The 57,671-nt window shown below is 40.1% G+C and carries 41 protein-coding genes (1 of these 41 cut by a window edge); 12 read left to right on the top strand and 29 right to left on the bottom strand.

Features of this window, described 5'->3' with window-relative positions; all coding sequences use genetic code 11:
* Both ABFU83_RS03455 and ABFU83_RS03450 read right to left on the bottom strand, forming a co-directional pair.
* Window positions 1-1,171: the 5' portion of a M28 family peptidase gene (locus ABFU83_RS03455; protein ID WP_347068973.1), read on the bottom strand. It extends 23 nt beyond the left edge of the window; the window shows 1,171 of its 1,194 coding nt (coding positions 1-1,171); it begins with the start codon at window positions 1,169-1,171; the stop codon falls past the left edge of the window.
* 203 nt (window positions 1,172-1,374) lie between these two features.
* Window positions 1,375-2,565, bottom strand: a complete 1,191-nt coding sequence (locus tag ABFU83_RS03450) for a M28 family peptidase (RefSeq protein WP_347068971.1) — start codon at window positions 2,563-2,565, stop codon at window positions 1,375-1,377.
* Window positions 2,566-2,863: 298 nt separating this feature from the next.
* Here ABFU83_RS03450 and ABFU83_RS03445 point away from each other — a divergent pair, with 298 nt between their 5' ends.
* On the top strand, window positions 2,864-3,568 hold the full coding sequence (locus tag ABFU83_RS03445) for a hypothetical protein (RefSeq protein WP_347068970.1): 705 nt from the start codon (window positions 2,864-2,866) through the stop codon (window positions 3,566-3,568).
* 81 nt (window positions 3,569-3,649) lie between these two features.
* On the opposite strand, the gene ABFU83_RS03440 is transcribed toward ABFU83_RS03445, so the two are convergent.
* The 4 genes from ABFU83_RS03440 to ABFU83_RS03425 all read right to left on the bottom strand — a co-directional run bounded on the left by ABFU83_RS03440 (window position 3,650) and on the right by ABFU83_RS03425 (window position 9,189).
* Complete coding sequence (locus tag ABFU83_RS03440; protein ID WP_347068968.1) at window positions 3,650-5,119, bottom strand: polysaccharide biosynthesis C-terminal domain-containing protein; 1,470 nt, start codon at window positions 5,117-5,119, stop codon at window positions 3,650-3,652.
* Between the two features lies 1 nt (window position 5,120).
* Window positions 5,121-6,404 carry a glycosyltransferase family 4 protein gene (locus ABFU83_RS03435; RefSeq protein ID WP_347068967.1) on the bottom strand — a complete coding sequence of 428 codons (1,284 nt, stop codon included), beginning with the start codon at window positions 6,402-6,404 and terminating at the stop codon, window positions 5,121-5,123.
* Window positions 6,404-8,839: a YfhO family protein gene (locus ABFU83_RS03430; protein ID WP_347068965.1), complete on the bottom strand. Its 2,436-nt coding sequence runs from the start codon at window positions 8,837-8,839 to the stop codon at window positions 6,404-6,406. Before ABFU83_RS03430 ends, ABFU83_RS03435 begins: the two co-directional genes overlap by 1 nt.
* Before the next feature lie 80 nt (window positions 8,840-8,919).
* Window positions 8,920-9,189, bottom strand: a complete 270-nt coding sequence (locus ABFU83_RS03425; protein WP_347068963.1) for a DUF4834 family protein — start codon at window positions 9,187-9,189, stop codon at window positions 8,920-8,922.
* A 124-nt stretch (window positions 9,190-9,313) separates the two neighbouring features.
* Here ABFU83_RS03425 and ABFU83_RS03420 point away from each other — a divergent pair, with 124 nt between their 5' ends.
* Both ABFU83_RS03420 and ABFU83_RS03415 read left to right on the top strand, forming a co-directional pair.
* Window positions 9,314-10,264 (top strand): transporter, encoded by a 951-nt coding sequence (locus tag ABFU83_RS03420; RefSeq protein WP_136402025.1) that lies wholly within the window; start codon window positions 9,314-9,316, stop codon window positions 10,262-10,264.
* An 8-nt stretch (window positions 10,265-10,272) separates the two neighbouring features.
* The gene (locus tag ABFU83_RS03415) at window positions 10,273-11,388 is read left to right on the top strand and encodes a GNAT family N-acetyltransferase (protein WP_347068960.1); all 1,116 of its coding nucleotides are present in this window, start codon (window positions 10,273-10,275) and stop codon (window positions 11,386-11,388) included.
* A gap of 224 nt (window positions 11,389-11,612) precedes the next feature.
* On the opposite strand, the gene ABFU83_RS03410 is transcribed toward ABFU83_RS03415, so the two are convergent.
* From ABFU83_RS03410 to ABFU83_RS03380, 7 genes are all read right to left on the bottom strand, one after another.
* Window positions 11,613-13,253 carry a hypothetical protein gene (locus tag ABFU83_RS03410; protein WP_347068958.1) on the bottom strand — a complete coding sequence of 547 codons (1,641 nt, stop codon included), beginning with the start codon at window positions 13,251-13,253 and terminating at the stop codon, window positions 11,613-11,615.
* A gap of 132 nt (window positions 13,254-13,385) precedes the next feature.
* Window positions 13,386-14,651, bottom strand: coding sequence for a pyridoxal phosphate-dependent aminotransferase family protein (locus ABFU83_RS03405; RefSeq protein WP_136402028.1), 1,266 nt, complete (start codon window positions 14,649-14,651; stop codon window positions 13,386-13,388).
* A 366-nt stretch (window positions 14,652-15,017) separates the two neighbouring features.
* Window positions 15,018-16,964: an OmpA family protein gene (locus ABFU83_RS03400; protein WP_347068956.1), complete on the bottom strand. Its 1,947-nt coding sequence runs from the start codon at window positions 16,962-16,964 to the stop codon at window positions 15,018-15,020.
* A 14-nt stretch (window positions 16,965-16,978) separates the two neighbouring features.
* The gene (locus ABFU83_RS03395) at window positions 16,979-17,893 is read right to left on the bottom strand and encodes a type IX secretion system membrane protein PorP/SprF (protein ID WP_347068954.1); all 915 of its coding nucleotides are present in this window, start codon (window positions 17,891-17,893) and stop codon (window positions 16,979-16,981) included.
* 52 nt (window positions 17,894-17,945) lie between these two features.
* Window positions 17,946-28,673 carry a gliding motility-associated C-terminal domain-containing protein gene (locus ABFU83_RS03390; RefSeq protein ID WP_347068952.1) on the bottom strand — a complete coding sequence of 3,576 codons (10,728 nt, stop codon included), beginning with the start codon at window positions 28,671-28,673 and terminating at the stop codon, window positions 17,946-17,948.
* A gap of 253 nt (window positions 28,674-28,926) precedes the next feature.
* Window positions 28,927-29,982: a helix-turn-helix domain-containing protein gene (locus ABFU83_RS03385; protein WP_347068950.1), complete on the bottom strand. Its 1,056-nt coding sequence runs from the start codon at window positions 29,980-29,982 to the stop codon at window positions 28,927-28,929.
* 12 nt (window positions 29,983-29,994) lie between these two features.
* Window positions 29,995-30,942: a helix-turn-helix domain-containing protein gene (locus ABFU83_RS03380; RefSeq protein ID WP_347068948.1), complete on the bottom strand. Its 948-nt coding sequence runs from the start codon at window positions 30,940-30,942 to the stop codon at window positions 29,995-29,997.
* A 225-nt stretch (window positions 30,943-31,167) separates the two neighbouring features.
* Here ABFU83_RS03380 and ABFU83_RS03375 point away from each other — a divergent pair, with 225 nt between their 5' ends.
* Window positions 31,168-34,176, top strand: coding sequence for an ATP-binding protein (locus ABFU83_RS03375; RefSeq protein ID WP_347068947.1), 3,009 nt, complete (start codon window positions 31,168-31,170; stop codon window positions 34,174-34,176).
* A gap of 5 nt (window positions 34,177-34,181) precedes the next feature.
* On the opposite strand, the gene ABFU83_RS03370 is transcribed toward ABFU83_RS03375, so the two are convergent.
* The 12 genes from ABFU83_RS03370 to ABFU83_RS03315 all read right to left on the bottom strand — a co-directional run bounded on the left by ABFU83_RS03370 (window position 34,182) and on the right by ABFU83_RS03315 (window position 44,608).
* The gene (locus tag ABFU83_RS03370; protein ID WP_347068945.1) at window positions 34,182-34,823 is read right to left on the bottom strand and encodes a response regulator transcription factor; all 642 of its coding nucleotides are present in this window, start codon (window positions 34,821-34,823) and stop codon (window positions 34,182-34,184) included.
* A gap of 99 nt (window positions 34,824-34,922) precedes the next feature.
* The gene (locus ABFU83_RS03365) at window positions 34,923-35,654 is read right to left on the bottom strand and encodes a PAS domain-containing protein (RefSeq protein WP_347068943.1); all 732 of its coding nucleotides are present in this window, start codon (window positions 35,652-35,654) and stop codon (window positions 34,923-34,925) included.
* 249 nt (window positions 35,655-35,903) lie between these two features.
* Entirely contained in the window at window positions 35,904-36,410 is a 507-nt protein-coding gene (locus ABFU83_RS03360) for a hypothetical protein (protein ID WP_347068942.1), read from the bottom strand.
* A gap of 47 nt (window positions 36,411-36,457) precedes the next feature.
* Window positions 36,458-37,258, bottom strand: coding sequence for an endonuclease/exonuclease/phosphatase family protein (locus ABFU83_RS03355; RefSeq protein ID WP_347068941.1), 801 nt, complete (start codon window positions 37,256-37,258; stop codon window positions 36,458-36,460).
* Between the two features lie 38 nt (window positions 37,259-37,296).
* Entirely contained in the window at window positions 37,297-38,217 is a 921-nt protein-coding gene (locus ABFU83_RS03350) for a hypothetical protein (protein WP_347068939.1), read from the bottom strand.
* 12 nt (window positions 38,218-38,229) lie between these two features.
* Window positions 38,230-39,498 carry an ABC transporter permease gene (locus ABFU83_RS03345; RefSeq protein ID WP_347068938.1) on the bottom strand — a complete coding sequence of 423 codons (1,269 nt, stop codon included), beginning with the start codon at window positions 39,496-39,498 and terminating at the stop codon, window positions 38,230-38,232.
* A 3-nt stretch (window positions 39,499-39,501) separates the two neighbouring features.
* Window positions 39,502-39,912 carry a hypothetical protein gene (locus tag ABFU83_RS03340; protein WP_347068936.1) on the bottom strand — a complete coding sequence of 137 codons (411 nt, stop codon included), beginning with the start codon at window positions 39,910-39,912 and terminating at the stop codon, window positions 39,502-39,504.
* A gap of 14 nt (window positions 39,913-39,926) precedes the next feature.
* Window positions 39,927-40,421: an SH3 domain-containing protein gene (locus ABFU83_RS03335; RefSeq protein ID WP_347068935.1), complete on the bottom strand. Its 495-nt coding sequence runs from the start codon at window positions 40,419-40,421 to the stop codon at window positions 39,927-39,929.
* 73 nt (window positions 40,422-40,494) lie between these two features.
* A complete protein-coding gene (locus ABFU83_RS03330; RefSeq protein WP_347068933.1) occupies window positions 40,495-41,547 on the bottom strand; it encodes a type I restriction endonuclease in 1,053 nt (350 codons plus the stop codon).
* 146 nt (window positions 41,548-41,693) lie between these two features.
* Window positions 41,694-42,350 (bottom strand): response regulator, encoded by a 657-nt coding sequence (locus ABFU83_RS03325; protein WP_347068932.1) that lies wholly within the window; start codon window positions 42,348-42,350, stop codon window positions 41,694-41,696.
* 12 nt (window positions 42,351-42,362) lie between these two features.
* Window positions 42,363-44,219, bottom strand: coding sequence for an ATP-binding protein (locus ABFU83_RS03320; protein ID WP_347068930.1), 1,857 nt, complete (start codon window positions 44,217-44,219; stop codon window positions 42,363-42,365).
* A 137-nt stretch (window positions 44,220-44,356) separates the two neighbouring features.
* The gene (locus tag ABFU83_RS03315; RefSeq protein WP_347068928.1) at window positions 44,357-44,608 is read right to left on the bottom strand and encodes a hypothetical protein; all 252 of its coding nucleotides are present in this window, start codon (window positions 44,606-44,608) and stop codon (window positions 44,357-44,359) included.
* Between the two features lie 341 nt (window positions 44,609-44,949).
* Here ABFU83_RS03315 and ABFU83_RS03310 point away from each other — a divergent pair, with 341 nt between their 5' ends.
* From ABFU83_RS03310 to ABFU83_RS03280, 7 genes are all read left to right on the top strand, one after another.
* The gene (locus ABFU83_RS03310; protein ID WP_347068926.1) at window positions 44,950-46,086 is read left to right on the top strand and encodes a hypothetical protein; all 1,137 of its coding nucleotides are present in this window, start codon (window positions 44,950-44,952) and stop codon (window positions 46,084-46,086) included.
* Between the two features lie 487 nt (window positions 46,087-46,573).
* Window positions 46,574-47,050: a hypothetical protein gene (locus ABFU83_RS03305; protein ID WP_347068925.1), complete on the top strand. Its 477-nt coding sequence runs from the start codon at window positions 46,574-46,576 to the stop codon at window positions 47,048-47,050.
* A 201-nt stretch (window positions 47,051-47,251) separates the two neighbouring features.
* Window positions 47,252-47,755: an azurin gene (gene azu / locus ABFU83_RS03300; RefSeq protein ID WP_347068923.1), complete on the top strand. Its 504-nt coding sequence runs from the start codon at window positions 47,252-47,254 to the stop codon at window positions 47,753-47,755.
* 34 nt (window positions 47,756-47,789) lie between these two features.
* Window positions 47,790-48,722 carry a quinolinate synthase NadA gene (gene nadA, locus ABFU83_RS03295; RefSeq protein ID WP_347068921.1) on the top strand — a complete coding sequence of 311 codons (933 nt, stop codon included), beginning with the start codon at window positions 47,790-47,792 and terminating at the stop codon, window positions 48,720-48,722.
* A gap of 16 nt (window positions 48,723-48,738) precedes the next feature.
* Window positions 48,739-50,256: an L-aspartate oxidase gene (nadB, locus tag ABFU83_RS03290; RefSeq protein WP_347068919.1), complete on the top strand. Its 1,518-nt coding sequence runs from the start codon at window positions 48,739-48,741 to the stop codon at window positions 50,254-50,256.
* 11 nt (window positions 50,257-50,267) lie between these two features.
* Window positions 50,268-50,993, top strand: a complete 726-nt coding sequence (gene ric / locus ABFU83_RS03285) for an iron-sulfur cluster repair di-iron protein (RefSeq protein ID WP_347068917.1) — start codon at window positions 50,268-50,270, stop codon at window positions 50,991-50,993.
* Between the two features lie 86 nt (window positions 50,994-51,079).
* Window positions 51,080-52,306, top strand: coding sequence for a hypothetical protein (locus ABFU83_RS03280; protein WP_347068915.1), 1,227 nt, complete (start codon window positions 51,080-51,082; stop codon window positions 52,304-52,306).
* Here the strand turns inward: ABFU83_RS03280 and ABFU83_RS03275 are convergent.
* The 4 genes from ABFU83_RS03275 to ABFU83_RS03260 form a co-directional block, all read right to left on the bottom strand.
* Window positions 52,290-52,892 carry an SCO family protein gene (locus tag ABFU83_RS03275; protein WP_347068913.1) on the bottom strand — a complete coding sequence of 201 codons (603 nt, stop codon included), beginning with the start codon at window positions 52,890-52,892 and terminating at the stop codon, window positions 52,290-52,292. The two genes, ABFU83_RS03280 and ABFU83_RS03275, sit on opposite strands and share 17 nt — an antisense overlap.
* Window positions 52,893-52,926: 34 nt before the next feature.
* A complete protein-coding gene (locus tag ABFU83_RS03270; protein WP_347068911.1) occupies window positions 52,927-53,703 on the bottom strand; it encodes a formylglycine-generating enzyme family protein in 777 nt (258 codons plus the stop codon).
* A gap of 2 nt (window positions 53,704-53,705) precedes the next feature.
* On the bottom strand, window positions 53,706-55,163 hold the full coding sequence (gene nirK / locus ABFU83_RS03265; RefSeq protein ID WP_347068910.1) for a copper-containing nitrite reductase: 1,458 nt from the start codon (window positions 55,161-55,163) through the stop codon (window positions 53,706-53,708).
* Window positions 55,164-55,433: 270 nt separating this feature from the next.
* Complete coding sequence (locus ABFU83_RS03260) at window positions 55,434-56,333, bottom strand: helix-turn-helix transcriptional regulator (protein ID WP_347070194.1); 900 nt, start codon at window positions 56,331-56,333, stop codon at window positions 55,434-55,436.
* A gap of 193 nt (window positions 56,334-56,526) precedes the next feature.
* On the opposite strand from ABFU83_RS03260, the gene ABFU83_RS03255 reads away from it, so the two are divergent.
* Window positions 56,527-57,588 (top strand): NAD(P)-dependent alcohol dehydrogenase, encoded by a 1,062-nt coding sequence (locus ABFU83_RS03255; protein ID WP_347068908.1) that lies wholly within the window; start codon window positions 56,527-56,529, stop codon window positions 57,586-57,588.
* Window positions 57,589-57,671: the final 83 nt, after the last annotated feature.

Below are 57,671 nucleotides of genomic sequence, written 5' to 3'. Positions count from 1 at the left end.
AAATACGATATTCTCCGGCTTCGAGTATACCCATATAGATTCCTTTGCTTAGCTTACTGATATCAACCGATTCCAACAGTTTGGCATTAGTAACATTTTGTTGCAACACCTGTTTTCCGTTAAGATCCACCAAAGTAAAAACATACTCGTTTACTTCCAGTTTCCCTTTATTGATTGTTAAATAGTTTTTAACGGGATTCGGAAAAAAACTTACATTAAAATCTTTTTCAAAGGCATCAGTTCCTAAATTTGCCGTAGTGGTTGCTTTGGCAAAATGCAGCGTAGCCCCGGTAGCCGCTTTAGCCACGTTATAGACATATACCGGATCCATATTCACCAGCAAATCCTGAGTGGTATGTGCATGTGCTGTTTCGTTGCTTTCAAAAAAACCGGTAATAATTTCCCCGTTCGACTGGAAAGGCATATAATCGGACGCATAGGCATAGGACAATTTGGTCTGTAAAGGTGAATACAGCTGCGTACATTTGATCAACTCAGTAGTAATCGTATTGGATGCCGCATTATTTGCTGAAGGATTTCCGGTATCCCTTTCACAGGTAATCGTATTATTGAGCATTCCGGCTACTCCTCCCACTTCATCGATATTAAATACGAGTTTGATACTCATTTTTGGCGTGGTTCCGTTCACAATAGAACTCACATAATGCTGACTTCCTCGTAATCCGTCTTCTTCGCCACTGAAATTGATAAACTTAATCGAATATTCGGTCGGGATATTTTGTAACAGTCGGGCGACTTCCAATATAGTTGATACGCCGCTACCGTTGTCGTTGGTTCCGGTTCCGGTGATTGTATCGTAATGCCCGCAAACAATCACATAGGTGTTCGGATAAACCGTTCCGATTTTCGTGACGATCAGGTTTTTACACGTCGCACCCGAATACGTAAAAACGTCTTCCGACAGTTGGCTTGCCGTATATCCGTAGCTCAGGTATTTATTTTTGAGCCATTGCAGCGTATTGGCTTGTGCCAATGTTCCACGGTACTTGACGCCCAGATTTTCAAACTCCGTCAGATTCGTCAGAATTCCGGATTGTGAAGCCTGATTGACAACATTAGCATAGGACTGTATAAAGGTTTGGGCTTGGGTTGTATTCCCATATACAGTCGCCAGCAATGAAATCATTAAACTTTTAGTTAAGTTTTTCATTTTTTTAGTTAGTTATTCGTTTTTTTATGGGTTATTACCGGAAAACCGGTCAACGAAGATACTAATTTTTCAGGCTGACTGTATTGGACATTAAAAATAACTGTTTCATTTTTTAACCCTTTAAAAACAACATAGTTACAATCTATTATAAACGAAACGATCCGACATAAGTCGGATCATTTTATTGGGTTAAAAAGCGTTTTTTATTCAATCACAATTTTTTTTGTGATACGATGTCCGTCTGTCTCCAGAACCGCCATATAGATTCCGCTGTTTAATTTCGAAATATCGATTGTTTCCAATAACTCAGCATTAACAAATTGTTGTTTCAGTAGCCGGTTTCCATGAATATCCACAATTGTAAAGGAATAATCATTGACCGTTAGTTTTCCTTTATTGATTGTTAAGCGATCTTTAACCGGATTCGGAAAAAAGCTTACATTAAAATCCTTATTGGCATTTTCTGTTTCTGAAGTCGCAATAGTCGCTTTGGCAAAGTGAAGTGTTGCACCGATGGCCGCTTTCGCCACATGATACACATATGTGGTATCCAGATTAACCAGTAGATCCTGTGTAGTATGGGCATGAGGAGAATAATAATGTTCGAAAAATCCGGTGATCACTTCTCCGTTTTCCTGAAATGGCATATAATCCGATCCATATGCATACGACAATTCTGCTTTTAAAGGCGAATAAAGCTCCGTACAGGCCATCAATTCTCTTGTAACCACATCGGAAGCCGCATTATTTGAAGTTGGTGCAAAAAGGTCGCGTTCGCAAACAATCTTATCATTTACAATTCCAGCGACACTTCCGATTTCGTCAATATTAAAGACCAACTTAATATCCATCTTAGGCGTTGTTCCGTTAACCACTGACGTCACATAATGCGTACTTCCCAATAGTCCGTCTTCTTCCCCACTAAAATTGATAAATTTGATCGAATATTCCGTTGGGATATTTTGCAATAACCGGGCGATTTCAAGAATGGTAACTACACCACTACCGTTATCGTTGGTACCACTCCCAACGGCCGTATCATAATGTCCGCAAACAATTACGTAGGTATTTGGATAAACCGTACCCATTTTAGTCACAATTAAATTTTTACACGTCGAACCCGAATAGCTAAAGGTATCTTCCGATAATTCACTCGCAGTATACCCATAACTCAGGTATTTGTTTTTAAGCCATTGTAAAGTATTGGCCTGGTTTACGGTGCCCCGGTATTTCAGACCGAAATTTTCAAATTCCGTCAGATTCGTTACAATTCCGGTTTGTGACGCCTGATTTGCAACATCGGCGTACTCCTGTATAAAGGTTTGCGCCTGAGTCGCCGTACCCCATAAGGCCGCGACTAAAGAAAGCATTACGCTTTTAGTTAAGTTTTTCATTTTTTTGGTAAAGATTTAGGTTTTTTAATAGGTTATTCTCGATATATCGGGTAACGAATATAATAAATATTAATTTCACATTGATGAGAATTTACAAAAAAACTTACAAAATTATTTTTTTTTACTTTTAACAGTCGCTGTAACACAGGTATTTACAGGGATCTCAAAAAATAGTCCTTTTCCCTTTAATGTTTTGGCACGCAAATTGGAATTAAGTAAGTAACGGAATTCTTTAATACGATTCCGGAAAGTGGATCCGAAAAACGATACGAGTAGGAAACTATTACAATTAGGTATTATGAAAAAAATTACACTTTTAGTAGCCAGCATCTTCCTGGTGGGAAGTATGGCTCAGGCATCCGTTAATCCCGTTTTTTCTGATGCTAAAACCAACGGCCCGCGTTATGGCATCGATTACCGAAATGCCGAACCGATTATGTTTATGGAACGTGGGATTGCATTTTATATCTTTCCGAATGGGGAATTCGATTTTAACACCCAACCGGAAACCAGCGGAACCGTAGTATACCGAAACGGAAGACGCGGTGTGGTGAATACCACTTATGGTGCACCCGATCCTCGTAATCCGCGTTATTACAACACGGCTGTGAACTACGGAGTACGTATTGAACACGACAATTTCGGCCGCGTACGTCGCGTAGGTAACGTTTTTATCAACTACGACAGTACGAACCGTGTAAAAAGAGTGGGAAGTGTTTATATGAGTTATAACAGTTTTGCCTTGTCACAAGTAGGTGGTCTGCGTATTTTTTATAACAGAAGAGGACAAATCGTAGACATCAGCGGATATGTAAACCGTGATTCTCAAGGATATGCCTATTTTCCAACGGGTAACAATACCAATAACGGTTATTATCCGGAAGACGATTATACCACTGGCGGATCATGGCAAAACAATAACGATGATTACTATTATTACAGAGCCGACGGTACGAAAGCGAAAATGACCGATAGTGACATCAAAGAAATAAAAGACAAATAATAAAAACGATTTTATATTAAAATTTTGGTTGGTTAGTTTGAAGAAACCCGCGACGCAATTTTTGCCGAGCGGGTTTTCTTATTATCGTTTTAACCGAACCATCTTCAGAACTTTATCCATGACCAAATTAATATCTTCCGAAATTTTAAAGCTATAATTCAGATATAAGTATACGGCCGAAATCAATGTAGATTTTAACAGGATTCCGATCACCGCATGAAACGGGAAATCCCAGTAATAAAAAGCAAAAAAGCAACCCAGCGAGATGGCAAAGGAATAAAGTGTCTTTTTGGAAAACGGAAACAACTTCATCCGAACCACTACAAAAAGTAATTTCGCCACACTATAAAGCGTAATTGAAATCAGTGTAGCAATGGCCGCTCCTTCGATTCCCAACCGCGGAATAAAATACATATTCAGACTTACGGTGAGGAAAACCAACAGCAATCCCAAAAATAAAACCGCCCGGTAATATTTGGAATTAAAAATAATGGCATTGTTATTTCCTAAAAGTAAATCGAAATATTTGGAAAGTCCAATCACAAAAACCACAAAAATCCCTCCGCTATAATTGGCCGGCAAGAGCGTATACAATTCTTTTACATTCACCAAAATTCCCAAAAACACCAATCCGCCCACAACCTGTAAGGAAATCGACGTCTTTTTATAGAGTTCGTTTAGTTCGTCGTGTTTATTTTCGGTCATTAATTTGGCCGTAATGGGATAGGTAATCTGGTGCATCGCCCGACTGGGAACCGAAATAACCGTCGCAATAAAAATGGCCACCGAATAATAGGCAATATTCTCAATCGCGATATATTGACCAATCATGTTTTTGTCGACGTCCAATAACATATTTGCAATACTACCCGACAGGATAATAAACGACGAATACACCAATACGGCGCGGGTATTGTGTGGCAATTTAAACCGGAATACGATCGGTTTGATTTTGAAAGCATAAAACAGCATGAGCAACATCACCGCCAGGTAAATCAGCATCAGGAAGTTTACAAAAGCCTCAGGTGTTATCCATTTAAAATAAACCAAAAACAGGAAAACGGTAATAAAAATACGAAGTGCGATTTCTTTTATAAAACTTCCGAAAACCGATTGCATATGCACTTTCACCCAGGCATAAAAAATCTCGAAATAGCCCATACACAATCCGATAACCGGAATTTGCCAGACATATTCATAAATGATGGGATTTTTTCGGGATAAAAAGGAAGCTATAGCCGAATAGCCAAAAGTCCCGAACAGCATCATCGGAATGATCAATAAGAAAGGAAGAAACAACACCAATGTCAGGAATTCTTCTTTTTCCTTTTCCGTTTTATAATGGGTAAAATATTTGATCAGGGTGTTATGTACGCCAAACGCCATCAAAGGCATAATGATATTGGCCGACGATAACAAATAGCCCGTTAACCCGTAATAGGTTTCACCCAGGAACTTCGGATACATAAACAACGTATTCGCCGCACCGATTGCAAAACCGATATAGGTAATAATGGTGTTTTTTATGGATTGATTAATAACAATTCCCATACTATTTCAATAAATCGGCCAGTTGTTTGGTTAGATTCCTACGGCTGTATTGTTGTAAGCCTACCGGATATACTTTTAGGTTTTGCGTCAGATAAAGTCTGTAATACGACAATAACGTCTCTTTTACCAAATCTTTATTATCGTATAAGGCAAAAACACCCGTATTGGTTTGTTTTATGATTCCGGCAAAATCGGCATCTTCCGGGCCAATTGCCAGAATCGGTCGCTCGGAAACCATATATTCGAACAATTTTCCAGGGATAATACTTTTGGTTTCTTCCGAATCAATTTCAATCAGCAATAATACCTGCGAACTTCGTTGCTGTTGTACGGCTTCCTGATGGGAAACATAGCCAAGGTTATTCACATAAGGCGAAAGTCGGAACTCCTCGATCGTTTCGAGTACATCCTGACTGGTTGCACCGATTAACTTTAATTCGAAATGCTCTTTAAAACCCGGCTCTTCTTTGATCAGTTCACTAAGTGCTTTCCATAAAATCCGCGGATTACGTTCGGACAAAAAGGAACCGATATGCGCCAATGAAAACTTCTTATCCAATGGCAGTCGGCTTACATTTTCAACGTCATAACCGTTTGTGATCACATGAATCGGTTTGGACGTAATTGCCTCAAACTCTTTTTGTGTCGTCTGACTTGTTACCAATAGAAAATCGGCTTCCTGCATCACCTTACGCTCCAGATCTTTGTGCTTTTGAGCCGCATAGTCCGATAATTTCAATGCTTTATGATATCCTATAGTCGTCCACGGATCGCGAAAATCGGCTACCCATCGAATACCCGTTTTCTCTTTTAAATGCATCCCGATAAGATGCAAACTATGCGGTGGGCCGGTTGTAATAACCGTATCGATTCCGTTTTCTTTAATATACCGTTGCAAATAGGCTACCGAAGGTTTTACCCATAACACCCGTGCATCCGGAATAAACAAATTCCCTCTGGTCCACAACATCAGTTGTTCGAGGAACGATTGTTTTTTTTTGTTCGGGATAATTCCGGAGCTTATTTTTTTGGTTTTATTTTTTGAAAACACCGATGCCCAGGCATACGGTTCTGTAATTTTCTTTTTTAATACCGTTACCCCTTGTGGTACTTCATCCAGTAATTTAGGATCCTGTAACGGATAGGTTGGATTTTCAGGAATATACACGATCGGTTCCACGCCGAATTCCGGCAAGTACTTGACAAACTTCAGCCAACGCTGTACACCGGGTCCTCCGGCGGGAGGCCAATAATAGGTTATAATCAGTACTTTCTTCATTATCACTACGACGGGATCTGCTGTTTCTTTTTCTTGTCAAAATAAATACCGGCCACGATTAACGCTACCATCGCGATAAAACTGATCAATGAAATCATACTTCCTTTTTTGATGACTTCCGGTTCGAATTTGAATTCAATTGTATGTTTTCCGGCCGGAACTTCCATCGCACGCAATACATAATTTACGGCAAAATGAGGTACTTCCTTACCATCGATTGTTGCTTTCCATCCTTTCGGATAATACACTTCCGAGAACACCGCCAATCCTTTATTCGGATTATTGGACGTATATTTCAGATAGTTTGGTTCGTATTGTGTCAATTTGATGGTCGCTGTCGAATCGGTTACGAATGAATTTTCTTTTACCACACCGGCAAATTCTTTCTGATTCAACACGGCTGTTTTTTTCGTATCCAATTTATCCAATGCCTTCATTTCGGCATCGGGCGTATCCACTTTTTTCACTTCGCTCACAAACCAGGCATTTCCATTCGCTTCCGCATTTTTGAGTGGAATATCCTGACCCTGGTCGTCTTTTTGGATGATATATTTTACATTCAGCATGTTTAACACACCGATGTTGTTTTTCGCAATCTGATAGTCGAAAAGTTGTTGCATTTTTCTGGGTTTGGCCGCGTGATAACCGCCAATCGAACTATGGAAATAGGACGTTCTGGCGCTCGACATGTTTCCTTCGACTTCAAACACACGGTAGTGCGTGGTGTCTTTTAGAATCTGTTCGTCGGCCGGAGTCGCTTGAAACGGAACATCTGCCTGACGTGCCGATACAAAACTATCGCTGTTTACATAATTTTTATCCACAAAGAATAAATCACCAACCATTAGTACGCCTACCAAAACAACAGCCGTTACCTGTGATAATTTGTTTTTAGAAAACAGCCATAAAATAGCAGCCGCCAACAAAATCAATACGCCGGAACGCATTAAATCGGATACATACATCGCTGCTCGTTGTTCTTTTAAAGCGTCGATAAACGGAGGTCCCATTTCGCCGTAAGCTTTTAAATACATACTGTCACTACCGCCGGTAAAGTCGAACATTCCTTTGGCAAACAACAATACCACTACCACACCCAATGCCGTAGCACCCGATTTCCATAGGGCATTCCAACGTTCTTTTTCTTCGGCTTTAAAGAAAGACTGCAATCCTAAAACCGCCAGAACCGGCATACACAATTCCAGAATTACCTGAATTGACGATACGGCGCGGAATTTATTATACATCGGCACATAATCGATAAAGAAATTCGTTAGTGCCGGGAAATATTTCCCCCACGACAAGAACAACGACATCAATGCTCCGGCCAAAAAGGCATATTTAATTTTTCGGTTATCAATAAACAAAGCTAATACTGCCAGGAAGAAAACAATTGCTCCGATATAGGCTGGTGCGGCTACAATAGGCTGCGCTCCCCAATAGGTTGGCACACTCGACACAAAATCTTTTGCCTGTTCCGGAGAAGCCCCTTGATTGGAAATAAACTCATACATCGGTGAATTTACACCTACATTTTCGTGATTGGAACCACCAAACAAACGCGGTGCAATCAGGTTAAAACTCTCGCCAATACCATAACTGTATTCGGTGATATACTCGTAGGTCATCGCATTGCTGCTTTCTTTTTTAGAACCATCCGGATTAAAAGTCAGTTCACTATCACTTCGGGTACTGTATTTGGCATATTCAGAAGTAGCCATTAAGTTCGTGGCATTCACACCAATACTCAAAATTCCGGCAACCGCAAACGTAGCGGCAATAATGCCAAGATCTTTGTATTCTTTATTTTTGATATACTGAACCAGAAAGTAAATTCCGATTACCAATAGGAATAGTAACAAATAATACGTCATCTGGAAGTGATTCGCATTGATTTCCAGGGCAGCGGCAACCATTGTGAGTATTCCTCCAGTCAGATAGCGTTTCCGGAATACCAGAATCACTCCGGCCACGACCATCGGCATGTACGCGATGGCATGAGCTTTTGCATTATGTCCGACGCCAAGAATGATGATCAGATAGGTTGAAAAACCAAACGCCAAAGCGCCGAAAAAGGCTTTCAGGCTATCGACACGAAATACGCGTAAAAGGATATAAAATCCAAGGAAATACAGAAACAGATAATCGGCTGGACGCGGCAGAAAACGGATTACCGAATCCAGTTGTTTGATAAAATTATTAGGATAATTGGCTCCCAACTGATAGGTTGGCATTCCACCAAAAGCACTATCGGTCCAATACGGCTCTTCGCCGGTTGTTTTTCTAAAATCATTTTGTTCTTTTGCCATACCGATATATTGTGCAATATCGGACTGGAACACTTTTTTCCCTTGCAATACAGGATGAAAATACAATAAAGAGATCAGTACAAAGCCTAGTACTGCCAGTACATGAGGATAAAATTTAGAAAGGTTTTTCATAAAACGAATTTAGCCTAATAATAGTAGGCTAAAATAGAAATAAAAGTATTGTAAAAAAAGAAAAAGAGTAGCTTTAAGCACTACTCTAATTCTTCGAAATCGATATATTCTCCAACTTTTTTCTTTTCCTTTGGTTTATCGGACGAAAAGTTGGATTGTGTATTTTGTTGCTGTTGCGATTGTTGCTGGTTATAATAGTGTTGTTGTTGCTGGAAATTTTCTTCTGCTTTTTTCACCACCTGCTGTAAAAAGTAAGGTGCCAATAGTTTCATTACAAATTTCAGGGCATAGTAAATTACAATAATCCACAACAACGTTTTTACAAGACCGCTAAATGATGCCGTATCCATAATCTATAATTTTTTCCAAATTTACTAAATCCAACGGTTAAAAATAAATTCTATTTCTTAAAATAATAATAAAATAACTACATTTGATTTTACGTTTATACGTTACTGAAAACTCTTTTTACCCATGATAAAGCATTTTAAACTCAAGATAGCAGGTTTGCTTCTATTTTCCACTTCCGTACATTACGCCCAGTTTACCGACGAGATCAACTCGAATCGTCCGGGTAAATCCCACGGCGCCTTTTCGGTTGGAAAAACGGTAATTCAGGCCGAAGCCGGCACCTACTACATTAACGACAAACACAAATACTTAGGGTATAAATCGTCTGGTTTTGGGGGCGAATTGAGCTTGCGTTATGGTGCGATTCTGGAGCAATTGGAATTTATCGGTGACATTCAATATCAATTTGACAACTACAAAACCGATTATTCCGAAACGAGTCGTTCGGGAATCAAACAAGCTTTAATCGGTGCCAAATACCTGGTTTACGATCCCTTTAAAAATTATGAAGACAAAGTAAACATCTATAGTTGGAAAGCCAATCACCGTTTTAAATGGCGTCAGTTTATTCCGGCCGTGGGTGTGTATGCCGGAGCGAATTTTGCCTTATCCGACAATTATAAAATACCGGACGAACCGTCTATTAGTCCGCGAGTGATGTTAATTACCCAAAACCATTTTGGTGCCCAATGGGTGTTGGTTGGAAACTTTATTGCCGACAAGTTTATTTCCGATTATAAGAGTTATGGCTATATTCTAACGTTAACACGCGGAATCAACGCCAAATGGTCGGCTTTTTTGGAAAACCAGGGTTATCAGAGTGATTACTATTCCGATATGATTTTTAGAGGTGGTGCGGCTTATTTACTTCAGAAAAACATGCAGATCGATGCTTCCATCGGGGCAAACATCAAAGACACACCGGCTTTAATCGTAGGCGGAATCGGATTTTCATGGCGTTTTGATAAAAACTACAAACCGGTAGAAATCAAAAGCGGAAAAGAAGAAAAAGGTAAAAAAGGCGGTAAAAAAGAAGAGAAGAAAAAACGTGTTGACGAAGTGCAACCCGAATAGATTTTAAAATGATTACAGTAAAAGAAGCCCTCACTCAAAAGGAAATGACCGATTTCGTTACCTTTCCTTTTCAGTTATATAAAAACAATCCCTATTGGGTTCCTCCGTTGATCAAAGATGAACTAAAGAGTTTTAATCCCAAAAATGATATTTTTAAAAGCGTAACCGCTCGCTATTTTCTGGCGTATCAAGACGGAAAACTAGCCGGTCGGATTGCTGCGATTATCAACTGGACGGAAGTCAACACACTACACAAATCGAAAGTGCGCTTTGGCTGGTTTGATGTGATTGATGATATTAAAGTTACCAAAGCTTTACTGGATAAAGTGATCGAACTGGGTAACGAACACAAATTGGAGTATATGGAAGGCCCGGTGGGCTTTTCCAATATGGATAAAGCCGGAATGCTTACCGAAGGTTTTGATCAGATCGCAACAATGATCGGACTTTATAACCACGCTTATTATCCGGAACATTTAAAAACGTTGGGTTTTACCATAGAAGCGGAATGGCTGGAATATAAAATCGACGCCAAACAGGTTGACTTAGGTAAAATTGAGCCGTTGTCGCGTATTATCGAACAACGCTATGCCGTAAAAAGTCTGAATTTTAAATCGACAAAAGATATTATTCCGTATGTCGATGAGATGTTTGGACTTTTAAACAAAACCTACGCCGAATTACAGAGTTTTGTTCCGATCGAACAATTTCAAATTGATCATTATAAAGAAAAATACATCTCGTTTATCCATCCCGATTTTATCACCTGCGTAACCGATAAAGACGGCAAAATGATTGCCTTTGGTATTACAATGCCTTCGTTTTCCAAAGCGTTTCAGAAAGCCAATGGAAAACTCTTCCCATTTGGATTCCTGCATTTGTTACGCGCGATGAAAAAGAATGATCATGCTGAGTTTTATCTGATTGGTGTAGATCCGGAATATCAGAATAAAGGTGTAACTGCTCTGATTTTAAAGAGGATGTATGAAGTTTTTACCAAGCGTGGCATTCTAACCGTAGAAACCAATCCGCAATTGGAAGAAAACAAAAAGATACAACAACTCTGGAAGAATTTTAGTCCGATTATCCATAAAAGACGTAAAACATTCCGCAAGGATTTATAATAAAAAAGACTATCGCTATCGATAGTCTTTTTTACTTTATGGCCAAACCTGACCGCTTATATTGCAAACGTTGAGAAACCTGTTAGCTTTACATTATAAAATCATTTCCTTCAAAAACCAAACCTGACAGGTCTATATAACAAACGCTGAAAGACCTGTCAGGTTTTAACAAAAAAAGACTGTCTTACGACAGTCTTTTTCCTTTTTTGAGAGTTCCGATATTCTTAATTTAATTTATTATTTGTATCGGTATACGTTCCTGTAATTGTTACGTTATTTCCTTTAGTTACCGTTCCGTGGATTGTGATCGAAGATCCGGTTCCTACGAATTCTAATGTTGCCCCACTATTAAGTACTAAGTTACCGTAAATTACTACGCTACCTTCTACTTTAAGTTTTGCATTAGAATTAATATTTAACGATTGATAAGGGTTATTTGCCTGACCTTGTGCTAAACTTCCTTTCATATAGAATACGCCACCACTGTTGATGTTTAATCCTTGTGATACCGACATTGAACCACAAAAAGTAAGGTTTGCATTTACGTTAACACCTTGAACAGCAGCAGAACCCTGGTATTGTAGGTTTTGACCTGAGTTCACATTTAACCATTGGTCTCCCGGATAAGCAGGGAAACTAGTACAGTCAATTGAGCTAACCGGTGCAGCCATCATTTTGATGATTTTCAATCCACCGTTACCGTTTGCTACGAAAATATAGTCACCAGAACTTTTTACATAGTTAGCCGAACCGTTAGGAGTAGAAGCATTTAAGCCTAATGATCCTAAAAGTGATAACGATCCTGAAGTGTTGTAGATATATAAACCGGCAGCCCCATTGGCAACAAATGCTTTATTGTTGTTAACCGATACCGCATTGGTTACGATATCCTGAGTACTTGCACCAGCAACATTCGTAGGAACAGCAATACTTTGCGTTTTTGTACCGTTACTAAGGTTATATACTCCTAACCCATTGTACCCTTCTGATACCAATATGCGGCTATCAGAGAAATCGATTGTTCTTTTTGCTTCGGCTACATCCTGAGATGTTGCGAAAGATGTTTGTAAAGCGAATGAATTTTGATCATATACTTTAACACCTTGCGTACCACTCAATACTACAATTTTATTGTTTGTACTTCCTAAAGCTCTTAAATCAGAAACCGGGATTGAAGCTTCGAAAGTATTGTTTGATTTGTTATAACGCACCAATTCGCCATTATTTCCGGAAACGGCATAATATTTAGAGCTGTTTGCAAAGATGTCCATCGTTACATTACCTAAAATGCTTGTTGCTGCATAGTTATTGGTTAACAATCCGTTTTGTAATGGCATTTTTGCTACAAAAGCAGGACTTATACCAGAATTTGCATTCACACCAGAAGCACCGGCAATGTATAAAAATCCGTCGTTGTATGAAATCGCGTTAATGTCGCTGTTCGGGAAAATTGCCTGAACCACTAACTGCGGGTTATTCGGTTTTGAAATATTGATCACATCAATAGCACCTAAATACGTATCACCTTCAGTATTATACGAAACATAAGCATATACTCCGTTGATATCAACGTGCGTTGCTTTTAATGTTCTTCCGTTGTAGGAAGGAGGATTTACCTCGGCTACTAAAGCTAATGGAAAATCGTTAGCAGCAGCTGCTGCCATTTTACCTTCGCCATTAACTAAATCTAAAACTCCGGAATTAGAATAACTAATACGTTGATTTAAAGTATTAATGTCTGAATTTAAGATAACTTTATCAGCATCTCCGTTAGGATTTACACCGTTCGTATCGTCAGACTGACACCCGATTACAGTTGCAAAAAGGGCCAAAACGGCAATCCCTGTTAATTTATTTAATTTCATAGTTAATTTATTTGGGACAAAACTAAGACTTTTTTAAGCCAATTCATGTTAAAAAAAGGGGTTGTTTATCGTAAAAAAAAGCGCGACACCGAAAAATTTCCCGGTGCCGCGTAAATTTATATGTAAAAAATCTTATTGTGCGCTTACGTCAACCGTTGTTTCTGCAGCGATTTTTTTATAGGTTCCGTTTGTCAGTTTTTCGCGAATAGCTTCGAAAGCACTTAACGTCTCTTCGATATCCTGTAAGGTATGCGAAGCAGTAGGAATCATACGTAATAAGATAATTCCTTTCGGGATTACCGGATATACTACGATCGATAGGAATATACCGTAATTTTCACGTAAATCGTTTACCATTACCATTGCTTCCGGAATACTACCTTCCAGGTAAACCGGTGTTACACAGGTATTGGTATCGCCAATATTAAACCCTCTTGATTGTAAACCGTTTTGTAGTGCATTTACATTTTCCCACAATTTATCTTTCAATTCGGGCATGGAACGCAACATATCCAAACGTTTTAAAGCACCAACCGTCATAATCATCGGTAATGACTTTGCAAACATCTGCGAACGTAAATTGTACTTCAGGTAATCGATAATGTCTTTGTCAGCCGCTACAAACGCTCCGATACTGGCCATCGATTTGGCAAAAGTAGAGAAATACACATCGATACCATCCTGACATCCCTGCTCTTCTCCTGCTCCGGCTCCGGTTTTACCCAGTGTTCCGAATCCGTGTGCATCGTCTACCAATAAACGGAAGTTATATTTTTCCTTTAAAGCTACGATTTCTTTCAGTTTCCCTTGTTGTCCACGCATTCCGAAAACACCTTCCGTAATCACCAGGATTCCTCCTCCGTTTTCCGTAGCCATTTTGGTAGCCCGTTCCAGGTTTTTTTCCAGACTGGCAACATCGTTGTGCTTATAGGTAAATCGTTTCCCCATATGCAAACGTACCCCGTCGATGATACAGGCATGTGAATCTACATCATAAACAATCACATCATTTTTAGTTACCAAAGCATCAATAATAGACACCATTCCCTGATAACCAAAATTCAACAGATACGCTGCTTCTTTTTGAACAAAAGCGGCTAATTCATTTTGCAATTGCTCGTGAATCGTGGTATGTCCACTCATCATCCGCGCGCCCATCGGGTAGGCCGCACCGTAGTCTAAAGCTGCTTGCGCATCTACTTTACGAACCTCCGGGTGGTTTGCCAATCCTAAATAATCGTTGATACTCCAGTTTAAAATTTCTTTTCCGTGAAATTGCATTCTAGGTCCTAATTGTCCTTCCAATTTCGGAAATACATAATATCCTTCAGCCTGAGAAGCCCATTTTCCCAAAGGACCTTTGTTACTTTGAATTCTTTCGAATAAATCTTTTACCATACTATTCTATGTTAAGTATATTAAAAACGTGCCAAAAGTAGTTATTTATTATATGCCATCATAATAATTTGGGATTGTTTTACGGTGGCTCCCGGTTTTTATAAAAATAAACAGAGCCGGGAAAACCCGACTCTGTTAGCACCTAATTTATAACATATACTTATATGGTGTATGTTCAGAATTTAAAAATGACACAATAGCTTCCGAGCAGTAGTATTAGTGCAATAATTACTCCTGCAAAACCAATTTTTATAGCCTTTTCCCGATCGTGTATCATTCCGTTAACAACTATTAGTCCGGAACAGACAAAGAGGAAAACAAGGAGGAGTAACGATACTAATTGTCCTAAACTCATCTATTATTGTCTTACATTGAAATAATGATGAATTCACTTCTGCGGTTTAGCTGGTGTTCTGCTTCGGAACATGGCACGCCATCGGCACATTTGTTCAGCAGTTGTGTCTCACCATAGCCTTTCCCGGTTAAACGGGAAGGATCAATGCCTTGTTTGATCATCCATGCGATAGTTGATTTTGCTCTTCTATCGGACAAACGTTCATTATATTGATGTGTCTGGCGACTATCGGTATGCGAACGTACATCGATTTTCATCTTCGGATAGTCTTTCATCACTTCAACAATCTTCGCCAGATCTACCGCAGCATCCGGACGAATATTCCATTTATCCAAATCGAAATAGATGATTTTGATTCCGAATGTTTTTGCCAGATCGTCGCCGGTTTGTACCGGTTTGACGGTTTTATCCAACGCAAGCGGTAAGTTTGTCGTTCCAGACGTTTCAGGAATGATCACACTAATTTCACGAGTGTTGTATGCTGGCAATTCGGCTTTTACAAAATATTTGCGTTTACAATCCACTTCTCCGAAATTGTAATTTCCATTGGCATCCGTCTTGATTGTTTTTACGACTTTAAAGTTTTCATCAAACAAGGTAACCGTAGCATTTGCCAAAGGCGCACCCGTTTCCGAATCGGTTACGACACCGGCCAACAACTGTTCGCAGGCATATTGCAACGGAATGTTTTCTATAAAGGTGTAAATATCATCTGCCCCTTGTCCGCCCTCACGGTTCGACGTCAGGAATCCTTTTTTGGTAGTTGTATTGATCAAGAAAGCAAAATCATCCTTCGGACTGTTTGCCGGCGCACCGATATTGATTACCTTTTTATAGGAACCATCGTTTGCCGGTTTTGACACAAAAATATCCAAACCACCCAATCCTAAATGTCCATCGGAAGCGAAATACAATTCATTATTTTCCGTTACAAACGGAAAGGTTTCGCGTCCCGGAGTATTGATGGTTGGTCCTACATTTTGAGGTGTTCCAAAACTTCCGTCGGCTTTAATGTCGACTTTAAAAATATCCGACAGTCCTAAGGTTCCCGGCATATTCGAAACAAAATACAGTGTTTTTTCATCCGGACTTAAAGCCGGATGCGCCACACTATAACTGTCACTATTAAACGGTAACTCCGTTACATTTGTCCACTTTCCGTCTTTTAATGTCGCTCTGTAAACTTTTAGCAAGGTTGTTTTGGCACTATCTTTACCTTTCTTTCCGTTGTTAAAGTTATTACGGGTAAAGTACATGGTATTTCCGTCTTTGGTAAAAACCGGAGTGGCTTCGTGAAAGCGGGTATTGATTTCTTTTGCGAAACGTTCCGGCTGTGATAATGAACCATCCTGGTTGATCGTTACCGCATACATATTGGTGAACGATTCTCCGGTCCAGGTATGAACTCTTTTGCTAAACACACCAGACGTATCCCGAGCCGAAACAAATACCATTTTATCACCGGTAAAGGCACTTCCATAATCGGAATATTGTGAATTGATTCCGGCATTCTCGATGGTAAACCGCCCGGAATTCCGTTTAATCACTTCCAGATAATCCGTTTGATTCCGGTACATTTTTCCCCGGACATCACTGGCATTTTTCTCGTGGAATTTAGCCAGCATTTGGTTTGCCTTTTCATAATCGCCAACCGATTTTAGCGATTGGGCATAGCGGTAATAATATTCCGCTTCTACCTCCTGAGACAGCGCAAATAACTCGCCATACCATTTTGCCGCCTGATCCAATTTTCCATTAAAATAATAGGAATCGCCCAGTTTTTCTAACACTTCTACCGATTTATACCCTTTGTCGGCTATTTTCTCGTAGGTTTTGATCGCATCGATATAGGCATAATTATCATATTCCTTATTCGCTGTTTTTATTTTCCCGCTTTGTGAATAAACTCCGGTCGAAACCAACATCATCAAACCGAATTGCAATACTATTTTTTTCATAATCCTTTTATTAATTAGAAGAATCTCGGAGACGTTATTCTGTTATTTCTGTTAAACAATTCGAATCTCAGGAAAATCTCATGCGATCCTGAATTATAGTCAGCCAGTTTTGTGGTTTCCATATCGTAAGCATATCCGGCAAACAAACCGTTTGTAATCTGAAATCCAACCATGGCACTGCAAGCTGCATCCCAACGGTAGGCTAATCCAGCTGTCAATTTCTCATACAAGAGGAAATTGGCCGACAGGTCTACCTGTAACGGTGCTCCTTTTACTACTTTGGTTAGTAAAGCCGGTTTGAATTTTACATCGGAACCCAATTCGAACACATGTCCGGCGATCAGGTAGTAATGCATATTCTCTTTGGCTGTCGATTGCGAACTTTTGTCGTAATGTTTGGTTTCCAAAAAATTCGGCACCGAAATCCCTACATAGGTTTTATCGGAATGCCAGTAGATTCCGGCACCGAAATTGGGAGAAAACTTATGATCAATATTATTCTGAAAACGTGGATCTGCCCCATCGTAAATATTCAGTTTTGTAAAGTCGACATTTAATAAATGTGCCGTCGCTTTTAAACCGAAAGACAACTTAAAGCGTTCGGATGTATTGATGGTATATGAAAAATCTGCTGAAATCGCATTTTCATCTGCCGGCCCGATTCTATCATTTACAAAAGACAGCCCCAATCCGAGATTACTATTATTAAGTGGTGTATTGAGCGACACGGCATTGGTTACCGGCGCACCTTCCAATCCTACCCATTGTGTACGGTGTAATCCGAAAATACTCATCACGCCACGGGAACCGGCATAAGCCGGGTTGACATTAATGGTATTGTACATGTATTGGGTATACTGAGCATCCTGCTGGGCAAATCCACCGATACCGGTTAACAGTAAAACGAAAAGTATAAATTTTGTTCTCATTTTTATTTTGTTTTATAAACCCGGGGTACTGTAATTTCCCCCGGGATTTCATTTATCTATTACTATACAGGTATCCGTTTTTCTCATGTGTCGCCCCATCGGCTGTGGTATACTTCAGGATGTAGAAGTAAGTTCCGTCCGGTAATGGTTCGGACGAACTGATCGTCGCTCTTCCGTCTGAGTAGCCTTTGAATACTTTATCGTTGTTATTGTATCCTTTGGTTTCGAATACCTGAACACCCCAACGGTTAAAGATCAATACTTCGTTATTCGGATAACATTCGATACCGGCGATATATAAGATATCGTTACTTCCATCTCCGTTTGGAGAAATCGCATTGAACACATTAATCGTACAGCCATCTACTTTTATTACGGTTGGATTATCTCCCACCAGGTCGTGATCATCAGAACTGTCGGTTACGACTTCTCCTTGTGGACTCGTTCCGTTTACAAAAGCCTGATTGCTTACTGAACCGGCAATAATATCCGCCTGAGTGATCACATAAACCGCAGTAAACGTCGTACTATCACTTGCTCCTACTGCCAGATTAATCGGTCCACCGCTTACTACCACTCCCGGTAGCGGATCGGTAACCATTACATTCGACAAGCTTGTATTTCCGGTATTGGTAACCGTAAAGCTGTAGGTTATCGTTTCGCCGGCCTGAGCAATACCATCGTGGTTGTTATCGTTAAACACACCTGTTTTGATCAATGCAATACTTGGTGTCTGAATTAACGGTGTTACGGTACAATCCGGACACGCTGGATCTACCAACGGATCATTCGGATCAATAGGTGTCGGGTCTTGCGAATCCTCTACTACCGTACTTCCATCCGGAGCCGTACCTTCTACAAATGCCAGGTTATAAACTGCTCCTTCATCAATGTCAGATTGTGTGATCGTGTATAACGCTGTAAACGTCGTGTTATTGGTCATACCCGGCTCCAGACTACTTAAAGGTCCTCCGGTTACCGTTACAATCGGATCACTGATTGTGATGTTTGTGATCGTTACATTTCCGGTATTGGTTACTGTGAACATATAGGCAATTGTATCACCAACGTTTACAATTCCATCGCCATTGGTATCCTGATACGTTCCGTCTTTATATAATGCCAACTGTGGATTTTGAGGCAGTATCGTTACCGTTGGTGTATCATTCGTGGTACTCGTTCCCGAAGTATCCTGAACCGGATTTCCTTGTGGAGACGTTCCACTAGCGATAGCCGTATTACTAATCTGACCATTGTTGATATCCGACTGTGTTAACGTGTATGTCGCTGTAGCCGTTCCGATAGCACCCGGTGCTAATGTCGCTGGTGTTACCGCTAAGTTGCTTACTCCTAATAAGGCATCGTTGATCACTAATCCGTTAACCGTTACGTTACCCGTGTTGGTTACGGTAAAAGTGTACGTAATCGTTTCACCTACCTGTGCAAAAGTATCGGCGTTGGTATCGTTAAACACCGCTGTTTTAACTAAGGCAATCGCAGGGTTTTGTGGTAAGGTTGTTACTGTTGGTGTATCATTCGTGGTACTCGTTCCCGAAGTATCCTGAACCGGATTACCCTGTGGAGACGTTCCACTAGCGATAGCCGTGTTAGTAATCTGACCATTGTTGATATCCGACTGTGTTAACGTATACGTAGCTGTAGCCGTTCCGATAGCACCCGGTGCTAATGTCGCTGGTGCTACCGCTAAGTTGGTTACACCTAGTAATCCATCGTTGATCACTAGTCCGTTAACCGTTACGTTACCTGTGTTGGTTACCGTAAAGGTGTACGTGATTGTCTCACCCACCTGTGCAAAAGTATCGGCATTGGTATCGTTAAACACCGCTGTTTTAACTAAGGCAATCGCAGGGTTTTGTGGTAAGGTTGTTACTGTTGGTGTATCATTCGTGGTACTCGTTCCCGAAGTATCCTGAACCGGATTACCCTGTGGAGACGTTCCACTAGCGATAGCCGTGTTAGTAATCTGACCATTGTTGATATCCGACTGTGTTAACGTATACGTAGCTGTAGCTGTTCCAACAGCACCCGGTGCTAATGTAGCCGGAGTTACTGCTAAGTTTGTTACTCCTAATAAGGCATCGTTGATCACAAGACCGTTAACCGTTACGTTACCCATGTTGGTTACGGTAAACGTATACGTAATCGTCTCACCTACCTGTGCAAAAGTATCGGCATTGGTATCGTTAAACACTGCTGTTTTAACTAAGGCAATCGCAGGGTTTTGTGGTAAGGTTGTTACCGTTGGTGTATCATTCGTGGTACTCGTTCCCGAAGTATCCTGAACCGGATTACCCTGTGGAGACGTTCCACTAGCGATAGCCGTGTTAGAAATCTGACCGTTATTAATGTCGGATTGCGTTAGCGTATATGTAGCTGTAGCCGTTCCAACAGCACCCGGTGCTAATGTCGCCGGTGTTACTGCCAAGTTCGTTACACCTAGTAAGGCATCGTTGATCACTAGTCCGTTAACGGTTACGTTACCCGTGTTGGTTACGGTAAACGTATACGTAATCGTCTCACCTACCTGAGCAAAAGTATCCGCATTGGTATCGTTAAACACCGCTGTTTTTACTAAGGCAATCGCAGGGTTTTGTGGTAAGGTTGTTACCGTTGGCGTATCATTCGTGGTACTCGTTCCCGAAGTATCCTGAACCGGATTACCCTGTGGAGACGTTCCACTAGCGATAGCCGTATTACTAATCTGACCATTGTTGATATCCGACTGTGTTAACGTGTATGTCGCTGTAGCCGTTCCGATAGCACCCGGTGCTAATGTTCCCGGAGTTACCGCTAAATTCGTTACTCCTAGTAATGCATCGTTGATCACTAGTCCATTAACCGTTACGTTACCCGTGTTAGTTACCGTAAAGGTGTACGTGATTGTCTCACCTACTTGTGCAAAAGTATCCGCATTGGTATCGTTAAATACCGCTGTTTTTACTAAAGCAATCGATGGGTTTTGTGGTAAAGTTGTTACCGTTGGCGTATCATTCGTGGTACTCGTTCCCGAAGTATCCTGAACCGGATTACCCTGTGGAGACGTTCCACTAGCGATAGCCGTATTACTAATCTGACCATTGTTGATATCCGACTGTGTTAACGTGTATGTCGCTGTAGCCGTTCCGATAGCACCCGGTGCTAATGTTCCCGGAGTTACCGCTAAATTCGTTACTCCTAGTAATGCATCGTTGATCACAAGACCGTTAACCGTTACGTTACCCGTGTTGGTTACGGTAAACGTATACGTAATCGTCTCACCTACCTGTGCAAAAGTATCGGTGTTGGTATCGTTAAATACCGCTGTTTTAACTAAGGCAATCGCTGGGTTTTGTGGTAAGGTTGTTACCGTTGGCGTATCATTCGTGGTACTCGTTCCCGAAGTATCCTGAACCGGATTACCCTGTGGAGACGTTCCACTAGCGATAGCCGTATTACTAATCTGACCATTATTGATATCTGACTGTGTTAACGTGTATGTCGCTGTAGCCGTTCCGATAGCGCCCGGTGCTAATGTAGCCGGTGTTACCGCTAAGTTGGTTACTCCTAATAAGGCATCGTTGATCACAAGACCGTTAACCGTTACGTTACCCGTGTTGGTTACGGTAAACGTATACGTAATCGTTTCGCCTACCTGTGCAAAAGTATCGGTGTTGGTATCGTTAAACACCGCTGTTTTAACTAAGGCAATCGCTGGGTTTTGTGGTAAGGTTGTTACCGTTGGCGTATCATTCGTGGTACTCGTTCCCGAAGTATCCTGAACCGGATTTCCTTGTGGAGACGTTCCACTAGCGATAGCCGTGTTAGTTATCTGACCATTATTGATATCTGACTGTGTTAGCGTGTATGTCGCTGTAGCCGTTCCGATAGCGCCCGGTGCTAATGTCGCTGGTGTTACCGCTAAGTTGGTTACTCCTAGTAATGCATCGTTGATCACAAGACCGTTAACCGTTACGTTACCCGTGTTGGTTACGGTAAACGTATACGTAATCGTTTCGCCTACCTGTGCAAAAGTATCGGTGTTGGTATCGTTAAACACCGCTGTTTTAACTAAGGCAATCGCTGGGTTTTGTGGTAAGGTTGTTACCGTTGGCGTATCATTCGTGGTACTCGTTCCCGAAGTATCCTGAACCGGATTTCCTTGTGGAGACGTTCCACTAGCGATAGCCGTGTTAGTTATCTGACCATTATTGATATCTGACTGTGTTAGCGTGTATGTCGCTGTAGCCGTTCCGATAGCGCCCGGTGCTAATGTCGCTGGTGTTACCGCTAAGTTGGTTACTCCTAGTAATGCATCGTTGATCACAAGACCGTTAACCGTTACGTTACCCGTGTTGGTTACGGTAAAAGTGTACGTAATCGTCTCACCTACCTGTGCAAAAGTATCGGCGTTGGTATCGTTAAACACCGCTGTTTTAACTAAGGCAATCGCTGGGTTTTGTGGTAAGGTTGTTACCGTTGGCGTATCATTCGTGGTACTCGTTCCCGAAGTATCCTGAACCGGATTTCCTTGTGGAGACGTTCCACTAGCGATAGCCGTGTTAGTAATCTGACCGTTGTTGATATCCGACTGTGTTAACGTATACGTAGCTGTAGCTGTTCCAACAGCACCCGGTGCTAATGTAGCCGGAGTTACTGCTAAGTTGGTTACACCTAGTAATCCATCGTTGATCACAAGACCGTTAACCGTTACGTTTCCGGTGTTAGTCACTGTAAACGTATAGGTAATCGTTTCACCAACCTGAGCATAAGTATCCGCATTGGTATCGTTAAACACCGCTGTTTTTACCAATGCAATTGCAGGGTTTTGTGGTAAAGTCGTTACCGTTGGCGTATCATTAGTCGTACTTGTTCCAGAAGTATCCTGAACCGGATTACCTTGTGGAGACGTACCACTTGCGATAGCCGTGTTAGTAATCTGACCGTTATTAATGTCGGATTGCGTTAGCGTATATGTAGCTGTAGCCGTTCCAACAGCACCCGGTGCTAATGTCGCCGGAGTTACTGCCAAGTTCGTTACACCTAGTAATGCATCGTTGATCACTAGTCCGTTAACCGTTACGTTACCTGTGTTGGTTACCGTAAAGGTGTACGTGATTGTCTCACCCACCTGAGCAAAAGTATCCGCATTGGTATCGTTAAATACCGCTGTCTTAACTAAAGCAATCGCTGGGTTTTGCGGTAAAGTCGTTACCGTTGGTGTATCATTCGTGGTACTCGTTCCCGAAGTATCCTGAACCGGATTACCCTGTGGAGACGTTCCACTAGCGATAGCCGTATTACTAATCTGACCATTGTTGATATCCGACTGTGTTAACGTGTATGTAGCTGTAGCCGTTCCGATAGCGCCCGGTGCTAATGTAGCCGGTGTTACCGCTAAGTTGGTTACTCCTAGTAATGCATCGTTGATCACAAGACCGTTAACCGTTACGTTACCCGTGTTGGTTACGGTAAACGTATACGTAATCGTCTCACCTACCTGAGCAAAAGTATCCGCGTTGGTATCGTTAAATACCGCTGTTTTTACAAGTGCGATTGCAGGGTTTTGTGTCAGGGTTGTTACCGTACATTTCGGACAACCAGAATCATATCCGTTATCTCCAGGTTGTGAAGGATTCGTTGGATCTTCCGATTCGTCGGTAACCGGTCCTCCAATTGGATCTTGTCCGGTAACAGTAGCTAAGTTTCGAACAAATCCACTATTCAGATCCGCCTGTGTTATTGTGTGGGTTGCCGTAACTGTTACACTTTGCCCTTGTGCCAAAGTCGCAATAGTTGCCGGGGAAATACTACCTGCATCCGCATTAGTATCCGTTACCGTAATATTGGTAACCGTTACATTTCCGGTATTGGTTACTACCAAAGCATAGTTGATCACATCACCAACGCTATCATACGTTCCGTTGGCTGCGTCTTTTGTTAAAGTTAACTCCGGTTCCATTACAAAAACCGTTACTACCGCTGTATCACAGTTTGTTGGATTTAATATTTCACAAATCTGGTACGTTAAGGTATACGTTCCACCAGGTGTTCCCGGAATTACATCTACGTTTCCGTTTGGATTTAAAACTAAATTCGGGTTTGGTACCGTAGTCGTTAAGATCACTTCCGATGGAACTACTGCCGTTCCGTTTAAAGTATCGTTTGTATACACATTAACAACATTCGTGGCACCGGTGGTTCCGTTGATGTTGGTAGCCGAGTCATTCACTGCGTCGATTGCCGGTGGAACTACCGTTACACTTACAACCGCTGTATCACAGTTGGTTGGGTTTAATACCTCACAAATCTGATACGTCAATGTATAGGTTCCTGCCGGTGTTCCCGGAATTACGTCTACATTTCCGTTTGGATTTAAAACTAAATTCGGGTTTGATACCGTAGTGGTTAAGATCACTTCCGATGGCACTACTGCCGTTCCATTCAAAGTATCGTTTGTATACACATTAACAACATTCGTGGCACCGGTGGTTCCGTTGATGTTGGTAGCCGAGTCATTCACTGCGTCGATTGCTGGTGGAACTACCGTTACACTTACAACCGCTGTATCACAATTTGTTGGATTTAACACCTCACAAATCTGATACGTCATCGTATACGTTCCTGCCGGAGTTCCCGGAATTACGTCTACATTTCCGTTTGGATTTAAAACCAAATTCGGATTTGGTACCGTAGTCGTTAAGATCACTTCCGATGGAACTACTGCGGTTCCGTTTAACGTATCGTTTGTATACACATTGACAACATTCGTGGCACCGGTGGTTCCGTTGATGTTGGTAGCCGAATCATTCACTGCGTCGATTGCCGGTGGTACTACCGTTACACTTACAACCGCTGTATCACAGTTGGTTGGGTTTAACACCTCACAAATCTGATAGGTTAATGTATAGGTTCCTGCCGGTGTTCCCGGAATTACGTCTACATTTCCATTCGGATTTAAAACCAAATTCGGGTTTGGTACCGTAGTGGTTAAGATCACTTCCGATGGAACTACTGCCGTTCCGTTTAAAGTATCGTTTGTATACACATTGACAACATTCGTGGCACCGGTGGTTCCGTTGATGTTGGTAGCCGAATCATTCACTGCGTCAATCGCCGGTGGTACTACCGTTACACTTACAACAGCCGTATCACAGTTGGTTGGGTTTAACACCTCACAAATCTGATACGTCATCGTATACGTTCCTGCCGGTGTTCCCGGAATTACGTCTACATTTCCGTTTGGATTTAAAACTAAATTCGGGTTTGGTACTGTAGTCGTTAAGATCACTTCCGATGGTACAACTGCCGTTCCGTTTAAAGTATCGTTTGTATACACATTAACAACATTCGTGGCACCTGTGGTTCCGTTGATGTTGGTAGCCGAGTCATTCGATGCGTCAATCGCCGGTGGTACTACCGTTACACTTACAACCGCCGTATCACAGTTGGTTGGGTTTAATACCTCACAAATCTGATACGTCAATGTATAGGTTCCTGCCGGTGTTCCCGGAATTACGTCTACATTTCCATTCGGATTTAAAACCAAATTCGGGTTTGATACCGTAGTGGTTAAGATCACTTCCGATGGCACTACTGCCGTTCCGTTTAACGTATCGTTTGTATACACATTCACCACATTTGTCGCGCCTGTTGTTCCGTTGATGTTGGTAGCCGAATCATTCACTGCGTCAATCGCAGGTGGCACAACTGTTACACTTACAACAGCCGTATCACAGTTGGTTGGGTTTAACACCTCACAAATCTGATAGGTCAATGTATAGGTTCCTGCCGGTGTTCCCGGAATTACGTCTACATTTCCATTCGGATTTAAAACCAAATTCGGGTTTGGTACCGTAGTGGTTAAGATCACTTCTGATGGCACTACTGCCGTTCCGTTTAAAGTATCGTTTGTATACACATTGACAACATTCGTGGCACCGGTGGTTCCGTTGATGTTGGTAGCCGAATCATTCACTGCGTCAATCGCCGGTGGTACTACCGTTACACTTACAACAGCCGTATCACAGTTGGTTGGGTTTAACACCTCACAAATCTGATAGGTCAATGTATAGGTTCCTGCCGGTGTTCCCGGAATTACGTCTACATTTCCGTTTGGATTTAAAACTAAATTCGGATTTGGTACCGTAGTCGTTAAGATCACTTCCGATGGAACTACTGCCGTTCCGTTTAAGGTGTCATTCGTATACACATTCACCACATTTGTCGCGCCTGTTGTTCCGTTGATGTTGGTAGCCGAATCGTTTTCTGCATTGATCACACTAATTGCGCGTGTTGGCGTAATAGTAGACGTATTATTTGTCGGATTCGGATCACTTTCAATACCTGAAATAACCGCACTATTGGTATAGGTTCCGGTTGCGTTTACCGTGGCCGTAAGCGTTAAAGTATACGACTGCCCATTAGCCATATTACCAATCGTCCATAATCCGGTTACGTTATTAAACGTTCCTCCGGTGGTGGTTGCAGATACATATGTATAACCACTTGGCAACTGTTCCACAACCTGAACACCGGTAGCATTTCCGGCTCCGTTGTTTGTAGCAACAATGGTAAAGACAATCTGATCCCCTACCGATGGTGTCATGGTAGCGGTAGTTTTGCTCACTGCCAAGTCGGCCGAAACTGTTGGTGTAATGGTATTGTATTTAATATTATTACAATTCTCCACAGCCGTACCGTTCAAACACTCCAAATGTGGATCCGTAGGAGGATTCGTTCCCGGGTTGGTTGCATCCGGATCGGTAACGTCTGCCGGTCGTATAATACTGGCTTCTACTGTTAAGGCTTGACCGCCTGCAGCTGCGCCAACAGTTCCGTTAATGGTAAATACCACTTGTCCGCCATTGGTCATATTCAGATTCGCCGAATAGTTGCCGGTAACCGGATCGATTGTTCCGCTTACCACGACAACCGTTCCCTGGCTGTTGACATAGGTTACCGAGCTAATGGTAAAACCGACCGGTACAATAAAGTTAAACCCGGCACCGGTCACGGCACTTGGTCCGTTGTTGGATACAGTTACCGTATAGTGCATATTTTGTCCGGCGATAACCGTTGTAGTCGACGGTACAATGCTCACTACTTCCAGATCGGCAGCAGCAACTACGAGGTCCAGATTTTTTACAACAACGGCACCCGGTACAAAACTCCAGGTATCCATTGATTTTTCGTTTCCGAAACTCGATGATCCGGTTCCACTATTTCCACTTCCGCTACTTCCGGAGGTGTACAATCCCCATTTATGACCGTTAGTGTTACTTGAAATTCCGTTGCTTCCGGAAGCCGTAGGGTTCGACTTGTGTGTTGCCATCCCTCCCGTAACATCGCTATCATCCCAATATACCAGATCGCGGTTTGGTGTAAATAAATTGTAGCTGCTATCCAGCTGCTCTATAATAATTCCTCCCGGGTTAATCTCCATATCGATAAACGGAAAGTGTACTTCTGCCCCAAATAATTGTACACGAATTTCCCCGATATTCGTTCCCGCCGGAAGGATGTTTCCATTTCCGTCTCTACCATCCCAAAATACGGTATTGGTTCCTACGATACAGTTTCCGGTGATAGTCCTTGTTGGAAAACCTCCCAGAATCTCAATTTTGTAAGTCCCTGCCAGATTCGAATCAAAACCAATATAAGCACCTTTATTACCCGATAAATCCGGTGTTCCTTCCACTCCGGTATAGGTAATATTGGATGCTGTTGGCGTTAAAACCGAATTTTTTAACCAGGTTGTGGTACCGCCACTCATACTGGCACTTGTTGGTAAATCCAACGCCGGTTTTGAGTAGAAAATTTTATGCGTTACATTCGACCCGGAATCCGCGCTTCTCGGATCGTGGATCCGGAATTGCGCATCGGTCGGATCTGAAATATTCAAGCTTTTATACGAAGGGTTTCCCGAAGCGGTCAGGAATCCTTTATTATTTACGAAGAAGGTAAATCCTACCCCATTCGAACCATTGTTCGTAACACGATAGGCAATACCATCGCGTGTTAATACATACATATTCCCGTAAAAAGCCTTATTAGCCAAAAACGAAGAACCCGAGATATGCAGGTTTAGGATATTGGTATATACCCTTCCGTTAACCCAGGCCGAATTGGTACTGTTCCGTACCGATACATCCCAGGCAGCAATAAGCTCGGTGTTGGTTCCCTGTGTCCAGTTGGCATCGGCAGCAATATCGGTTACACTCGGTGATGACGAGCTGACATCCGATCCAGACGGTAGAAATTCTACCTTCCAGATTCCTTCGTTTCCAGATGTTACTACGGTATTAAAAGGCTGGTAACGGTTAGCTCCCGTTGCCTGTCCCGAGTATAAAGGACCGGCTAACTCTTCGGCTCTGCTGGCGATTCTACCAATGGCATTATTTGCCGAAAGATAAACCGTACCATCCGGTGCCGTTAGTCGGATTCTACCATTTCCCAACCCCTGTGCACTGGAAGCAGCCGCAATCGTTTCACCGACTTTAGCATACACATAATGCGTTCCCAATGTTTTAAAAGGCCAGGATCGCAGGGTTGTTCCTCCTGATTCATACTGATTACTGTATAAAAACGCACGGTTTCCGGTGGCACCCGAAGGATAAAAATCCCTACTACCATCGGCAAACATTACATTCCATAAACCGGTAATCATAAAAATAAAGAACAAGAAGCCGTATTTTTTCATGTTGGAAAGCAACAATGAAACACAACTACCTCGCTGTCGATAGGACAAATTCTTGTCGCTATAACTGTAATTTTCGTTCATTTTTCTGGTTTTTAATTTTACTCTCTTGTAAGATTTTGCAAGTGCGAAATTCTAAAAACCGAAAGGCTAAAACGTTTCAATCGTGTGGCATGACGTACATCCCACACGATTGAAACATTTATTTTTTTTTATAAAAGACTGAAATACAAACAATTACAAATAAACCGTAAAAAAACAGGTAAAAATACGGGCATAAAAAAACCGGATTTTCGATCCGGTTTTTAGTTATTGTTTTGTGTTATTTTTTTTAGGGTTATCGGTATTCCGATGGTGTACATCCCATTTGATTTTTAAAATAACGATTAAACGTTACTTTAGAATTAAATCCGCTTTTAAATGCAATTTCTTCCAGATTCGTTTCCGGTTCTTCCAATAGTAATTTGCAGGAATGATTTATTCTATAGGTATTGATGTATTGATAGAACGTCTGGTTGATTTTGGTATTAAATAATTGCGTCAGGTGGTGTTTTGGGATTTTGACTTTTCGGGACAAACTTTCTAAAGAGAGTTCGGTATCGAGAAAAACCTGTTCCGTTTCCATGATCGTGTTGAGCTTTTGTTCGTATTCCCGTAATATCTCAGCTGTAAGTGCTGATTTTTGATATTGTCGCGGCGCTGAAATTGGAACCGTTTCTTCCAATTCCTCTTCCACACCGACTTGTACCAACAGATTATTAATGGAATATTTAAAAATCAGAAAGGAAACAAATAGCATCGCTCCATATATTATCATTCCCGGCAATAATGACCCGATGTCTTCTTTTCGGAGTATTTTCGAAACAACAATACTGGCAAGCAAACTGGCAATTAACAGTAACCAGGTCGCTCCTGAGTTGATCAATTTACGGATGCGGTTATCGGAGATAGCCTTTTTGTGATTTAAGAAAATATACAAAACATAGCCAACCATTGATATAACCACTCCGGAATAGAGTACTTCAAAATAATACAATCCGTAATTGCGGCGCCATTCCGGAAAAATCAAAAAAATCACATAGCCAATCGTTGCCAACAAAAACGGACTTCCATGTTTTATTACATTACTTCGACCTAACCATTTTTCGTGATTCGAAAACGATAGAAAATACAACATCGGCCCATATAATAATCCAAACGGCGCAGCGCGATCGATAAATGACAACTCCACAAAATAATAGCGGGACAAAAAAGCGTAGGCCGAATGGAATAAAGAAATCCATACCACATAGTAGATAACTTTATCAAATAATTTATCCGATTTGGTTTTCAGGAGCACATATAAGGTAAGAGCATTACAGCCAAAGACCAGTGCTAACAACAAAAAGAGCATACTATGTCCTATTTATAAATGTTGTACTTTTATTTTATAATAAGACGGTAAATAGCCGGTATATTCTTTAAAATAGCGGTTAAAGGAGGTTTTGGAATTAAATCCGCAATCATACGCCAGCGATTCAATCTTAATTCCGGAATCTTCTTTGAGACAGGAAATAGCATATTCGATTCGCAATTCCGCTATATATTGATAGAAATTTTTCCCAAGACAACCGTTTAACAATTGTGACAAATGATGTTTCGGAATTGTCGTTTCGATCGAAAGCATTTCGAGTGAAATATCGGGATTTCGGTATATATTCGTTTCACGAATGCATTTTTCGAGCGTCTCTCTATACATCAAAGATGTTGCCACATCGATACCCGGCAGTACTATAGGATTCTTTTTTAGTATCCGTTTTCCTTTTTCCTTTTTTCCGTAGAAAACCAGAAATGCCAAAATCAGCACGCTAAAAATACCCAATTGAAAAAAGAGCATTGGAACCGGATCAAAGCCAAAATCCAGTATACCAAACCCAACACGAAGCGCAAGCAAGACCACTAATAAAGCCGCAAAATAACAACCGTATGCTAATACTTGTAAAAATTCTTTTTCGAAAACAGTTACCAAATGTTCTTTTTTGCATACAACCGTTACCGCCACAGCATACGAACACAGTGAAACCGCCAATACAAATAAGTAGATGGTATGATACAATTGCCAGTCACCAAAGGCAACAGCATCGGCTTTAAAAACAAGATACAGTCCGCTAAAAAGAAAAAAGGGTAATGTGTGCACCCAAAGCGTAACCCGTTCCATTTCACGGACAATCAACAGCAATAGCGGTCCGTATAACAGCCCGAGCGGCACACGCTGGTTCCAATAGAAACTGGCAACATGAACAACCGATACTATTAAAATAAGCTTTAAAACACCTTTCAATCGGGCATTGTCAAACAATATTTTGATATACATAATGTTGTATTTAGGATTGACTTTAACATAGGCATCGCATTAGTATCAATTCTAAAATTTGGGGACTACAAATATCAGTAGTTCAAAACAATTCCTTTGTACGGATTCTTAATCATTTCTGTAGAATTATTTCTACAAAAACAGTTGTTAAATCTTGTATATTTTTTTGTAATATTGGTTCTTTCCCGACAACCCTCAGATGATCAGTTTGTCAAAATCGTTCCTATGTCTCTTTTTTCACGTCTTTTACTACTATTTATAATCAGCGTTATACCGGTATTCGGGCAACAGGATCCTCTCTACAAATGGTATACTTCCGATAATGGACAATTGCCACAAAATAGTGTCAAATCGATTGTTCCGGACGAACTTGGTTTTATCTGGCTGGCAACCGAAGACGGTCTGGTTCGTTTTGACGGACAACAATTTAAAGTATACAATAGTGAAAATATAAAAGGACTGAAATCCAATCGGATGAAGTTTGTCAAAAAAAACTACAAAGGCAAAGGCCACTATGTAGCGAATGATCTCGGTCAGATTCTAAAAATTGAAACCGATCCGAAGCTTTATTACAAAGACGGAAAAGACATTCATTCGTTAAACGAAATCGGGCGTTTGTTTGGCAACAATATCAAAATATCCACTTCTTTTTTCAAATATTACCGCCGTTATGAGGTCTTGATCAAAGATAAAGTATTTCAGTTTTACCCGGATAGTATCCGCTATTACTCGGTTAGCACTAAAAAACGAATTAGCGGTTACCCGCATAAACTGGCTTTCGACTCCGAGCTTTTTATCCTAAACAATACCCTATACCTAAAAAGTAAAAAGCAATATTCTGTAGTTACTCCGCAAAAGCTGATTCCTATAGAAATGGATCAACCAACAAAAGAAGACGGTAGCATCTATATCAACAATGCGATTGATCAGGCTTTTTTGTATGCCGACGGAAATCTGTATTATCTGACAGCCGATCAAAACGGTTTGCATAAAAAACGGATCCTATCCCATTTTGACGTTGAAAAGCAAAAAGTACATGCGTTTTATTACGACACCAAATTAAACATCCTTTACCTGGGTAGTCTTACCAAAGGTTTTTTAATTATCCGTCCGGAATCTTTTAAAAGTTATGTCGACGAACAGGATCCGGTGACCTATTCTAATGTTTTATTCGATTCGACCCGTGTATTGACCGGAAAAGGACAGCTTATAGACTATAGAGGAACCATTACACATCTGCCGTCTTCGTTAAAAGGTGAAAAATTCTATTCGGTTATCGACAATAACGGCGATATCTGGACATTAGATATCCGTAACCTGTACCGTTATAAAAAAAGCGCGAATTTTACCACTTACGACCGTTGGACGCTTCAGTATTTTATGAGTGCGGTTTATAAAGACGAAAAAGGCCGGATTTGGATTGGAACCACCGACAGTAAGACATATAAAAAAGGACAACTGTATACTATTGATCCAAATGTTGCAGCGCCCAAACTCACGCCAGTTGCCAATCTTGATTTTTCGCCCAACAACATCTATAAAGACAGAAATTCGCGAATGTTGATCGGATCGCCTTCCGGGTTGTACCATATGGATCTGAACACCAAATACATCACGCGAAACAGCGTTATCGACGAATCGTATGTTCGTGGCATTCATTGCTCCGATGGAAATAATATTTGGGTATATACCTATAATAACGGTTTATTTCTGATCCGGAATCACCAGGGAACCACTCACTTCCCTTTCGACAAAAACAAGTATCTCCGTTCGGCACATTGTGTAGTCGAAGACCAGAAAGGTTTTATCTGGATTCCTACAAACAAAGGATTATTTCAGGTATCCCGACAAAGTCTGTTTGATTATGCCGATAAAAAACAAAACACCATTTATTATCACTATTACGATAAAAGTTCCGGTTTTAGTACCAATGAGTTTAATGGCGGTTGCTACCCCTGTGCGACCAATCTTCCCAATGGTTACATCGCCTTACCATCATTTGAAGGGTTGACTTTTTTCGACAGTAAAAAGGTAACTCCTATACTCCCCACCAATCCGATTTATAGTAACGAAGCTAAAGTAGACGATCGTTCTGTTACTTTTAACGACACGCTCGTCATAAACCGGGATTTTAGTCGTGTAGTCATTTCCTTTAACAGTCCGTTTTACGGTAACCCGGAAAACCTCACTATTGAAGTCCGTCTGGATGGAAACGATGTCCATCAAGACTGGACCAAAACCAGCGATAATTATACCATTTCCTATACCACTCTATATCCGGGTGAATATACCTTAACCGCTCGTAAAGTAAGAGGATTCGATTCGCAGTACGATTATAAGACCGTTACGATTATAGTTCCTCCTGCTTTTTGGCAAACCATCTGGTTTAAGAGTCTGCTAATACTCACCATAGCCTTACTGATTTATTATGGCTTCCGCCAGCGAACCAAATACATCCGCCATCAGAACCTATTGCTCGAAAAACGAATTTCACACCGTACAGCCGAATTAAAAAGCACGATTACAGCACTCACCCAAACACAGACAGATCTGAGTGAACAGATTCATTCGCATAAAAAACTAATCGGTTCCATTACCCACGACATCAAAAGTCCGCTAAAATACATGGCCTTAACCGGGAAATACCTGTATGAAAACCTGGATCGCGACAATCCCGACTTTCAGGAAAACATCAAAACCATGTATACGTCGTCGTTCGAATTGTATCACTTTGTAAACAACCTGTTGGAATATTCTAAAATCTATCTGAATAAAGACAATTTACAAAATGAGGCTTTTGCACTTCGTGATTTGATCAATGAAAAAATAAAACTCTTCGATCCGATTGCAAAATCAAAACGCAACGAATTGGAAAATACAGTTTCAGACACCATTTATCTGAACCTCAACAAACAGCTTTTTACCATCATTCTGCACAATTTACTGGATAATGCGATCAAAAACACGATTAATGGAACGATTCGTTTTAGTGCGGTTCAGGACAAGCACTCCACTCGTATTAGCCTTATGGATACCGGATGTGGCATGCATTCGGAAATGTTACACTATTACCAGACATTGGCTCAGAAAATGAAATCCGAAAGTGACCGGAAACAATTTACCAAAGGAATTGGTTTCCATATTATAATCGAATTACTACATCTGGTTCATGGAGACATCACTTTGGAAAGCGAAGTGGGGAAAGGAACAACCATTACACTGATCCTAAAATAGTCGTTTTAGTTATTTTCGTAAAGCTTAAAGAGATCAGCCAGCGAAACGACATTTTTGATATCCAGTTTTTCAAAAATCCGGCCTTTATAGGTACTCACGGTTGACATCTGGATATTGAGATGATTGGCAATTTCCAGATTCCCGTAACCATTCACCAACAACCGGCTAATTTCCAGTTCTCTGTTGGAAAGTCGTTCGAGCGGATTGGTTTGGGAAACATTGTTTAACAGGTCGTTGATCAGTTTATCTTTCAGACTGTCGCTGATATATTTTCCGGTAGTCATTACTTTCCGAACTGCTTCGACGATTTCTTCTTCGTTCCCTAGTTTATTCAGATAGCCATTGGCTCCCGAATTGAGGTACCGCATCGCATACAGATCTTCTTCAAAAGCCGAAAACATCAGAATTTTCACATTCGGATCGATTCCTCTTATTTTTTCGATCATTAAAACATTATTGCCTCCGGGTAAATTGATGTCCAGAATAATCAGGTCGAAAGTAGTTACAACCATTTTTTCCAAAACCCCGTTTAAGGTATCGGTCTGGTTGATAATGATATTCGGCAGTGAATATTTCAGGATCAACGATACGCCCTGTCTTACCACACTATGGTCATCGGCTATCAGTATGTTATATTCGGAAGTCATGCGGATGGAAGGAGGTTGGTTTCCTCACAAAGATATATTTTTTTATTCCTTTCCTTATATAAGGAACCCTAAAAAGTACTGCAATTATTCCATTGTTTCCTACAAATTGGTAAAATAACTGCCATCCGGGTTTTCGCTGGCCGCAAGCAACAACTCGTACTCTTCATTTTTCATTTTATGTACATATTGATTTAGCTCGCGCGTATATAAATTCAACAGATCTGCCGATTCTTTCATTCCCTCAATCAGCATTCGCAACTCATCCTGATTTAACTGTGTTTCTTTTAACAAATCGGACACGCCTAAAATCTGCGTAACCGGTTGTCGTACTTCATGGGATATTTTAAAAAGAATTTTTTCCAGTCTTCGGATTCTTTTTTCGCGTTGTTCGTCCAGTTTCTTTTTCTCGTCAATCGGAACGCGAATTGAAAAATACTGTGTGATTTTATTATGGACGTCAAAAACCGGAAAGATAATCGAATAGACCCAGTAATAACTTCCGTCTTTAGCTTTGTTTCGAATTTCACCATCCCATACATTACCGTTACCAATGGTCTTCCACATGGTTTTAAAAAACGTTTTCGGATGATGCCCGGAGTTTAGTATCCGATGGTTTTTTCCCAGTAATTCCGTTTCTTCATATTTAGAAATTTCGCAGAATTTCTGATTGGCATAGATGATATTTCCCTTGATGTCCGTGATTGAAGAAATAATATTAAAACTGCTGTCTTCCGAATTCTTGTCCAGTAAAATCCGAAGATCCTTTATACTCTTTTGCATTATAAAAATCGTCGATTGTAATTTGCTCAATGATGAAGTTACAAACTTCATCCCCTAAAAACAAATTTACAAAATGCAACCACTGTCCGACTTGAAAAAGGCATCTTTTTAACGATTATTGAATGTAACCCCAAAAAAATTACGATCCGTTATATTTCTTCATTTTTTTTAAGATAAAAAACATACTTTACAAAAAACTACTCTTAAAATAACGACACAGCGTTTTACAAAAAGTATAAAAAAGACAGAATAAAAGTCCGTTTAAAGTTTACAAAAGTCCTTTTATAATCATCCGTTTATTTATTCCCGATGATGCACACAAAGTTTGCTCGCGTGCAATGTTCTGTTTTTACATTGTTTCCCTTTTTGGGTTATTCCGTTACAGCGCACTGAAAAACCTTTTAATTCACCACTATAACATTCCTCCAGCGTTGCGAGAATACTAATCCGGTATTCCAGTCCGTTTGTCTGAAATTCTGTAAACCGGTCGTCATTAAAAAAGACCCCCTGAAAGTCTTGTATCACCGTATGATCTTCATTCCGGATTTCTTTTAGATATCCTTTTTCCACTTTGATTGTCAGATTGTGTTTGGAAGCATTTTTGGCTTCCGGATCATTAATCGATACCGTAGCACAATAGTCACCGTTAAGGCTTGTATCGGGTTCGTTTATCTCGACTACTTTCGAAGGCGTTGCCATGAGTCCGGCGGGAATTGTTTCCGTTTCTTCGTTTAGCAGCAGCTCTTTATCCTGACAAGACACCAGAATAAGTATACAAAACAGATAATAGGGTAATTTTGTTTTCATGGGTTTTGTTTTAATTTGAGTATCCGTTACCAATAATTTGCTTCAAATCACAATAGCAAAAAAGTACAACCAATCGGAATATGATCGGAGACTTTTCGGGCCAGTGCCAGGCTTTCGAATTTCGTATAAAAAAGATGCGCTTTTTTATTTAGCAACCTGATTTTCTTTACATTATAAAAAATATTATCAAATTCCGATGCCAGACAATCCTGAGCTATGCAGCGTTGTCTAAGCGAGGTTTTCTGATTCCGGAACACCGGTTGAAAGCCCATTCCTTTTAACGGATTAAAAACGGTATGGGATTCCGGGCAATTAAAGTCGCCGGCAAATACCAAATTATGTTCCGATAACCGCAATGGGATTTTTTTAAAATGTTTGATTTCGGTTTCGGGTTGCCGGCTTTTGGTAATCGCGTGAAAATTGACCACCGTAAACAACTTTCCTTTATAGGAAAACGTACCGTAATACGGCTCCCGATCGATTTCAAGTTGAAAAACCGGATCCAATTCGGCTTTTACTTTCCTGATACGGGCTGTTTTCCAGAGAAACGCATAGCGTTCGGTTTTATAGGATGATCCGGTCGTTGGTACGCTCACCGTATAATCCCATTTGTCTCCGGTGCGATTAAGTGCTGTAGCCAATCGGGCAACCGCCTGTGCGCCGCCAAATCCAGCTACAACTTCCTGAATCGCCACCACATCATATTCCTTGACGGTATTTGCAATAAAAGCAATGGTTTCCGGCTGTTTTCGTTTTCCGAAATCGGATAAATTCCAACTGCAAAATTTGACCTGAGCCGAAACAAGACAAGTGTAAAGCAGGATAAAAAAGAAAACGGTATGCCTCATATTATTGTAATTAAAAAATCAATGCAACCGGTAGTCGGTTATTTTTGCTGAGCGATAAAATCTTTAATTATTTTTTCCATATTAGCGGGCAATTCAGCACCGCTGACTTTAGGGTTGTTCACCTTCATTTCTTTAAGCCATTTTTCCCAGTAGGCTATAATCACCGCTTCTTCATTCGTATTCTTTGTATCCGGATTGATCCCTAAAACCAAAACTTCCAGATTAGACAAATTGGTTGCGGCTTTAATAAATCCGAAATTGCCGGCATCCATTTTTTCTTTCCACTTAGCATCATTCAGCTTATTATTTCGAATAGTCTTCGAAAGCAGGTAATTGGTTCTGTTTCCATCTTTTAATTCGGACCCTTTATTAAAAATATAACCGTCAGTTAGAATGATCAAAATATTACGGCTATTTGCCTCAATACAATAATCGGCTACTTTGTTTTTAAAGAACCCCCAGATATCCGAACCAACATAAGCTTTATCTTTTATTGCCAATTCGTAAATCTGGATTGGATAATCCGCATAAATTTTTCGGATCTCATTTAATTTTTCTTTGGAAATATTGTTTTTATCCAGTCGGATTTTAAGTTTTTCAGATATCGTATTAATTTTGGTATTTTTAGGCTCCGGGTCAAAAAACAACTGTAACTTATCATTAACCTGGTTTATTTTTCTTTGACTGGCATGATCAGCAAAAGCCTCGGAAATAGCCTTGATATAGCGGATATCTCTTTGATAATAGTCCATTGTCTTATTGACATGCTTGATTGGGTCGATCCTATCGGACAAATCCAAAAAGATACTGATATTATAATTTTCAGTTGGCTTGGTTCTTTCCGCTGTTTCACTGGCAACCGGCTGTTCTTTTTCGGTAGTATCGGGTGTATTTTCAATACAGGAAATCGAAAATAAGGATAGCGCCAGGACTATCGAAAGTATTATTTTTTGTTTCATGATATAGTAGGTTTATGTTTCAATCGCTATCTGTGGTTGCAGTTCGGGCTCACCCAATCCAATATCGTTTAAATGTTCTTTGGAAATGATTTCGCATAATTCCAGCAAAAGTGTTTTTTCCCGGTGTGGTAAGGCAATTTCGGCCGATACCGCCTGAAACCACCCTTCTTTATATTTATGGTGATGGTAAAAATATTCCTTAACCGGGATAATAAAACCATCGATTTTGGTTTGCAATTCGGCTATGATTCCGTTTATGGCGGTGATTTGCTGTTTGCCTTCGTTTAATTTTTCGGTATTGGCATTTTTTGCAGCTTCCAGATTGACCAGTTCTTCTTTTTTTACCTTAATAAAGGTTTTAACTTTATCCAGGCTTTCATATTCTTTCATCATACTATCCAAAACCAATCCCCAAATGATATACACCATAAAGCCCGCAAAGATGATCAGCCAGAATTCGGCTTCAAACAAAGCAATCTTAAGTGTATACGGTTCCGACGACGTCGTTTTATTAAAATCATAGATCTTCTTTTCAATCTGATAAGCCAATATGACATCAAATAAAAACGTCACCAAACCGAGCAGTCCTATTTTAATCCATTTCATTTTTCCTTTTTCTTGTAACAGCATATGAATCAGATATCCTAATCCCATAAACACAAAGGGAATGGTCATGATAAAAATACCCTCCAACGAGCTGGCCTTAAACGCATTTTTTAAGGCATCGGCATCAAAAATGGCAGCCGTAAGACTATTATCATCAAACTCTTTAAAAAAAGCCGAATAACAAGCTGAAATATAGAATACCAACAGATACAACGTAATCGGAAACAAAAAAGCCAATCCCATATAAAACTGCACTTTGATACCTTTTCCACCTTCGATCCCGTATTTTTCCGGATGCTGACGCACCTCGACCATATCTTTCCGGGTTCTTTCTATGGTTTCGTTGAGTTCTTTTTCTTTTGCTTCGGCAATTTCAATGGTGGTTTCACACTTTTTAAGTTCAGAACGGTTGCGTTCCTGCTCTTCTCTGTAAATCTGTTTTAAGGCCTCCTGTTCTACTTTTTGTTTGCGGCATTGCTCTTCAAAACTCCTGTACAGATTTTGCAGGCAGGCTTTAAATACGATTGGTTTCCCCATCGCTTTTACGGAAGCTCCAAATCCGCGCTGGTAATGGGTTAAGCGAACCAGTTCCCGGGATCCGGTTTGCGTTTCATCCGGTAGCTGCTGCGACACTTCATCATTTTTTAAACGAAATAACTGTTGTAATGATTTCATCCTTTATGCATTTAACTGGTTAATAATTTCTTCTTTCCGAATCCCTTTTTGTACGCAATCGATAAAATAATCGGTCAGATCTTCGATATTCTCATCGAGGAATTCAAATTTTCTACAGTATTTTTGTAGCGCTTCCCTTTCATTACCGCTTATTCTGCCATTGGCCCAAATCATACGGGTCAGATCATACAGATATTCGATACGGATTTCCAGACGTTCCGGCAATACCATACCATGCATTACGGGATGTAACAGTAGTCCCCCCAGGTCATCTTTGGTCAATCCTTTTTCTTCCGCGAGTTGGTAGAGCATTTCCAGCTCCGATACGGAAAAATGATCATCTGAAATTGCGATCTGGTATAAACTGAGCAAATGACTTTTTAAAGCGGGAGAAATTGTAGTAGTGGTATCCATCTTTATAATAGCTTTTATTGTAAGACATCGCGATGGACATAACCAACCGTTCCTGTTTTTTCGGATTTTACTTTGAGCCACGGCTCGTTAGCCTCTATAAAAATCACCCGTTGTCCTCTTTTAACGGTTTCGATTATTTTGTAATTTTTTCCCGGACCTTCGTATAAAGCAACAGATACGGCAGTGATATATAGCGGTTGATCCTTATAAAATCCGGCTTTTTTGGTAACCGTTACCGTTTTAATTTTTGTACCGGAAGGCGTCTTTTTTTCTTTTCGTTTTACGGTGATTACGTCGGTACTTCTATCCCTGCAAACACCACAGGTGCCACCACTTTTACAATATTTACAACCACTACAATTGGTACAGGCAGTACAATAATCGGATCCGTTACAACCTCTTCCGGCTGTCTCACAACAGGAAGCCAGTAGTTTTCCCGATTTCGTTTGTGCTATCAAATCATTGCTGCTCCATAACAATAGACTTAGCCAAAAAATATATTTGATCATCTTTTTTAAATGTATTAATGGGTTATAATACCGGTTTATTCCAAACCGGATTTTAGCGTTTTCCAGCCAACGGCTATTCGTTGTCATAAAAGCTGAGACTTTCCAACAAAGCCTCTTCAAACTGGTAAATAGCATCGATGGTTTCTATCGGATAACGGGTCTCGTTTTTTTCTTCATCAAATAATCCGATATATTTTTTCCCACCGTTCAGATGTAACCTGCAAATCGGTTTCCGGTTGTTATCATCCAACAATATCCCGAAATACGATTTTGTATCTCGGGGAACAATCCGGTCCACTCCTACTTTTCGTCTCAAAATGGCCACCACAATGCGGAAACCATCCATTTCTTCATCGGTAGTAATCACTTTACTTGTTGGCTCGACGTCCACATTTTCGATTTGTTGTTTTTTAGCTTCTTTATTTAATGCGGCGTTCAATCGATCGTTAATTTGATCATTTATTACCTGATTAAAAGCTTTATACACCAGTTCCTGAAATTCTTCCATCACACGTTCTGTCAGACGACCAGAATAGATCCGCTCGGCAAACTGGCGAACAAACTTATAAGAAGGAGTTTGCAGCTCTTCGGCAATCAATTTTTTAATTTCCTTCGTATATTTTAAAGCACTGGCGTTATCCGTTATTTTTTCCACATCGAAATTCGACTTGTGAAACTTATTAATTTCCTGAATTACGGCATCTTTAAGATTGGTAATATCAAACTCAAAAAAAGGTTTCTCGTCCATTTTATTCTTTTCGTCCAGGTCGGTATAAAACTGATACTGAATTCCATTGGTCAGTAAAGCAAACTTCGTTTTCGACACATGAAAATACCGGAATAACTGCGAATTGTGAACTGTCAGGTTTTCTTTCCAGTTTTTACATTCTACGATCAGGATCGGTACCTCATTCTGGAAAATGGCATAATCAACTTTTTCCCCTTTTTTAAGTCCGATATCAGCCGTAAATTCCGGTACTACTTCCATCGGATTAAAGGTATCGTATCCCAAAAGGTTAATAAATGGTAATACAAAGGCATGCTTTGTAGACTCTTCCGTTTCGATCTTGTCTTTCATCTGATCGATTTTATCGGCTAATGATTTGAGTTGGCTCACTAATTCCATCCTATTTGTTTTTTGAATGTTTATTTTATTTTTATATCACACTCCAAAACTAGGATGCCTGTAAAGGACTTCATTACGGTTTTACGTAAATGCGAACAAACGGCAAAAAAAAACACCCCGAAAGAGGTGTTTTAAAAGGGTCGTTATTAAATCAATCCCAGATCTTTCGAAATGGAGACCAGATGCGGATTATTTTTGGCTTTCAGGGATGTCTTTAAACGATTGATTCGCTTTTCGATACTACTTCGGCTATAATGCATATCGTCGGCAATTTCGCCCTGATCAAAACCTTTGGATAACAGGCGAATAATCTGAATATCCTGTTCGTCGATCTCATCCAGTTCGGAATCGGCTTTTCCGTATCGTAATTCCGGAGAAACAAACTTTTCATCGCTGGCATAAATCGTCCGGATGGCTTGTTTTAATTCGCGTATACTTTCCCGGCTTTTGTTGATATAGGCATTACAGTCCATTTCTTCCAACAATGTCCGGATCACATACGGTTTTGTCTCAATAGAATACACAATAACTTTGATATCGGGCTGTTCACGTCGTACGGCCTCAATTAATTCTTCTCCGGAATTGAGCTTGTTTTCCCGGAATTTATTATCAACAAACGACAGGTCGCTAATCAATAGATCGAACGGTTCCTGATCGATTTTGGCTCTTTTAACTTTTAATAAAGCATCATCACAATATTGTACATGATGGATACGGTCTTCCGTTACAAACTCCTCCAGTAGTTGTTTTACTCCTAAATTAACGGAATCGACATCTTCGGCAATTAAAATCTTTTTAAACATACTTCGTACAATTTACTTTGGAAATGAAAAACTTACTTTAAATCCCTTATTGGGAACAGCATCAAAAGTATAGGATCCGGAAATGCTTTCGATACGGGTTTCCACATTTCGCAATCCATTTTTTACAGCGAGTTTATTTTTATCGATTCCCACGCCATTGTCGGAATAATCGATCTGAATCCGATTCCCATCCAGTTGGAAACGAACGACCACAAGCGAACTTTTACTGTGTTTTTTCATGTTGACCAATAATTCCTGTAAAACCCGATAAACCACAATTTTTTTAGTCGGATCGACCTCATCCCAGTTAATCTGATCCATCCCGCTGGACATAACATTTACCTGTTCGCTTTTGTATCCTTTGATCACTTCTTTTAACTGTTCCGGATAGAGTGTTCCGGTATCGATGCTACTATTTTCTCGGGAAATATTTCGGCTTCCGGTATAGATTTTATCCAACGATTCGAGTAGGATTTCTTTATTTTCGGTATCCGAAAGATCTTTTATTTCGGCGAAAGTCATCACATTAAATACATCATTCGCCAGTTCGTCGTGTACTTTTTTGGCAATACGGGTTTCCGTTTTATAGGATTCCAGGAGCTTCTCTTCCCGGCTTTTTTGTTGCATCCTACGGATCACAAAAAAGATCGCACCACCGCCAATCAGGATTAAAATTCCCAATCCGAGTTTTTGAGTTTCGGCTTTAGCCAATTGTGCTGTTTTTTGTGCTTCGCTGGCTTTTCGGCGTAGATTTTCTTCCTGGGTATCTTTATATTCGTATTTGATCTGCGCAAACGTGTTCTTTTTGGACTGCCGCACCCGACTGATACTATCGTTTAATCCCTGGAATTTTAAGGAATAGGATTTTACAGCCACTCCGGAACTTAAAGCGGTTAAACGTTTAAGCGCCTCCAGTCGGTCGTCGATTCGTCGCATTTTGGTTGCACGGTCGTAAGCTGTTGTAGCATATTGTACCGCAAGTGTCGGATTACTGTTTTTATAATAATCGGAAAGATGCAACTCACTTACAATTCGATCACTCGCTAACATCGGATTATTGGATCGGATTTCATACCCTTTTTTATAGTACTCCAAACTTTTGGCATCTCCGGCTTTATAGTACATAAAACCCAGATTATCATAGGCTCTTGCTTTGGTCGCGTCGACGGTTGTTTTTTGGATAACCGATTCGAATATCGGGCGTGCTTTGGCATAATCGCCCAAATAAGTATAACTCAATCCGATATTATTTTTGATGATCCAACGATCTTCCGGTTCATCAGTACTATCGGCGGCTTTTTCAAAATTTTCGATCGCCTTTCTGTAATTATGCATGGATTTATCGGCAATTCCCAGATTATTATTCGCCGAAGCATAATAGTATCGATTATTATTTTTTTTATTCAGTTTCAGTACATCGACATTCAAATCGGCTACCATACCATAATCGTTCGATCGTTCGACAATATCCGACTGTAATAACAGTATATACATTTCCTGATCTTCCTTTCCGCGGTTGTCCAATAACTGTTTGGCATTATTAAGTAAGCCATAAGCAAGGGTATCTTTCCCTTTAGTCGCATAATATCTGCCCAAGTCACGTTTTGCCATCGCGATGTAAAAGGTATCTTTTTTTAGTTCTGAAAACTGCAGAAAGTCCTTTGTATACGATTCGGACTGGTCTGTAAAATACCAATTAAGCGTTTCCGATTTTCCGGCAATGGCTTTTAACTGTAGCGAATCGATTTTGGCAGCAACGGCAAGTTCTAGCGCTTTATTGATTTCGGCGATTCTATAGGTTCCGGAACTATCGGCATCGGTAGCACTATTAGCGATATGCTTTTGGATCTGACGGACCACTGGAGCCACCTTGCTATTTTTGTCAGATTCTTTAGAACACGAACCCAATAAAATCGCAAAAAGTGATAAAAAAAACGGGGAATAAAACTTTTTAAGTATCATTCCCCGAAGTTAATAAAATTACAATAAGATTATGCGATCATTTTTTATGGTTTTTTTGGCGGTTTTACCGGAATCGTACCATCTTCTCCGGTTCCACCTCCACCTTCCTGATTCGGCGGAATGGTATCGCCTGGTTTTGCGGCAAGATAATAATCCTCACTTTGATACAGATTTTGTAACAGTTCCTCCTGTTGCTTTGTGGACGGAGCAAAAAGTTCCTCTGCACTATTTTCTGTTGAACACGATACTAACGACAATCCCAGTACAGCAAAAGCTGCGATATAAAAATTTTTCATACTGTTTAATGTTAAAAAATTAGACATGGGCGTGGCTGTCCGGGACCTTGTCCCGGAGATTAGCTTTTGTTACGCCATTGATTTTTGTATGGGAAGTGTTGGTGAGACAGAAAAAGCATAAGGGTATTATACTTCCCGGATAACGACATTACGTTTTTCCGTATCACCAGGTTAGAAGTAGTCATGTACATTTGTCCGTGAATGCATATCGGGACGGAACTAATTCTGAAGCAAATTAAAGGGCTATTTTTCAGAACTTTACAACAGAATTCCGACAATTCTGATCATTTTGATGAAGTCTGACAAATACCGATAAATACTGATAAATACCGACACGTCTGATGAAAAAAAATACTGTTGAAGCCTATAGAATCGCTATTAAAGCGCAATATGAAAAAGCCAAAGAAGGGCCAAATTCTTCCTTTTTAATTAAACCATCTCCGGGGCAATTAAGAGATTTAAGTTTTCATATCTTAAAACACAATCACAACAAAGATGATTATGCCGCCTTTCGGGATTTTTGGGATTTTGAATTTAACACAAAAGAAATAAGAGCTATTTCCGCTAAAATGGAACTTTCGAAACTCGTCCCCATTAGACGGTTCTATTTAGGCACAAGTACGCCTATGGATATGATCACTATTGAAATGGCCGCTCTTTTAGTCGAACTTCCAGAGCGACCTTATAAAAGGTTTAAAGATTCAGAACTCCCAGTCTCACCTCCAATTGCACCCGAAACTCCTACGAAACATGATCGCGATACTGATATTGTTTTTCAAAGCGACAAAAAAACTCAAACAAAAGATAGTCGTGATGATAAGAATACCTTTAGCATTCTCAATGATTATGAAAAAAAGGAGGAAAATAAAAAAGACGACTTATCGGACATCGATCCAGAGAACCCAACACCAGACAATACACGTAAGGAAAAAATAGAAGAGCCATCTGGAGAAACAAATCCTCCATCCGGTCAAAATAACGAAGGCGAAAATAGGCCTCAGGACACAATACCAATAGGTATCACACAACTGCCATCATCACGGATAAGACCTTTTCCTATTTTAAGCACTATCGTTCGTTTTTTCAAGAAACGGCAATTAAGTAAAATCCATTACGGATTGGCGACCGTCATGATTATGGTACTTGTAGTCTGGAGTCTCAACAAAACAATTTTTACACCGAAAAACTGTATGGTATGGATGGAGGATCATTATGAGAAGATGGATTGTAATGATCCGGAAATTAATGGTGAAATTCAGCCATTAGACGAACAACTATTGGAACACTTCCGGAAGGTAGCCTATAGTGATACACTGACTTGTTTCGATCTTTATGGGAATCCGCTGATCTGGTATTCCAAGACAAACGGCTATTACGAACTGTTTACCCATCACGGCTTACATCCGGTTACCGGCAAAACGTTAAAACCAATTACGGAAACGATTCGGAACAATTTAAACAGTGATCCGAATCAGTAATCGATAAAAACAAAAAGGCCTCCGTCGGGAGGCCTTTTTTAATACCAGTTTTGTTTTTTCTTTTTGGAAAGTTTCTTTCCATGGTGTCTTTTTACATTTGAGTCGCTTCCAAAACTTAATTGTTTTTTCCTGCTTCTTGTAAAAAACCTGATAATCGATTCAAATAAATTAGACATGGGAGTTTAAATTTGCGCATCAAATATATAAAATCGCAACATATAACACATTTTAACAGATAGTATTTAAGACAAAAAGCACATAATAATCGATAAACTTACATTTTAACACAATTGTTTAAAAATACAACAATTAACAGCTACTCAAAATAGGTATTTTCCACCTTTCTTACGAGCTTTCCTACAGTCTAATTTTATTGTTTTTGACGTCATATTTCGGGATTATGGAAAACCGTAATTCCTTCTTTGCTTTTGATCCTAATTTTGCCATACCACTATAACATTTTGTATAATAAAACTTTTATTTCATTATGGCATTCCTTACAGACTTAGCAAAAAGTTTTGCATACTCGGCAGCAAGACAGGCCGGACGCAATTACGCCAACTCACAAAGCTACTCCTATGTCGCTTCCACAAATCAACTGCAGTCGGCAATAGACAATAACGCTCTAAAGCAAGTCAAAGAGTATATCGATATCAAATGGTTTTGGGCAATAGTCCTTGCTTTCCTTATACCGTTTGTAGGTTCGGGAATCCTATTCTATCGGAGTTATATCAACTTTACCAAAGACTATAAACTCATGTATTATATGCAAACCCAGGAAATTTATAAAGGAGACGCACGTTTCCGGACTGGTCAAAGGCATATGGGGCAACGCGAAATTAAAGTCGAAACTAAAATCGATATTAATCAAGAAAAGAAAGCCAGTAACCAGATTAAAGCTTGGGGCTATTTAATAATTGGTATTTCAGTCCTGTTCTTTTATATCACTGTATTTAGTCGATAACCCAATCCAATAAGGAATACACAAGCTGTCTCCAGATGAGGCAGCTTTTTTTATGCACCTACTCTGTACAAACTCATTTTAGTTATACAATAATTTATCCCAACAAAAGCTAACATTTATCATATTTTATATTCCGGATACGGTTTTATTTTGCTCTTCCTAAGTAGGTTAATCAAAATAAATAACCATAAAATTTCTATTATGAAAAAGTTTATACGTCTTTCGGTTCTGGTCAGTATCATCACAATGGCTACTGCCTGCAAAAACCGAAATGAAACAACCGTTCCCGAAACTACTCCGGTAACCGAACAAACCGAAGCCATTACTACATCCGCAAACACCCTGGAAATTGAATCCACCGACCAGATGCAGTATTCCACTAACGAACTAAAAGCTGGCGTCGGTACTATAAAACTAACGTTACAACATACCGGTACGATGGATAAAGCCGTTATGGGACACAATCTGATCATTCTTAAACCGGGTACTGATATTGCCGCATTTACGCAAAAAGCCGCTCTGGCCAAAGCAACGGACTATATTCCGGAATCGGAAAAAGGAAACATTATCGCCCATACCCGATTACTGGGCGGAGGCGAATCTGACACGATTGAATTTAGCATTTCCGAACCGGGAACATATGATTTTTTATGTTCCTTCCCGGGTCATGCTGCCTTAATGAAAGGGAAACTTGTTGTAGAATAAACCGGCTATCGTCTAAACTCCCGAATAAAATATCATGAACGAAACCACCCTCATTGCCGAAATCAACCGGTTACGACAGGAAAAAAATGCCGTTATTCTGGCGCATTATTATCAGGAGAAAGCCATTCAGGAAATCGCCGATTTTGTAGGCGACAGTCTTGAATTATCCAAAAAAGCCGCCACAACCGATGCCGATATTATCGTATTTGCCGGTGTGCATTTTATGGCCGAAACAGCAAAAATCCTAAACCCGGATAAAAAAGTACTACTGCCGGATTTTAACGCCGGTTGTTCGCTGGCCGATGGTTGCGATCCGGACGATTTTAAAAAATTAAAAGACCAATATCCGGATCATACTGTGGTGACCTATATTAATTGTTCGGCACGTATCAAGGCGTTGAGTGATATTGTTTGCACATCGTCGAATGCCAAAAAAATCATCGCTTCGATTCCAATGGATCAGAAGATTATTTTTGCCCCCGATAAAAATCTGGGAAAATACCTGATTCAGGAAACCAACCGGGATTTAGTTTTATGGGATGGTTCCTGTGTGGTACACGAAGCCTTTTCGTTAGACAAACTAATCGATTTGTACAATCAACATCCCGGTGCCAAAATTGTAGCCCATCCGGAATCGGAAGACCATATTTTAAAAGTCGCCCATTATATCGGTTCCACATCCGGGATCATTAACTTTATTAGAGAAGATCCGGGAACTGTTTATATCGTAGCTACCGAAGCCGGAATACTCCATCAACTTTCCAGAGATGTACCGGATAAAACGATTATTGCCGCGCCATCGTTACAGGAAAACAGCTGTTCCTGTAGTGAATGTGCCTATATGAAAGTGAATACGCTTGAAAAACTATTTCGATGTCTTCTAAACGAATATCCTGAAATAAAAATCAGTGATACACTACGAACCGAAGCGCTAAAGCCAATTCATCGCATGCTGGCACTTTCCTAATTTCAATACCTATATTATGGAAAAAACGGATATACTTATAGCCGGTTCCGGAATTTCAGGATTATTTTTTGCGATTAAAATGGCTAAAAAACGTCCCGATCTTTCCATTACCATTTTGACAAAAGCATCGGCCGACTCGACCAATACCCGCTATGCACAGGGAGGAATTGCCGTCGTAACCAATACGGAAGAGGACAGTTTTGAGCAACACATTCGTGATACACTTCAGGCCGGAGGTGGTAGTTGTGATACGGAAATTGTTCGTATGGTTGTGGAACAGGCTCCGGAGCGATTACAGGAATTACTAAATCTTCAGGTCGATTTTGACACCACTGTTTCGGGAGCGTGGGATTTAGGACTGGAAGGAGGGCATTCCCATCACCGGATCCTGCATCATAAAGATCAGTCCGGACTGGAAATGGAACGAAAACTATTATGTCAACTACGTCAGTATCCCAATATTGTACTGTTCGAAGACTATTTTAGTATTGATCTGACAACAGAAAACAATAGTTGTACCGGAATGATCTATTATGATAAAATCCGTGGTACCGTAAAACACATCCGGTCCCGAATTACAGTGCTTTGTACCGGTGGATGCGGACAACTTTTTCAAAACACGACCAATCCGGAAATTGCCACCGGCGATGGTGTAGCGATGGCTTTCCGTGCAGGGGCTGTTATAAAAGATATGCAGTATATTCAGTTTCATCCGACCGCTTTATACGAAACCGGTAAAAATCCGCTTTTCCTGCTATCGGAAGCGGTTAGAGGTTTTGGCGCACATATCATTAATCATAATTACGAGCGTTTTCTTTATAAATACGACACCCGCGGTGAACTGGCTACGCGCGATATCATTTCGAAAGCAATCGGATCGGAACTACACAAAACAGGCGAAAAATATGTTTTTCTCGATTGTCGTCATCTTAACGCCAAACGTTTTTACGAGCATTTTCCATCTATTACCGATTATTGTCTGAAATCGGGATTTGATCCGGCCAAAGAACCGATTCCAATTGTTCCCGCCGCACATTATCAATGTGGCGGTATACAAGTGGACAAAAATGCACGAACTACAATACAAAATTTATACGCTGTTGGAGAATGCGCCCAAACGGGATTACATGGAAAAAACCGACTCGCATCTAACTCCCTACTGGAAGCCTTGGTTTTTGCCCATCAGGGCATGCAATCGGCACTTAAGACAATCGACTCCATTCGGTTTTCAACAGTAATCACTTTAAATCAACAACCAATTAGCTGCTATTCGACATCACCATCAATTAAGCCTTTAAAAGCGTTATTACAAAAAACAATGACGGCGTTCTTTACTACAGAGGCATCGGATATAAATACCGTTCGGAATACACTAAAAAAACTAAAACAAAAAGCCGATTCGCTATTTAAGAATCACGACCGGAATTGTTTCCCCACTCATATTGAATTTAGGAATATGCTAACGGTTAGCATGATCCTACTGGAACACAGTCATATCAACACTCCCGAAATCGAGTCATTCACTACATCTTAATTTTTAAACGTATGAAAATTAACAATCAGACCACTATCGGAGAAATTGTCGCCCATGATTTCAGAACTGCGGCTTTATTCTCAAAATACAAAATTGATTTTTGCTGTAAAGGTGATCGTACACTGGAAGCCGTTTGCACTAAAAAAAACATCTCTCAAAAAGAGCTGATCGACGCGTTGGAAACCCTTTTAAAAAATTCGAAATCCTATGTTACCGATTATGGACATTGGCCTTTGGATTTACTCATCGAGTATATCGAAAATACCCATCATCATTATGTAGAAGAAAAAACACCGGTATTGCTTCAATTTCTGGACAAACTTTGTAAAGTACACGGAGAAAAACACCCGGAACTAATTGAAATCAATGCCCTTTTCAGCGAATCGGCCGGAGAATTAGCGATGCATATGAAAAAGGAAGAACTGGTACTTTTTCCTTTTATCCGACAAATGGTAAAAGTCAAACAAGAAGGTTCCGAACTAAAACGCCCTCATTTTGGTTCGGTTTCGAACCCTGTGACCATGATGCGACACGAACACGATACCGAAGGGGAACGTTTCGATAAAATTGCCACACTTACCAATCAGTATACGCCACCTGCTGATGCGTGTAATACCTATAAAGTTACATATGCGATGCTTCAGGAATTCGAAAACGACCTGCATAAACACATACACCTGGAGAACAATATACTGTTCCCAAAAGCGATAACACTGGAAGCAGACTTTAACAACTAGCATCCAAACACAGAAATTACTTCGCTTTAATTTCTGTGTTTTTTATTCTACTACAGTTATTTTAAAACCCGGTGTAATTCTGCCTGATGCCAAAAAGTTGGTTTATTATAAGTCTTCTGAATTTTTTTGTTGCAGCGCTAATGGGCGTTTTACTGCGACTGGCAGCTATCGTCCCTGTAAACTGGAACTATCTTTTTCTACTACACGGTCATTCCCATACCGCTTTACTTGGATGGATATACCAGATGTTATACCTTTTGCTACTGAATAACTTTTTACCGAAAACAAAGCGAACCTCCCCCTATTATTCCCGTTTATTCTGGGTCACTCAAATAGCGGTGTTTGGAATGATGGTCAGTTTTCCGATACAGGGATACGCCTTATATTCTATTATTTTTTCCACGATACATATTTTTTGCAGTTATTTTTTCTGTTATAAAATCTGGAAAGACCTGTCAGAAAAGAGATCTTATGATAAAATACTACTAAAAATTGCACTGTTATTCCTGTTACTGTCGACTTTTGGAGTGTGGAGTCTGGGAATAACTGGTACTAAAAATGCTCCGTTTTATCAGGCCGCTATTCAGTTTTTTTTACATTTTCAATTTAATGGCTGGTTTATTTTTGCAGTACTCGCCCTTTTTGTCAACCAATACCGAAACTTTTTCCATACTATCAATCCCCATAAATTCCATTATTGGGTTAGCCTACTTATAGTCGGCACAGTTTTTACATATGGCTTATCGTTAAGTTGGTACTTTCCACATCCGTTATGGCTTTGGGTTAACGATATTGGCATACTCTTTCAGCTTATTGCAATTGGAAGTGGTATACTTTATTTTTTAAAACGCAGCATTCCATCCGATCGAAAAACACCTTTAACGATCCGCTTCTTATTACTTTCCGGTTTTATTTCCTTATGGCTAAAAATCCTTATACAATTGACTACATTTTGGCCGGAAATAGCAACCGCATCTCATTATATCCGGAATTTCACAATTGGTTTTATACACCTGATCATGCTTGGAATAATCAACAGTTTTCTATTCTTTTTTGCGATGCGTATTCAATCGTTTTCATTTCTAAAAAACCGGATTTCCCAAATTGGATTATACCTGTTTCTTATCGGTTTTATAACAACCGAAATACTACTGTTTGTACAAGGCTTTTATTTTTATATCGGAAAAGGAGCTATTTCGTATTATAACGTATCCCTTTTTATCGCTTCGCTTCTACTACCTACAGGATTATTTTTAGTACTTATCGGAACCTTATTCTTTAGAAAAAAACATAAAACTAATCGACTTTACTAACTTGCTCTATAATTTTAGTAACGATTGTATCATAGGACGTACTAAAACCTTCCTGTTGAAATACCAACTCCCCTTTCTTATTAAATACACTGGTAATATTGGAATGTGAAAAATCGATCGGAGCTATTTTTTTATAATTTACGCCCAAAACAGCCGCAAACTCCCGGGTATTTTCTTCTGTCGATTGCAGAAATAGCCATTGTTTGCCTTCCATTTTGTTTTTAATTGCAAATGCTTTTAACCGTTCCGGAGTATCCGTTTCCGGATCGATACTAATTAAAAGAAAACGCACATCCGATTTATATTTTTCAGGTAGCAGTTGTTCAATCTGCCGCATATCGGCTACCAAACGCGGGCATGCGGTTTTACAGGAGGTGTAAATCATCACCATAACCAATACGTTCCCTTTCAGCTCTTTCATTTCAATATGTTTATTATCTTGTGTCGTCCATTCAGACGGAAGGTTAAAAACTGAGAGTTCCGAAATAACCTCTGTTTCGATTTTCATATTTGTCTCTTCCTTTTTCGAATTACAACTTTGTAATCCTACCAAAACTATCCATACAACTATTAGTAACTTCTTCATTATCATTACATTTTAACGACTTATCTAGTTCGTTTTACTTTACATCACAGGCACATCGGAAACCAAGATTTCGTGACGAATAATTTGCTTTTAAACTGGATCGAAAAGCATAGCGCATAAAAGCAGCATAATTCATTAAATCGGTTGCATTAACAGAAGCTCCGCCACAAAACAAACTGGTATCAGTATCCCTATTTTTTCGGGATTCACCCGAAAGGAAAATGCTATTAAAATCAAAAGTCCATTCCCAAATCAGACCATACATATCGTATAATCCCCAATAATTCTTACATGTTTGCCCTACGGATCTATTAAATGTGTTCCTTTTTTCATACCATCCCAGGATATAGTTATTATAGGCCACTTTGGTTCTGGCATCCCGATGCTTTTGATCGGCCATAGCGGCATATTCCCATTCATCCATTGCAGGTAACCGCTTTCCCTTATATTCACAATATTTTTTTGCAGCAAACCATGAAACATTCGTGACCGGTGCTTTACCATTATTCTCACCATAATCCAAATCATTCTTCCAGTACTCCAAATAGCTTATATCGGCAAAAATCCTTTTAATCACCGAACGTCTGTAGGATGCTTTTTCCTTTAAAAAGGACAGATACTCTTCATTTGTAACCGGATAAATATCCATTTTAAACGCGTCTATCGTTACCGTTTTTTTGTTCACATCACCGTAAAGTGGCACAAAACTTCCTTTTTTTATCAGAACCATTTTGGTATTCTGAGCATTCAGAGAAACGAACAACAAAAAGAATAGTAGAAAAAAGAACGCTTTTTTATCTCCTTTATACATTTTTATTCTTTCTTCTTTGTCTTTTGTTCTTTCACCATCGCAGTGGTAACGTTTGTTTTGTTATTGTTCCAGTTGTTGTAAACATAGGTGAGAACATCTGCAATTTCATCATCGGTCAGGTTCAGACTGGTCATTATATTTTTATATGTTTTTCCATTTACTGTGATTGTACCGCTTAATCCATTCAGCACCGTTTTGATAGCTCTGTTCACATCCTTATTCAGATAGTCCGACTTTGCCAATGGCGGGAAGACATTCACTACGCCCTGTCCTTCCGATTGATGACAAGGCAAGCAGGTTCTGCTGTATATGTTTTTTCCTGCGGTAATCCGCGCATCAAGTGTTTGCACCCTGTTTTTTTTCGGTGTGTTTTTATCTGTAGGTAAATGTTGTATCGTTCCTCCTTCCGGCAGGTAAATCCCTTCCTGAATCGTTCCCGAATAAATGGTCTTATCTTCCGGTCCATCTACCTTTAACATTCCCAGGGTTCCTTTATTAAAAGCTCTGAAAATAGAATGATCCACAAGAATAAATGTTCCCGGCACGTCTACTTTAAACTCCACAATAGCAGCTCCACCTGCCGGTATTAATGTTGTTTGAATATCCTTATTGATCACACTACCTCCTTCAATATGAACGCGATCAAAAATTTCACCAATCACATGGAATGAAGACACCAGATTCGGACCTCCATTACCTACAAACAACCGAACCGTTTCATCAACATTGGCTGTTAGTGCATGCTCTCCTGTTAAAGATCCCACTTTACCGTTAAAAACGACATAATCCGGATTTTCACGAATCGCTTTTGTCATATCAAAAGGCTGCACGCCCGGTTCACCATAATCTCCTTTTGTATAAAAATCACCCTGCATAACATAATATTCCCGGTCAACTGCTGGCAATCCTCCCTCCGGTTCTACCAATATCAACCCATACATCCCATTAGCTATATGCATTCCTACAGGAGCCGTTGCACAATGGTAGACATACAAACCCGTATTCAAACATTTAAAATCAAATACTTTTTCGTGACCGGGTGCCACCAGCGAGGACGTTGCTCCACCACCACTACCCGTTACAGCATGTAAATCAATATTGTGCGGTAATTTATTATTCGGATGGTTTTTTAAATGAAACTCCACTTCATCGCCAATTCGGGTTCTGATAAAACTACCGGGTACCGAACCTCCAAACGTCCAATAAACATAGGTAACGCCATCGACCATTTGCCCTTCCATTTCTTTTACCTCCATGTTGACAATTAACTTTGAAGCCTTTCTGTTTGCCACCGGTTTCGGAACCATTGGTGGTGGCGTTAGGTCGGCAATTATTTTTTCCGGTAGTGCAACACTGTTATGTTCTTTAGCCGGAGTAGTTTCTTTACAACCGATCATTACTATCATAACGATCAAGATTACACCATAAATCCTTTTAACACTTTCTCTCTTTGTTTTCATATTGCGATACTTTTCTTTAAAATTCAACTTTATGTCTGTTAAAATTAAAGTTGGAAAATGCCATTTAGTATGATTTTTATCATTCTACACTTTCTTAACTATAAGCAATATTCTAATAACCCTATTTTTTTAGTATGAGGAGCGTTATACAGGAATCCAATTTGTCTTGTTTCTGTTCCAAATATTACCTATCAAATGCTACAACTCAAGAGGTCAAAAAAATACCCGTAAAAGACATTACGGGTAAATTTTTAGTATTTGCTATTCTGATTAATTATTGTGAATCCGGTATTCGTTAGGCGATTGTCCTACATGTTGCTTAAATGACCGGCTAAAATGTTGCGGATATTTGAATCCCAATTCATAAGCAATCTCACTCACCGATTTATGCCGGTCGAACATTCGCTCCTTAGCAGTATTGATCACTTTTGACTGTATATATTCCTGAGCGGATTTACCGGTTTCTTTTTTGATCAGATCTCCAAAATAATTGGCCGATAAAAACAACTGCTCGGCACAATATCCCACAGAAGGTAATCCTAAGGTCTGTGGTTTGTCCGATTGGAAATAGTCGTTCAGTACGGTTTCAAAACGTTCCAATATTCCTTTATGAGCCGTATCCCGGGTAATAAACTGTCGGTCGTAAAAACGTACGCAATAATTCAGGAACAATTCGATTGTATTTACAATCAGTTTTTTACTGTGTTTATCGATAGGTTGTTCCAGTTCCTGATTGATTTTTTGAAAACAATCGATGATAATTTTCCGTTCATTTTCAGACAAATGCAGCGCTTCGTGTACTTCATATGAAAAAAAGCTATACGTATCGATATGGCGTCCCAATGCCGTTCCGCGAATCAGATCCGGATGAAAAACCAGTGCATATCCCTGAGGCTGGTATAATTCTCCGTTATTTTCGATTCCCATAACCTGTCCGGGAGCAAGGAAAACCAGAGTTCCCTCCTGATAATCATAATAATTACAACCATAACGTAGATTTCCGCACTTTACATCTTTTAGAAAAATGGTATAAAATCCAAAATTCAATCGGATAGTAATCTTTTTATCCGACTTCGAAAGGTCGATTACGCTTACCAACGGGTGCCTGGTATCCGTATTGTAATAGGCATTGTATTCGCTTACGCTATCAAATCGTACGATATTTTCCATGATCATTTTATTTCGGGAATCAAAGTTATTGCATAATTTTATTGTATGTACCATGCCATTATTATAATCAGTAATATTGGTAGGTAATTCCGTAATCCATATACGCCCCGTTTTAAAAATAGATTGGAATTTTGCAACGTTCGTAAGTATATTACCCAGCTAAAAACAAATCACATAAAAACTAAAAATCACTATGGAAAAATTTAATGTAAAGGCATACGGTACCCATGCTATCGAAGCCGATTTGGAATTACTAACGATTCCGCGAAGAGAGGCTACGGCTAATGATGTTGAAATTGACATTTTGTACTGTGGTGTTTGCCATTCCGATTTACACACGGCTCGTAACGATTGGGGAGGTACGGTTTATCCGGCTGTTCCGGGACATGAGATCGTGGGAAAAGTTACAAAAGTAGGTAGTGCCGTAACCAAATTTAAAGTAGGCGATCTGGCGGCTGTAGGCTGTTTGGTGGATTCCTGCCGCGAATGTGAGCATTGTAAAAATGATCTGGAACAATACTGTATTCCGGGATTTACCGGAACATATAACAGTCCGGACAAACACCTAGGGCTACAGACCTATGGCGGCTATTCCGAAAAAGTTGTTGTTGCTGAACATTTTGTACTAAAAGTACCTGAAAATCTTGATCTTGCTGCCACTGCTCCATTACTTTGTGCCGGAATTACCACCTGGTCACCATTACGCCACTGGAAAGTAGGCAAAGACAGTAAAGTAGCGGTAGTTGGTTTAGGCGGATTGGGACATATGGCGATCAAACTGGCCAAAGGATTAGGAGCGCATGTTACCTTATTCTCCCGATCACCTAAAAAAGAAAAAGATGCTTTTGCTTTGGGTGCAGATGAAGTGATCATCTCAACAGATGACGCACAAATGGATACTGTAAAAGGCAAGTTCGATTTGATCATCGACACAGTTCCTTATGTTCATGATGTGAACCATTATATCCCGAGTCTAACCGTTAGCGGTACTATTGTATTAGTTGGTTATCTTGGAAATCTGGAACCGATGCTCAACACTGTTCCGATGATTTTGGGTCGAAAATCAGTTGCCGGTTCGGTTATTGGTGGAATCGCCGAAACTCAGGAATTACTGGATTTCTGTGGAAAACACAATATCACTTCCGATATTGAAATCATCAAAATGCAGGACATTAACGAAGCTTATGAACGGATGCTAAAAAGCGACGTACGCTACCGTTTTGTAATTGATATGGATTCGCTGAAAAACAAATAAGCTGAAAAACAAAAAGGATGGGATTTTTGAACTGCCCCCAAATAGTGTCTAACTTTTTGGGGGCACTCTATTTCTTTCCATCC

The organism is Flavobacterium sp. WV_118_3 (assembly GCF_039778605.1).
GTDB lineage: Bacteria > Bacteroidota > Bacteroidia > Flavobacteriales > Flavobacteriaceae > Flavobacterium.
The sequence above is the reverse complement of the archived record's forward strand: the minus strand, read 5'-3'. Positions and strand labels throughout refer to the sequence as shown.

What these genes read in the sequence shown, in the direction of transcription:
- ABFU83_RS03450 (WP_347068971.1), bottom strand. Translation starts at nt 2,565, where the DNA reads ATGAAAAACTTAACTAAAAGCGTAATGCTTTCTTTAGTCGCGGCCTTA.
- ABFU83_RS03445 (WP_347068970.1), top strand. Translation starts at nt 2,864, where the DNA reads ATGAAAAAAATTACACTTTTAGTAGCCAGCATCTTCCTGGTGGGAAGT.
- ABFU83_RS03440 (WP_347068968.1), bottom strand. Translation starts at nt 5,119, where the DNA reads ATGGGAATTGTTATTAATCAATCCATAAAAAACACCATTATTACCTAT.
- ABFU83_RS03430 (WP_347068965.1), bottom strand. Translation starts at nt 8,839, where the DNA reads ATGAAAAACCTTTCTAAATTTTATCCTCATGTACTGGCAGTACTAGGC.
- ABFU83_RS03425 (WP_347068963.1), bottom strand. Translation starts at nt 9,189, where the DNA reads ATGGATACGGCATCATTTAGCGGTCTTGTAAAAACGTTGTTGTGGATT.
- ABFU83_RS03420 (WP_136402025.1), top strand. Translation starts at nt 9,314, where the DNA reads ATGATAAAGCATTTTAAACTCAAGATAGCAGGTTTGCTTCTATTTTCC.
- ABFU83_RS03415 (WP_347068960.1), top strand. Translation starts at nt 10,273, where the DNA reads ATGATTACAGTAAAAGAAGCCCTCACTCAAAAGGAAATGACCGATTTC.
- ABFU83_RS03410 (WP_347068958.1), bottom strand. Translation starts at nt 13,253, where the DNA reads ATGAAATTAAATAAATTAACAGGGATTGCCGTTTTGGCCCTTTTTGCA.
- ABFU83_RS03405 (WP_136402028.1), bottom strand. Translation starts at nt 14,651, where the DNA reads ATGGTAAAAGATTTATTCGAAAGAATTCAAAGTAACAAAGGTCCTTTG.
- ABFU83_RS03400 (WP_347068956.1), bottom strand. Translation starts at nt 16,964, where the DNA reads ATGAAAAAAATAGTATTGCAATTCGGTTTGATGATGTTGGTTTCGACC.
- ABFU83_RS03395 (WP_347068954.1), bottom strand. Translation starts at nt 17,893, where the DNA reads ATGAGAACAAAATTTATACTTTTCGTTTTACTGTTAACCGGTATCGGT.
- ABFU83_RS03390 (WP_347068952.1), bottom strand. Translation starts at nt 28,673, where the DNA reads ATGAACGAAAATTACAGTTATAGCGACAAGAATTTGTCCTATCGACAG.
- ABFU83_RS03385 (WP_347068950.1), bottom strand. Translation starts at nt 29,982, where the DNA reads ATGCTCTTTTTGTTGTTAGCACTGGTCTTTGGCTGTAATGCTCTTACC.
- ABFU83_RS03380 (WP_347068948.1), bottom strand. Translation starts at nt 30,942, where the DNA reads ATGTATATCAAAATATTGTTTGACAATGCCCGATTGAAAGGTGTTTTA.
- ABFU83_RS03375 (WP_347068947.1), top strand. Translation starts at nt 31,168, where the DNA reads ATGTCTCTTTTTTCACGTCTTTTACTACTATTTATAATCAGCGTTATA.
- ABFU83_RS03370 (WP_347068945.1), bottom strand. Translation starts at nt 34,823, where the DNA reads ATGACTTCCGAATATAACATACTGATAGCCGATGACCATAGTGTGGTA.
- ABFU83_RS03365 (WP_347068943.1), bottom strand. Translation starts at nt 35,654, where the DNA reads ATGAAGTTTGTAACTTCATCATTGAGCAAATTACAATCGACGATTTTT.
- ABFU83_RS03360 (WP_347068942.1), bottom strand. Translation starts at nt 36,410, where the DNA reads ATGAAAACAAAATTACCCTATTATCTGTTTTGTATACTTATTCTGGTG.
- ABFU83_RS03355 (WP_347068941.1), bottom strand. Translation starts at nt 37,258, where the DNA reads ATGAGGCATACCGTTTTCTTTTTTATCCTGCTTTACACTTGTCTTGTT.
- ABFU83_RS03350 (WP_347068939.1), bottom strand. Translation starts at nt 38,217, where the DNA reads ATGAAACAAAAAATAATACTTTCGATAGTCCTGGCGCTATCCTTATTT.
- ABFU83_RS03345 (WP_347068938.1), bottom strand. Translation starts at nt 39,498, where the DNA reads ATGAAATCATTACAACAGTTATTTCGTTTAAAAAATGATGAAGTGTCG.
- ABFU83_RS03340 (WP_347068936.1), bottom strand. Translation starts at nt 39,912, where the DNA reads ATGGATACCACTACTACAATTTCTCCCGCTTTAAAAAGTCATTTGCTC.
- ABFU83_RS03335 (WP_347068935.1), bottom strand. Translation starts at nt 40,421, where the DNA reads ATGATCAAATATATTTTTTGGCTAAGTCTATTGTTATGGAGCAGCAAT.
- ABFU83_RS03330 (WP_347068933.1), bottom strand. Translation starts at nt 41,547, where the DNA reads ATGGAATTAGTGAGCCAACTCAAATCATTAGCCGATAAAATCGATCAG.
- ABFU83_RS03325 (WP_347068932.1), bottom strand. Translation starts at nt 42,350, where the DNA reads ATGTTTAAAAAGATTTTAATTGCCGAAGATGTCGATTCCGTTAATTTA.
- ABFU83_RS03315 (WP_347068928.1), bottom strand. Translation starts at nt 44,608, where the DNA reads ATGAAAAATTTTTATATCGCAGCTTTTGCTGTACTGGGATTGTCGTTA.
- ABFU83_RS03310 (WP_347068926.1), top strand. Translation starts at nt 44,950, where the DNA reads ATGAAAAAAAATACTGTTGAAGCCTATAGAATCGCTATTAAAGCGCAA.
- ABFU83_RS03305 (WP_347068925.1), top strand. Translation starts at nt 46,574, where the DNA reads ATGGCATTCCTTACAGACTTAGCAAAAAGTTTTGCATACTCGGCAGCA.
- azu (WP_347068923.1), top strand. Translation starts at nt 47,252, where the DNA reads ATGAAAAAGTTTATACGTCTTTCGGTTCTGGTCAGTATCATCACAATG.
- nadA (WP_347068921.1), top strand. Translation starts at nt 47,790, where the DNA reads ATGAACGAAACCACCCTCATTGCCGAAATCAACCGGTTACGACAGGAA.
- nadB (WP_347068919.1), top strand. Translation starts at nt 48,739, where the DNA reads ATGGAAAAAACGGATATACTTATAGCCGGTTCCGGAATTTCAGGATTA.
- ric (WP_347068917.1), top strand. Translation starts at nt 50,268, where the DNA reads ATGAAAATTAACAATCAGACCACTATCGGAGAAATTGTCGCCCATGAT.
- ABFU83_RS03280 (WP_347068915.1), top strand. Translation starts at nt 51,080, where the DNA reads ATGCCAAAAAGTTGGTTTATTATAAGTCTTCTGAATTTTTTTGTTGCA.
- ABFU83_RS03275 (WP_347068913.1), bottom strand. Translation starts at nt 52,892, where the DNA reads ATGAAGAAGTTACTAATAGTTGTATGGATAGTTTTGGTAGGATTACAA.
- ABFU83_RS03270 (WP_347068911.1), bottom strand. Translation starts at nt 53,703, where the DNA reads ATGTATAAAGGAGATAAAAAAGCGTTCTTTTTTCTACTATTCTTTTTG.
- nirK (WP_347068910.1), bottom strand. Translation starts at nt 55,163, where the DNA reads ATGAAAACAAAGAGAGAAAGTGTTAAAAGGATTTATGGTGTAATCTTG.
- ABFU83_RS03260 (WP_347070194.1), bottom strand. Translation starts at nt 56,333, where the DNA reads ATGGAAAATATCGTACGATTTGATAGCGTAAGCGAATACAATGCCTAT.
- ABFU83_RS03255 (WP_347068908.1), top strand. Translation starts at nt 56,527, where the DNA reads ATGGAAAAATTTAATGTAAAGGCATACGGTACCCATGCTATCGAAGCC.